Annotated in this window: 47 protein-coding genes and 1 tRNA gene (2 of these 48 cut by a window edge); 14 read left to right on the forward strand and 34 right to left on the reverse strand. The window is 73.0% G+C overall.

Annotated features, from left to right (window positions below; all coding sequences use genetic code 11):
- Window positions 1–1,987, reverse strand: partial view of an immune inhibitor A domain-containing protein gene (locus ACFYXU_RS12125; RefSeq protein WP_376507994.1) — the 5' portion only. The gene continues 419 nt to the left of window position 1, outside the view; the window shows 1,987 of its 2,406 coding nt (coding positions 1–1,987); the start codon lies at window positions 1,985–1,987; its stop codon lies beyond the left edge, outside the window.
- Between the two features lie 327 nt (window positions 1,988–2,314).
- On the opposite strand from ACFYXU_RS12125, the gene ACFYXU_RS12130 reads away from it, so the two are divergent.
- A complete protein-coding gene (locus ACFYXU_RS12130; protein ID WP_361393401.1) occupies window positions 2,315–2,572 on the forward strand; it encodes a hypothetical protein in 258 nt (85 codons plus the stop codon).
- An 18-nt stretch (window positions 2,573–2,590) separates the two neighbouring features.
- On the opposite strand, the gene ACFYXU_RS12135 is transcribed toward ACFYXU_RS12130, so the two are convergent.
- The gene (locus tag ACFYXU_RS12135; RefSeq protein WP_389407095.1) at window positions 2,591–3,406 is read right to left on the reverse strand and encodes an RDD family protein; all 816 of its coding nucleotides are present in this window, start codon (window positions 3,404–3,406) and stop codon (window positions 2,591–2,593) included.
- A gap of 77 nt (window positions 3,407–3,483) precedes the next feature.
- Window positions 3,484–5,076, reverse strand: a complete 1,593-nt coding sequence (locus tag ACFYXU_RS12140) for an RDD family protein (protein WP_389407094.1) — start codon at window positions 5,074–5,076, stop codon at window positions 3,484–3,486.
- Window positions 5,077–5,431: 355 nt separating this feature from the next.
- Here ACFYXU_RS12140 and ACFYXU_RS12145 point away from each other — a divergent pair, with 355 nt between their 5' ends.
- Entirely contained in the window at window positions 5,432–5,923 is a 492-nt protein-coding gene (locus ACFYXU_RS12145; protein WP_329851078.1) for an SsgA family sporulation/cell division regulator, read from the forward strand.
- Window positions 5,924–5,945: 22 nt separating this feature from the next.
- Here the strand turns inward: ACFYXU_RS12145 and ACFYXU_RS12150 are convergent, their stop codons facing one another.
- Window positions 5,946–7,340, reverse strand: coding sequence for an FAD-linked oxidase C-terminal domain-containing protein (locus tag ACFYXU_RS12150; RefSeq protein WP_329851079.1), 1,395 nt, complete (start codon window positions 7,338–7,340; stop codon window positions 5,946–5,948).
- 98 nt (window positions 7,341–7,438) lie between these two features.
- Between ACFYXU_RS12150 and ACFYXU_RS12155 the strand changes: the two genes are divergently transcribed.
- Window positions 7,439–9,022, forward strand: a complete 1,584-nt coding sequence (locus ACFYXU_RS12155; RefSeq protein ID WP_389407093.1) for a tetratricopeptide repeat protein — start codon at window positions 7,439–7,441, stop codon at window positions 9,020–9,022.
- 373 nt (window positions 9,023–9,395) lie between these two features.
- On the opposite strand, the gene hppD is transcribed toward ACFYXU_RS12155, so the two are convergent.
- Window positions 9,396–10,541 carry a 4-hydroxyphenylpyruvate dioxygenase gene (gene hppD, locus ACFYXU_RS12160; RefSeq protein ID WP_376507990.1) on the reverse strand — a complete coding sequence of 382 codons (1,146 nt, stop codon included), beginning with the start codon at window positions 10,539–10,541 and terminating at the stop codon, window positions 9,396–9,398.
- A gap of 121 nt (window positions 10,542–10,662) precedes the next feature.
- On the opposite strand from hppD, the gene ACFYXU_RS12165 reads away from it, so the two are divergent.
- From ACFYXU_RS12165 to ACFYXU_RS12180, 4 genes are all read left to right on the forward strand, one after another.
- Complete coding sequence (locus ACFYXU_RS12165) at window positions 10,663–11,130, forward strand: Lrp/AsnC family transcriptional regulator (RefSeq protein WP_329851084.1); 468 nt, start codon at window positions 10,663–10,665, stop codon at window positions 11,128–11,130.
- A gap of 93 nt (window positions 11,131–11,223) precedes the next feature.
- On the forward strand, window positions 11,224–11,847 hold the full coding sequence (locus tag ACFYXU_RS12170) for an ArsR/SmtB family transcription factor (protein ID WP_389407092.1): 624 nt from the start codon (window positions 11,224–11,226) through the stop codon (window positions 11,845–11,847).
- Between the two features lie 17 nt (window positions 11,848–11,864).
- Window positions 11,865–12,059, forward strand: a complete 195-nt coding sequence (locus tag ACFYXU_RS12175; RefSeq protein ID WP_389407091.1) for a hypothetical protein — start codon at window positions 11,865–11,867, stop codon at window positions 12,057–12,059.
- A complete protein-coding gene (locus ACFYXU_RS12180) occupies window positions 12,056–13,555 on the forward strand; it encodes an MFS transporter (RefSeq protein ID WP_389407090.1) in 1,500 nt (499 codons plus the stop codon). The genes ACFYXU_RS12175 and ACFYXU_RS12180 overlap by 4 nt, the downstream gene beginning before the upstream one ends.
- On the opposite strand, the gene ACFYXU_RS12185 is transcribed toward ACFYXU_RS12180, so the two are convergent.
- Both ACFYXU_RS12185 and ACFYXU_RS12190 read right to left on the reverse strand, forming a co-directional pair.
- A complete protein-coding gene (locus ACFYXU_RS12185; protein ID WP_389407089.1) occupies window positions 13,488–14,282 on the reverse strand; it encodes a S16 family serine protease in 795 nt (264 codons plus the stop codon). The two genes, ACFYXU_RS12180 and ACFYXU_RS12185, sit on opposite strands and share 68 nt — an antisense overlap.
- Before the next feature lie 49 nt (window positions 14,283–14,331).
- Window positions 14,332–15,435, reverse strand: a complete 1,104-nt coding sequence (locus tag ACFYXU_RS12190) for an alpha/beta hydrolase family protein (protein ID WP_389407088.1) — start codon at window positions 15,433–15,435, stop codon at window positions 14,332–14,334.
- An 82-nt stretch (window positions 15,436–15,517) separates the two neighbouring features.
- Between ACFYXU_RS12190 and ACFYXU_RS12195 the strand changes: the two genes are divergently transcribed.
- Window positions 15,518–16,468 carry an ArsR/SmtB family transcription factor gene (locus ACFYXU_RS12195; protein ID WP_389407087.1) on the forward strand — a complete coding sequence of 317 codons (951 nt, stop codon included), beginning with the start codon at window positions 15,518–15,520 and terminating at the stop codon, window positions 16,466–16,468.
- 538 nt (window positions 16,469–17,006) lie between these two features.
- Here the strand turns inward: ACFYXU_RS12195 and ACFYXU_RS12200 are convergent.
- The 5 genes from ACFYXU_RS12200 to ACFYXU_RS12220 form a co-directional block, all read right to left on the reverse strand.
- A complete protein-coding gene (locus ACFYXU_RS12200; RefSeq protein ID WP_041129456.1) occupies window positions 17,007–17,648 on the reverse strand; it encodes an IclR family transcriptional regulator in 642 nt (213 codons plus the stop codon).
- Window positions 17,649–18,136: 488 nt separating this feature from the next.
- On the reverse strand, window positions 18,137–19,933 hold the full coding sequence (locus ACFYXU_RS12205) for a DEAD/DEAH box helicase (protein ID WP_329851143.1): 1,797 nt from the start codon (window positions 19,931–19,933) through the stop codon (window positions 18,137–18,139).
- Between the two features lie 115 nt (window positions 19,934–20,048).
- On the reverse strand, window positions 20,049–20,441 hold the full coding sequence (locus ACFYXU_RS12210) for a type II toxin-antitoxin system death-on-curing family toxin (protein WP_389457501.1): 393 nt from the start codon (window positions 20,439–20,441) through the stop codon (window positions 20,049–20,051).
- Window positions 20,438–20,638, reverse strand: a complete 201-nt coding sequence (locus ACFYXU_RS12215; RefSeq protein WP_389457503.1) for a ribbon-helix-helix protein, CopG family — start codon at window positions 20,636–20,638, stop codon at window positions 20,438–20,440. The genes ACFYXU_RS12210 and ACFYXU_RS12215 overlap by 4 nt, the downstream gene beginning before the upstream one ends.
- Window positions 20,639–20,680: 42 nt before the next feature.
- Window positions 20,681–22,150: an MFS transporter gene (locus ACFYXU_RS12220; RefSeq protein WP_389457505.1), complete on the reverse strand. Its 1,470-nt coding sequence runs from the start codon at window positions 22,148–22,150 to the stop codon at window positions 20,681–20,683.
- Window positions 22,151–22,329: 179 nt separating this feature from the next.
- Between ACFYXU_RS12220 and ACFYXU_RS12225 the strand changes: the two genes are divergently transcribed.
- From ACFYXU_RS12225 to ACFYXU_RS12245, 5 genes are all read left to right on the forward strand, one after another.
- Window positions 22,330–22,404, forward strand: a tRNA-Cys gene (locus tag ACFYXU_RS12225).
- Window positions 22,405–22,775: 371 nt separating this feature from the next.
- The gene (locus ACFYXU_RS12230; protein WP_389407084.1) at window positions 22,776–23,162 is read left to right on the forward strand and encodes a hypothetical protein; all 387 of its coding nucleotides are present in this window, start codon (window positions 22,776–22,778) and stop codon (window positions 23,160–23,162) included.
- 98 nt (window positions 23,163–23,260) lie between these two features.
- Entirely contained in the window at window positions 23,261–24,181 is a 921-nt protein-coding gene (locus ACFYXU_RS12235; RefSeq protein ID WP_389457507.1) for a serine/threonine protein kinase, read from the forward strand.
- A 4-nt stretch (window positions 24,182–24,185) separates the two neighbouring features.
- Window positions 24,186–26,357, forward strand: coding sequence for a protein kinase (locus tag ACFYXU_RS12240; protein WP_389457509.1), 2,172 nt, complete (start codon window positions 24,186–24,188; stop codon window positions 26,355–26,357).
- Window positions 26,358–26,404: 47 nt separating this feature from the next.
- Window positions 26,405–28,513, forward strand: a complete 2,109-nt coding sequence (locus ACFYXU_RS12245; RefSeq protein ID WP_389457512.1) for a protein kinase — start codon at window positions 26,405–26,407, stop codon at window positions 28,511–28,513.
- Between the two features lie 73 nt (window positions 28,514–28,586).
- Here ACFYXU_RS12245 and ACFYXU_RS12250 read toward each other — a convergent pair whose 3' ends face one another.
- The 16 genes from ACFYXU_RS12250 to ACFYXU_RS12325 all read right to left on the reverse strand — a co-directional run bounded on the left by ACFYXU_RS12250 (window position 28,587) and on the right by ACFYXU_RS12325 (window position 47,162).
- Complete coding sequence (locus ACFYXU_RS12250) at window positions 28,587–29,228, reverse strand: hypothetical protein (protein WP_389457514.1); 642 nt, start codon at window positions 29,226–29,228, stop codon at window positions 28,587–28,589.
- Window positions 29,229–29,240: 12 nt separating this feature from the next.
- Window positions 29,241–29,900, reverse strand: coding sequence for a hypothetical protein (locus tag ACFYXU_RS12255; protein ID WP_389457516.1), 660 nt, complete (start codon window positions 29,898–29,900; stop codon window positions 29,241–29,243).
- 1 nt (window position 29,901) lies between these two features.
- Window positions 29,902–32,220, reverse strand: coding sequence for a hypothetical protein (locus tag ACFYXU_RS12260; protein WP_376507976.1), 2,319 nt, complete (start codon window positions 32,218–32,220; stop codon window positions 29,902–29,904).
- A gap of 36 nt (window positions 32,221–32,256) precedes the next feature.
- Window positions 32,257–32,673 carry a hypothetical protein gene (locus tag ACFYXU_RS12265; RefSeq protein WP_329851111.1) on the reverse strand — a complete coding sequence of 139 codons (417 nt, stop codon included), beginning with the start codon at window positions 32,671–32,673 and terminating at the stop codon, window positions 32,257–32,259.
- A 50-nt stretch (window positions 32,674–32,723) separates the two neighbouring features.
- The gene (gene mycP, locus ACFYXU_RS12270) at window positions 32,724–33,896 is read right to left on the reverse strand and encodes a type VII secretion-associated serine protease mycosin (protein WP_389457597.1); all 1,173 of its coding nucleotides are present in this window, start codon (window positions 33,894–33,896) and stop codon (window positions 32,724–32,726) included.
- Between the two features lie 77 nt (window positions 33,897–33,973).
- Window positions 33,974–35,467 carry a hypothetical protein gene (locus tag ACFYXU_RS12275; RefSeq protein WP_389457518.1) on the reverse strand — a complete coding sequence of 498 codons (1,494 nt, stop codon included), beginning with the start codon at window positions 35,465–35,467 and terminating at the stop codon, window positions 33,974–33,976.
- 92 nt (window positions 35,468–35,559) lie between these two features.
- The gene (locus tag ACFYXU_RS12280) at window positions 35,560–36,027 is read right to left on the reverse strand and encodes a hypothetical protein (protein ID WP_389457520.1); all 468 of its coding nucleotides are present in this window, start codon (window positions 36,025–36,027) and stop codon (window positions 35,560–35,562) included.
- Between the two features lie 118 nt (window positions 36,028–36,145).
- Window positions 36,146–38,467, reverse strand: a complete 2,322-nt coding sequence (locus ACFYXU_RS12285; protein WP_376507973.1) for a xanthine dehydrogenase family protein molybdopterin-binding subunit — start codon at window positions 38,465–38,467, stop codon at window positions 36,146–36,148.
- Entirely contained in the window at window positions 38,464–40,122 is a 1,659-nt protein-coding gene (locus ACFYXU_RS12290) for a 2Fe-2S iron-sulfur cluster-binding protein (protein ID WP_389457522.1), read from the reverse strand. Before ACFYXU_RS12290 ends, ACFYXU_RS12285 begins: the two co-directional genes overlap by 4 nt.
- Complete coding sequence (locus tag ACFYXU_RS12295) at window positions 40,119–40,994, reverse strand: FAD binding domain-containing protein (RefSeq protein WP_329851119.1); 876 nt, start codon at window positions 40,992–40,994, stop codon at window positions 40,119–40,121. Before ACFYXU_RS12295 ends, ACFYXU_RS12290 begins: the two co-directional genes overlap by 4 nt.
- A 260-nt stretch (window positions 40,995–41,254) precedes the next feature.
- Window positions 41,255–42,892 carry a beta-N-acetylhexosaminidase gene (locus ACFYXU_RS12300; RefSeq protein WP_389457524.1) on the reverse strand — a complete coding sequence of 546 codons (1,638 nt, stop codon included), beginning with the start codon at window positions 42,890–42,892 and terminating at the stop codon, window positions 41,255–41,257.
- A gap of 4 nt (window positions 42,893–42,896) precedes the next feature.
- Window positions 42,897–43,745 carry a carbohydrate ABC transporter permease gene (locus tag ACFYXU_RS12305; protein ID WP_376507970.1) on the reverse strand — a complete coding sequence of 283 codons (849 nt, stop codon included), beginning with the start codon at window positions 43,743–43,745 and terminating at the stop codon, window positions 42,897–42,899.
- Window positions 43,742–44,689, reverse strand: a complete 948-nt coding sequence (locus ACFYXU_RS12310) for a carbohydrate ABC transporter permease (protein ID WP_389457526.1) — start codon at window positions 44,687–44,689, stop codon at window positions 43,742–43,744. Before ACFYXU_RS12310 ends, ACFYXU_RS12305 begins: the two co-directional genes overlap by 4 nt.
- A gap of 5 nt (window positions 44,690–44,694) precedes the next feature.
- Window positions 44,695–46,044, reverse strand: coding sequence for an extracellular solute-binding protein (locus ACFYXU_RS12315; RefSeq protein WP_389407074.1), 1,350 nt, complete (start codon window positions 46,042–46,044; stop codon window positions 44,695–44,697).
- 240 nt (window positions 46,045–46,284) lie between these two features.
- The gene (locus ACFYXU_RS12320) at window positions 46,285–46,572 is read right to left on the reverse strand and encodes a DUF3039 domain-containing protein (protein WP_015033918.1); all 288 of its coding nucleotides are present in this window, start codon (window positions 46,570–46,572) and stop codon (window positions 46,285–46,287) included.
- Between the two features lie 29 nt (window positions 46,573–46,601).
- Entirely contained in the window at window positions 46,602–47,162 is a 561-nt protein-coding gene (locus tag ACFYXU_RS12325) for a YqgE/AlgH family protein (RefSeq protein WP_376507967.1), read from the reverse strand.
- Window positions 47,163–47,440: 278 nt separating this feature from the next.
- On the opposite strand from ACFYXU_RS12325, the gene murA reads away from it, so the two are divergent.
- On the forward strand, window positions 47,441–48,781 hold the full coding sequence (gene murA / locus ACFYXU_RS12330; RefSeq protein ID WP_376507966.1) for a UDP-N-acetylglucosamine 1-carboxyvinyltransferase: 1,341 nt from the start codon (window positions 47,441–47,443) through the stop codon (window positions 48,779–48,781).
- Between the two features lie 150 nt (window positions 48,782–48,931).
- On the opposite strand, the gene ACFYXU_RS12335 is transcribed toward murA, so the two are convergent.
- The 6 genes from ACFYXU_RS12335 to ACFYXU_RS12360 form a co-directional block, all read right to left on the reverse strand.
- Window positions 48,932–49,213, reverse strand: coding sequence for an HU family DNA-binding protein (locus ACFYXU_RS12335; protein WP_015033921.1), 282 nt, complete (start codon window positions 49,211–49,213; stop codon window positions 48,932–48,934).
- Window positions 49,214–49,525: 312 nt separating this feature from the next.
- The gene (locus ACFYXU_RS12340) at window positions 49,526–50,956 is read right to left on the reverse strand and encodes an NAD-dependent malic enzyme (protein WP_329851129.1); all 1,431 of its coding nucleotides are present in this window, start codon (window positions 50,954–50,956) and stop codon (window positions 49,526–49,528) included.
- A gap of 465 nt (window positions 50,957–51,421) precedes the next feature.
- Window positions 51,422–53,749: a HelD family protein gene (locus ACFYXU_RS12345; RefSeq protein ID WP_389457528.1), complete on the reverse strand. Its 2,328-nt coding sequence runs from the start codon at window positions 53,747–53,749 to the stop codon at window positions 51,422–51,424.
- A 483-nt stretch (window positions 53,750–54,232) separates the two neighbouring features.
- Window positions 54,233–55,369, reverse strand: a complete 1,137-nt coding sequence (locus ACFYXU_RS12350; protein ID WP_376516960.1) for a uroporphyrinogen-III synthase — start codon at window positions 55,367–55,369, stop codon at window positions 54,233–54,235.
- A gap of 83 nt (window positions 55,370–55,452) precedes the next feature.
- Window positions 55,453–56,820, reverse strand: coding sequence for a nitrate/nitrite transporter (locus ACFYXU_RS12355; RefSeq protein ID WP_389407071.1), 1,368 nt, complete (start codon window positions 56,818–56,820; stop codon window positions 55,453–55,455).
- Between the two features lie 150 nt (window positions 56,821–56,970).
- A protein-coding gene (locus tag ACFYXU_RS12360) for a LysR family transcriptional regulator (RefSeq protein WP_376516965.1) crosses the window boundary here: on the reverse strand, window positions 56,971–57,338 show its end. It continues 598 nt past the right edge of the window; 368 of the gene's 966 nt are visible here — the last part of the coding sequence; the start codon falls outside the window, past its right edge — the gene reads right to left on this strand; its stop codon occupies window positions 56,971–56,973.

Consider the following 57,338-nt stretch of genomic DNA (forward strand, 5'->3'; position numbering starts at 1 on the left):
CGGCCTTGTCACCCGTGAAACCGAAGTTGTACGGGCCGGTCTTGAGGGTGCTGTCGTACGAGACGTACTGGCGGTTCTCCGCGATGTAGTACTGCTCGTACTCCTTCGTGAAGCCCTTGCCGACCCGCGAGAAGCCCTTGCCGACCCAGCCGTTGTCACCGTTCTCGGCGTTGTCCGAGAAGACGGGGGCACCGTCGGCCTTGAGGGTGATGGCGTCGGCCGTGAAGCCCTTGCCGCCCGCGCCGCCGTCCGTCTGGTAGCGGAAGCGGAGGTCGAACTTCTTGCCCGCGAACGCGTTGAGGTCGTAGACGAGCTTCTTGTGGCCGCCGGAGACGTCGGTCAGCGCCGGGGCGCCGGACGCGTCCTTCGGGATCGGCACGCCGTCGGCGGTGCCGTTCAGGGCCGTCCAGTTGGCGCCGCCGTCCGTCGACACCTCGGTGTAGAGGTAGTCGTAGTCCAGCTCGATGTCGTACCAGCCCTGGAGCTCCAGGGAGGCGGACGTCTTGCCCGTGAGGTCGACGGAGCGGGTCAGGGTGTTCTTGAGGTCGTCACCCATGTTGCTCCACCACTGCGACGCACCCTCGGCGGGGGCGACGATGTCCGTGGTGACCTGCTTCTTCGGCAGCTCGACGACGAGCGCCTGCGGGTTCTTGGTGTTGTACTCCGAGACGCCCAGCTTGTGGGTGGTCTTGGTGCCGCGCTGCCAGTCGTTGACCTTGGCGTAGTTCAGCCAGCCGAGCTGGAGCTTGTCCCAGGCGCTCATGTCGCCGGGCAGGTCACCGATGGAGTCCTTGCCCTGGCCGAGCCAGGAGCCGGAGGACATGAGGGTCCAGAACCCGGTGGAGTTCTCGCCGCCCGCGGTGTCGTAGTGGTCCGGCAGACCGAGGTCGTGGCCGTACTCGTGGGCGAAGACGCCGAGGCCGCCGTTCTCCGGCTGCATCGTGTAGTCGCCGACCCAGATGCCGGTGTTGCCGATCGGGGTGCCGCCGGACTTGTTGTTCGCCGGTCCGGTCTTGCCCGCGTCGGTGCCGTAGGCGTACCAGCGGTGGGCCCACAGGGCGTTCTTGCCCTCGGCGCCGCCGCCGGCCGACTCGTCCTCGCCCGCGTGCACGAGCTGGAAGTGGTCGATGTAGCCGTCGGGCTCGTTGAAGTTGCCGTCGCCGTCGAAGTCGTAACGGTCCCACTGGTCGTACGTGGCCAGCTGGGCCTTGATCTGGGCGTCGGTCTGGCCCTTGGCCTTCTGGTCGGCGACCCAGGCGTTGAGACCGTCGCGGACGGTGTCCCAGACGTTGGAGCAGTTGGTCTGACCGCACCAGTTCGAGCCGTAACGGGCCTCGTTGTACGGGACCTTGACCCAGTCGGAGACCTTGCCGTCGACCGAGTACCGACCGGACGAGGTCCGCTCGTAGTAGGTCTTCAGGGACTGCTTGGGCTGACCCTGCTTGTCCTTGCCGGTACCGAAGTACAGGTCCTGGAAGTGCTGCTGGTTGTAGTCCGCCTGCCAGGCCGTGGAGTTGTCGTTCTTGCGGTCGGGCTTGGCGATGCGGTTGTGCAGCGGGCCGGGCGTGCCGCCGTACTTCGGCTTCAGGTCCGGCGTGTCGTCGTCCTTGCGGTCGACCAGGGTGGTGTTGTCCACCTGGTCGCCGAACTCGACGAGGATCGTGAAGATCTTGTCGGTCTTCTCGCGGCCGAGCTCGACGTACTTCTTCGCGCCGAGCTTGACGACCTGCGAACCGCCCCGGTTCTCGACCTTGGCGTCCCCGTTCATGACCCGCTCGAGGGCAGCCTTGCGCTGCAGCTCCTGCTGGTCGCTGTACGGGCCTTCGAGGTCGTGGTCGACCGTCGTCTTGTCGACGGTCTGGATGCCTGCCGGCACCCCCGGACCCTTGGTGTCCGCCCATGCGGTGGTGAACGTCGAAGCGGAGGCGGCGGTGGCCGCGAGCGCCACGACGACTGCGGACGCTATGGCCCGTCGTCTGTTGGTCACTTGATGTTGTCCTCCCCGGCGCCCGCGCTCTCGGACCGAAGGTGGGGTGTCCGTCCGGCGGGGTCGCGCGTCACAAGTGACGACATTCGACCGGAGTGCCGCGAGAAAAGACAGATCTTGACTTGCACGGGTCAACTGCACTATGCGGGCGCTGGTTTCCGATAATCGAACATCCGGCGGGCGCACCGTGAAGGAAGTTTGACGATTCCGTGACCCCGTGCGCCCCCCGTGCACCTGCGGCGTGGGTGAGGTCACGCTTACCCGTCACACCGCCCGGGCATCCACCGTCGTAGAGTCGAACCGAAGTCTTGAGGGGCGGTACTCGTCATGCAGCGTCCGAACGCCGCACAGCTCACCTACGGTTCGGCCACCGTCGTCCTCGCGACCGTCGCCCTGCTGCTGCTCTCCGGCACGACGACGACCCTGGGCATCGCGGTGATCTGCGCCGCGGGCCTGCTGCTCGGCACGCTCGTGGCGGTGACGATGCCGGGGCGCGCGCGGCCCGTCAATACCCCCGTCGACGAAGAGATCCGGGTGCCGGCCGAGCGCGTGGGCGCGGGGGCCGATACCCGGATCGGTTCGTGACGCTTCGTCCCTTCCGGCTCACTGCGGGACGCTGACGACCACCGTCTTCGCCGCCTTGTCGTGCAGACCCTGCTTGTAGGGCTTGTCGACCAGGATCAGGATCAGGATGAGCAGCGGCCACAGGCAGGCGCAGCAGATGAGCGCCGGCAGCCAGAGCACGACGGCCCGCAGCAGCGACTGGCTCATCGGGGGCGTCGACCCGTCGTTGAGCATCGCGACCCGCAGCTTCATCAGCTTCTTGCCGACGGTCCGGCCGTTCCTGGCCGTCAGCACGGTGTCGTAGGCGACGTACGCGACGATCGTGATGAGCTGGAAGACCAGCTGACTGCCGCCGTTGAGGCTGTTGACCGTGTCCCCGAAGTCGTTGCCGTCCTCGGTCGCCCGCCGGTAGATGTCGAACGGGATGCCGATGATCGCGAGGGGCACCGCGACGATCACCCAGTCGATGAGCCGCGCGAGGACCCGGCGCCCGGTGTCCGCGAGCGGCGGCATCCCGGTGAGCGGATCGGCCCCGCCGTAACCGCCGCCGTAGCCACCGCCGTACGGGGGCGGGGGCGGGGGCATGTTGTTGTCGTACGGGGAGCCGTACGGGTTGCCCGGAGGCGGCGGGCCACCGGGGGGCGGGCCTCCGGGGGGCTGCGCGCCTCCCGGCGGCGGGGCTCCTCCCGGCGGCGGACCCGACGGCGGCGGACCTCCCGGCGGCGGGGCTCCTCCCGGCGGCGGACCCGACGGCGGCGGACCTCCCGGCGGCGGCTCCTGCGGCGGCTCGGGGGGCCGCTTGCTGAACGGGTCGTCCTCGGGCGGCGGCTCGGGCGGCGGCTGGTCGGTGCTCATGGGGGCAGTGCATCCCGGGCGGGACGGCCCCGCAAGGAATCACCGCCCGTTCGGGGGACGGCCCTCCCTGCGGCGCCTCAGCGCGCGACGAACGTGCCCGCCGCCTTGTCGTGCCAGCACTGGCGCCAGGGGCGGTCGAAGAGGCACCACAGGACGTTGAGGACACCGATCACCAGGAGACCGAGCACGCTGTAGACGAACCAGCGGCGGAGCGCCTTCCCGAAGGTCGGCGGCTGGTGCGACTCGATGTCCCGCACTTCGAGGCCGCACAGCTTCTTGCCGAGCGTGCGGCCCCACTTGGCGGTGGGCAGCGCCTCGTACAGGATCCCGATGACGAACAGCGAGGCGAGCACGATGCCGAACTGCACGGAGGTCGTCGAGTCGAGCAGCCAGACCTGGACGGTGGTGCCGGACTGCCGGGCCTCCTCGATCTTGCCCTCGATGTGGTCGACGGCGGCGGTCACGAAGGGCACGGCGGCCGCGCCGACCAGCGCGCCCAGGACGATGCCGTCGATCAGCCGGGCGACCAAGCGCCGGCCGAGCCCCGCGGGGCGGGCGGAGGCCTGCTCGCGGGCCGCCTGCTGGAAGACGTCCTCGACGGGCGGCTTCCACGGGACGACGGGCGGCTGGTGCTCCTGCGACTGGGGCTGGGGCTGCTGGGGCTGGGCCTGCTGCTGGGCCCACGAGGGCGCGGACGGCGTGGACTGCGCGGCCGGCGTCACCGGGGCGGGGGCGGGCGCCGGGGCCGGGGTGGGCGCGGGGGTCTGTACGGGTACGGGAGCCGGGGCGGGGGCCGGGGCGGGGGCCGCCGCCGCGGGGGCCGGTCGGGGCTGCGGCTCCGGCTGGGGCTGGTTCTGGGGCCGCGGTGCGGGGGACGGCGTCGGGATCGGGGTGACGGGCATGCCCCCGAGGCGGGCCGCTCCCCCCGGCACCCGGGGGTCGGCGGCGGGCGCCGGAGCGGCGGCCCGCGCCTCCTCCGGCTCGCTGCCGCCCGCGACCGGCCACTCGGCGGGGGTGCGCGGATCGGGCGTGCGCGGCGCGCCCCAGGAGACCTTCTGGTCGAGGTCGCCGCCGAATCCGGTCTGCCGGGCGGAGTCCGCCTGCCAGGCCGAGGCGGGCTCGGGAGCGAGCGGCTCCTCGTCGAAGAAGACGGGCCCGGTCTCCTCCACCGCGGGCACGGGCGCCTGCGCCTGGCCCTGGACCGGTACGGGGGCGGATGCCTGAGCTTGGACGGGTACGGGTGCCTGCGCCTGGGCCGGGAGGTGCGCGGCGGCGGGCGCCTGGTGCGCGGCGGACTGCGGCGCCGGCTGGGAGGGGGCCTGGGGCTGGGGCTGCGACGGGGGTTGGGGCTGAGGCTGCGCCTGCGACGGGGGATACGGCTGCGACGGGGGCTGCCGCTGCGGCTCGGGCTCCGCGAAGGCCGCCGGGGTCTCCACCGCCCGGGCGGGCGCCGCGACCGGGGCCGGGGCCGGGCCGGAGGCGAGGATCGGGCCCGCCGGGATCGCCGAGGCGGGCGGACCGGGCGGAACCTCGCCGTCCGACGGGGCGGGCCGACTCGTGCCGGGCACCCACGCGCCCCCGTTCCAGAACCGGATGTATCCGGGAATGGACGGGTCCGGGTAGTACCCCGGCTGCGGTACCTCTCCGCCGCCTCCAGGAGGAGTAGCCACTGCCCCGACTCCGTTCAGTCACAACGCCTTTGGTCCGCACGGCCGCTCGCCGGGCGTGCCGTGCCCAAGGAGGACAGTAACGAAGAACGTCCCCCCAGGGGACAAGGAGCCCGCGAGAAAGCCCGCCTTCGGGGAGACACGTACCGGAATCGATCACTCCCGGTGATGTTCGGGCCGGGACATCCGTCCTTCGGACCGCCCGGAAGGCCTCCCCGGACCTCCCCGGACCTCCCCGGCCGGAAACACCGCGGAAGAACTTCCCGGAAAAAATTTCCCGAAGTCGCGTCATGAACCGCCTCCACCCCGCTCTCTCCAGGTGAAGGCCCGTCCGGGACCCCGCGAGAAGGAGCAGGACATGCAGAACACCGACCACACCACCGTCGAGCGCGAGCTGGAGCTGAAGCTGGTGCTGTCGCCCGAGCGTTCCGTCCCCGTCCCCGCCCGGCTCGCCTACCGGACCGGCGACCCGTACGCCGTCCACGTCACCTTCCACGTCGGCACCGACCACCCGGTCCACTGGACCTTCGCGCGCGAACTGCTCGTCGAGGGCGTCTTCCGGGCCTGCGGCCACGGGGACGTCCGGATCTGGCCCACGAAGGTCGACGGCCGCAACGTCATCCTGATGGCCCTCTCCTCCCCCGACGGCGACGCGCTGCTCGAAGCACCGTCCGCGCAGGTGTCCGCCTGGCTGGAGCGGACCCTGCGCGCGGTGCCGCCGGGCACCGAGTCCGAGCGCCTCGGCATCGACGACGGGCTCGCCGAGATCCTGGCGACCACCGTGGCCGCCGACGAGCTGTGGCTGCGCGACCCGTGGCCGTCGGACGAGTCCCAGGACGGCGAGCTGTGAGCTCGTACGTCGGGACGCGGCGTCAGAAGAGCTTTCCGGGGTTGAGCAGCCCCAGCGGGTCGAAGGTGGCCTTGATGCCGCGCTGCAACTCCAGGCCGACCGGCCCCAGCTCCCGCGCCAGCCACTCCTTCTTGAGGACGCCCACGCCGTGCTCGCCGGTGATCGTGCCGCCCAGGGCGAGCCCGAGCGCCATGATCTCGTCGAAGGACTCCCGCGCCCGGCGCGACTCGTCCTCGTCGGTGTGGTCGAAGCAGACGACGGGGTGGGTGTTGCCGTCGCCCGCGTGCGCGCAGACGCCGATGGTCAGGTGGTACTTCTCCGCGATCGCCGCCGTGCCGTCGAGCATCTCGGCGAGCCGCGTCCTCGGCACGCACACGTCGTCGATCATCGTCGCCGACTTGATGGTCTCCAGCGCGGTGAGGGCGAGCCGGCGTGCCTGGAGGAGGAGTTCGGACTCGGCGGCGTCCGCGGCCGGGACGACCTCCGTGGCGCCCGCCGCCGCGCACAGCTCCCCGACGGCGGCCAGGTCGGCGGCCGGGTCCGGGGTGTCGAAGGCGCACAGGAGCAGCGCCTCGGTGGAGTCCGGCAGCCCCATCCGCGCCATCCTGTTGACCGCCTGGACGGTGGTGCGGTCCATGAGTTCGAGCAGCGAGGGGGTGTGGCCGCGCTCCATGATCGCGCAGACGGCCTCGCAGGCGGCGGCAGCGGAGGGGAACTCGGCGGCGAGCGCGAGCTGCGCGGGCGGCTGCGGCCTGAGCGCGAGGACGGCTCCGACGACGATGCCGAGGCTGCCCTCCGAGCCGACGAAGAGCCGGGTCAGGTCGTATCCGGCGACGCCCTTGGCCGTGCGCCGGCCGGTGCGCAGGAGCCGCCCGTCGGCGAGGACGACGTCGAGGCCGAGGACGTACTCGGCGGTGACGCCGTACTTGACGCAGCACAGGCCGCCGGAGGCGGTGCCGATGTTCCCGCCGATCGTGCAGGTCTCCCAGCTGGACGGGTCCGGCGGGTAGTACAGGCCGTGTTCGGCGACGGCGCGGGACAGCACGGCGTTGACGACGCCCGGTTCGACGACGGCGATCCGGTCGACCGGGTTGATCTCCAGGATGCGGTCCATCTTCACGAGGGAGAGCACGATGCAGCCGTCGGAGGCGTTGGCGCCCCCCGACAGGCCCGTGCGGGCGCCCTGCGGGACCACGGGGACGCGGAGTTCGGTCGCGGTGCGCATGACGTGCCGGACCTGCTCGACCGTGCGCGGGAGCACGACGGCCGCGGGGGTGCCGGCCGCGCAGAAACTCGCCATGTCGCGCGCGTAGGAGCCGGTCACGTCGGGGTCGGTGAGCAGCGCCTCGGCGGGGAGTCCGGCGAGCAGCGCGGAGTGCAGCCGCGCCCTGGGATCGTCCTGCTGAAGATCGTCCATGTCTCCAGCGTGGCACCCGCCGCCATCGGTGTGAACCCGCCGGAGCGGGCGCTTCGTGTGCTCTTCGTACAGGGGGGCGCGGGCGCACAGTGAGCGCCATGAAGACCGAGAACGTGTCGAGGACGGTCCTCGCCGCCGGGGTGGGCGCGGTGCTCGCGGCGACGGCGCTGCTGTACCTGCCCGAGTGGACCGGCCAGGGCCCGCCGGCCCCGCCCGGGCCCGCGGAGCGGGCGGTGATCGCGGCGCACGCGGGCGCGCAGGCGGCGCTCCCGGACCTGGCCGCGCTGATCGCCGACCGGGAGCGGTGGCTGCGGGCACATCCGGACGACGAGGCGTCCTGGGCGGAGCTGGGCGCGGCGTACACGGAGCGGGGCAGCCGGCTCGGGGACGTACGGGACTATCCGCGGGCCGAGCGGGCGCTGCGCCGCTCGCTCGCCGAACGGCCCGCCGCCCGGGGGAACCCGGCGGCGGAGCTCGGGCTCGGGGCGCTCGCCGGGGCGCGGGGCGACTGGGCGACGGCCCGGGACCTGGGCGAGCGGGTGAGGAAGGCGGATCCGCGCCGGTGGCCGGTCTACCCGGTCCTGATCGACGCCTACAACGGGCTCGGCGACTATCCGGCGGCGCAGAAGGCGATGGAGAGCCTGGAGAAGCTGCACGCGGGCGCGGTGGTACGGGCCAGGGCCGCGCAGGCCTACCGCGACCGGGGCTGGCGCGAGGACGCCGACGCGGCGGCGCTGGACGCGGTGGCGCTGGCGGAGACGGACCCGGAGAAGGCGGCGGCGCTGGCGCGGGCCGGGGACCTGGCGTGGGAGCGGGGCGAGGCGGAGGACGCGCTCGGGCAGTACGGGGCGGCGCTGCGGCTCGTACCGGATCACGGGCCCTCGCTCGCGGGCCGGGCCCGGACGCTCGCGGCCCTCGGCCGCACGGAGGACGCGGTGCGCGCCTGGCGCGCGGCGCTGGCCCGGCTGCCGCTGCCGGAGTACGTTCTGGAGGCGGGCGAGCTGGCCGAGTCGCTGGGACGGGAGGCGGACGCGCGGGCCCTGTACGAGCGGCTGCGGACGGGCGCCTGGACGGGGGCGGAGGTGCCGCTCGGGCTCCTCGACGCGGACCACGGCGACGCGGCCACGGCGGTCGCCCGGATGCGGGCGGAGTGGGCGCGGGGCCACCGCTCGGTGCGGGTGGCGGACGCGCTGGCCTGGGCCCTGCACCGCTCGGGCGCGTCGAAGGAGGCGCTGGGGTACGCGAAACGGGCCACGGAGGAGGGGCTGCGGAGCGCGCTCTTCCTGTACCACCGGGGCGAGATCGAGCGGGCCCTGGACCAGCGGGGCCCGGCCCGCCGCCATCTGGCGGAGGCGCTGCGGATCAACCCCGCGTTCTCGCCGCTGTTCACACGGGCTGCGGAGCGGTCGCTGGCGGAGCTGGACGCGCTCCCGGACGAACTCCCGCCGGAACTCCGCCCGGAACGCGCGCCGGGGCGGGCGGGGGGCCTGGGCGGGGAGGGCGGGTCTCCGGGCCGGGAGGGCGCCCCGGGTCGGGACGGTGCTTCCCCGGGCCGGGACGGTGCCTCCCTGGGCCGGGACGGTGCTTCCCCTGGCCGGGACGGTGCTTCCCCTGGCCGGGACGGTGCTTCCCCTGGCCGGGACGGTGCTTCCCCTGGCCGGGACGGTGCCTCCTCGGCGTGAGCCGCCGGGAGGCCCCCGGCCGTGTGTGAGCCCGCGCCGTATGCGGGCCCGCGCCTGGGTGGGCCCGCGCCCGGGTGGGCGGTGCCCACGCCCGTGTGGGCAATCGTCCCGCTGGGGCGGGACGGGTGGGCACACGGGACGGCGCCCTCTCGCGGCGCCTCCGCGTCCTGCGCCTGGACCCGCACCGCCGGCGTGCTGCGCCAGGGGTGCGGGTCCAGGCCCAGGAGCCTCTGGCGCCGGCAAGGGCGCCGTTCCCGTTGTGCCCACCCGTTCCGCCCCAGCGGAACGATTGCCCACAACGGGGCCGACGGGACCGCGAGCCCGCGACGGGCGGGGCGAAGGCCCGCAGCCGCGGGGCGGAGCCCCAGGCCCGCTACAGGTTGCCGCGCTTCTCCTGCTCGCGCTCGATCGCCTCGAACAGCGCCTTGAAGTTGCCCTTCCCGAAGCCCATCGACCCGTGCCGCTCGATCATCTCGAAGAAGACGGTCGGACGGTCCTGGACCGGCTTCGTGAAGATCTGCAACAGGTACCCGTCCTCGTCGCGGTCGACGAGGATCTTCAGCTCGCGCAGGGTCTCGACGGGCACGCGCGTCTCGCCGGCCCACTCGCCGAGGGTGTCGTAGTACGAGTCGGGGGTGTCGAGGAAGGAGACACCGGCGGCGCGCATCGCGCGCACGGTGGCGACGATGTCGTTGGTGGCGAGGGCGATGTGCTGCACGCCGGCGCCGCCGTAGAACTCCAGGTACTCGTCGATCTGCGACTTCTTCTTCGCGATCGCCGGCTCGTTGATCGGGAACTTCACCTTGAGGGTGCCGTCCGCGACGACCTTCGACATGAGCGCGGAGTACTCGGTCGCGATGTCGTCGCCCACGAACTCCTTCATGTTCGTGAAGCCCATGACCTTGTTGTAGAACCCGACCCAGTCGTTCATCCTGCCGAGCTCGACGTTGCCGACGCAGTGGTCGATCGCCTGGAAGGTGCGCTTGGCCGGCGGCTCGACGATCGGGTTCGCGGAGACGAAGCCCGGCAGGTAGGGGCCGTCGTAGCCGGAGCGCTCGACGAGCGTGTGGCGGGTCTTGCCGTAGGTGGCGATGGCGGCGAGGACGACGGTGCCGTGCTCGTCCTTCACCTCGTGCGGCTCGGTGATGCCGGTGGCGCCGTGCTCGACGGCGTAGGCGTACGCGGCGCGGGCGTCCGGCACCTCGATCGCCAGGTCGACGACGCCGTCGCCGTGCTCGGCGACGTGCTCCGCGAGGAAGCGGCCCCAGTCGGTCCCGGCCTTGATGACGGAGGTGAACACGAAACGTGCCGCACCGTTGGTGAGGACGTAGCTGGCGGTCTCGCGGCTGCCGTTCTCCGGTCCGGAGTAGGCGACCAGCTTCATGCCGAAGGCCGTGGAGTAGTAGTGCGCGGCCTGCTTGGCGTTGCCGACGGCGAAGACGACCGCGTCCATTCCCTTGACCGGGAAGGGATCGGCCTCACGCGCGGTGGAAGGGGTGTGATCGATGGTCTCAGTCATGGCAGCAATGTCCCGCCGTTCGGCAAGGTGCGCAAGAGTTCGCTGATCTGCTGGTCAAGGTGTACAGCGAACGGCGAGGATGGCCGTGCGACTTGTACATCCTGACCATGGGGAGGCCGCTGTGGCGATCGATCATTTGGACGGCCGGCTGATCGCGCTGCTCGCGCGGGAGCCGCGCATCGGGGTCCTGGAGGCCTCACGGCGTCTGGGGGTGGCGCGCGGCACGGTGCAGGCGCGTCTCGACCGGCTCCAGGCGACCGGGGTGATCCGGGGGTTCGGGCCGCAGGTGGACCCGGCGGCGCTCGGCTATCCGGTGACGGCCTTCGCGACCCTGGAGATCAAGCAGGGGCAGGGCGCGGACGTGCGGGGGCACCTGGCGACGGTGCCGGAGGTCCTGGAGCTGCACACGACGACGGGTCACGGGGACATGCTCTGCCGGCTCGTGGCGCGGTCGAACGCGGACCTCCAGCGGGTGATCGACAAGGTGGTGGCCTTCGAGGGGATCGTCCGGGCGTCCACGGCGATCGTGATGGAGAACCCGGTGCCGCTGCGGATCATCCCGCTGGTGGAGCAGGCGGCGCAGGAGTAGCCGGGCGGAGCCGTAAGTCCATAGAGAGCTCTGCAAAGGAGTAGTTGCAAAGAAAGCCTTGCAACTACTCCTTTGCAACTCTACGGTGGAGCCATGCCCGAGCCCGAAGCCCCGTCAGAGCAGCCCGAGCCCGCCGCCCCGCAGGCGCCCGCCGAGCCCCTGAGCCGCACGCTCGACCCGCGCTCCCTGCGGGCCATCGCGCACCCCCTGCGCATCCAGCTGCTGCGCGCCCTGCGCCGCTACGGCCCCGCCACCGCCTCCCAGCTCGCCGAGCGGCTCGGCGAGTCCAGCGGCGCCACCAGCTACCACCTGCGCCAGCTCGCCGCGCACGGCTTCATCGTGGACGACCCGACGCGCGGCAAGGGCCGGGAGCGCTGGTGGAAGGCGGTCCACCGGGGGACGATCTTCGACGAGACGCTCCACAAGAACCCCGACCCCGAGGTCCAGGGCGCCCTCGACGTCGTCATGCACGAGATCGCGACCATCCACACCCAGGAGCTGTCGACCTGGGTCGCCACCCGTCACACCTGGGGCGAGGAGTGGTACGGCGCCTCGGACTTCAGCGACTTCCGGCTGAACGTCACGCCCGACCGGCTGCGCGAGCTGAACCGGAAGATCCACGCCCTGATCGACGAGTACAGCGAGACCTCCGACCCCGACGCGCCGGGCGCCGCCCGCGTACGGATGCACCTGCACGCGTTCCCGCAGCACGACTGACGGAAGGAACCCGCACCATGCATGCCGACATCCACCTCCAGCTGCACGCCCTGACCGCCGAGGAGCTCCGGCACGAGGCCGCCGCCGGGCCCCGGCCGGCCGGCCGCGCCCCCGCCCTCCGCACCCTGCGCGCCCACATGGGCTGGAGGCTCGTCGAACTGGGCCTGCGCATGGCCACCCCCGCCAACGGCCCCTCCCCGCTGGCCGCATGACCGTGCCGGGGGGACACGACAAGAAGACCGCAGGACACGACCAGGTCCCCCGCGGGACCGCACGACAGGACGACGTCGCACACGGGACCGCACGGCACGACGACATCCCACGCGGGACCGCACGGCACGACCGCGTCCCGCTCGGGACCGTCCTGACCGCGAACGCCATATCCGTCACCGGCAATTCGCTCACCCTCATCGGCGTCCCGTGGTTCGCCCTGGAGACCACGGGCAGCCCCGGCAAGGCCGGACTCGTCGCCTTCTGCGCGGCCGTCCCGGTCGTCCTCGCCGCGATCGCCGGCGGCCCCGTCATCGACCGCCTCGGGCGCCGCCGGGTCAGCATCGCCTCCGACCTGACCTGCGGACTCGCGCTCGCCGCGATCCCGCTCCTGCACCAGACGGGCGCCCTGAGGTTCTGGATGCTGTGCGCGCTGATGGCCGTCACGGGCCTGTTCCACGCGCCCGGCGAGACCGCGCGGCACGTGCTCGTCCCCGACCTGGCCGGGCGCGCCGGGACCTCGCTCACCCGGGCGGCCAGCCTGTACGACGCGGTGGCGCGCGGGGCCAGGATGACGGGCGCCGCGGTCGCCGGGCTGCTCGTCGCCTTCATGGGTCCCGGCACGGTGCTGTACCTCGACGCGGCCACCTTCGCCGTCTCCGCGCTCCTCGTCGCGGCGGGCCTGCGCGGGGTGCCCTCGGCGGAACCGCAGCGCGAGGGCCCCCGCCTCTCCCCCGCCCGCTACCGCGCCGACCTGCGCGAGGGATACGCCTTCCTCTTCCGGGCCCGGCTGCTGCTCGCCGTCACCGTCATGGTGATGGTGACCAACGGCCTGAACCAGAGCTGGAGTTCGGTGCTGCTGCCGGTCCACGCCAAGGAGGAGCTCGGCGGTCCCGCCGCGCAGGGCATGCTCGTGTCCGTCTTCGCCGGCTGCGCCCTGGCCGGCGCCCTGCTCTACGGGGCCGTCGGCGAACGCTTCCCCCGCCGGGTCGTGTTCACCGCGGGCTTCCTCCTCTGCGGCGCCCCGCCGTACGTCGTCGCCGCGCTCACCGACACCACCGCGCCGCTGCTGGTGACGATGGTGGCGGCGGGCTTCGGCGCCGGGGTCCTGAACCCGATCCTGACGACCGTGATCTACGAGCAGGTGCCCGACGCGCTGCGCAGCCGGGTCTCCGGCGCGAGCACGGCGGGAGTGCTGCTCACGACGCCGCTGGGCGGACTGGCGGCGGGACTCCTGGTCGAGCGCGCCGGGCTGACGGCGACGCTGCTGGGGGTCGGCGGGCTCTACTTCCTCGCGACGCTCTCGCCGCTGGTCTTCCCCGCCTGGCGGGGCCTGGACCGTACGCCCCCGAACACGCCGGCGGGCGCGCCCGCCGACCCGCACCGCGAAGCCCCGTCCGGCAGTCCCTCCCGTACTGCCTCCGAGGACGTCAGCAGGACGGGACCTTCGACTCCTGCCCCTTCTCCAGGGCCCGCAGGGACGCCACCGCGTCGCTGAGCGCGGTGACGGGCACGAGCCGCAGCCCCCTGGGCTGCTCGGCCTGCGCGTCCGAGCACTCGTCCTTCGGTACGAGGAAGACGGTGGCCCCGTCCCGTGCGGCGGCCTGCGTCTTGAGGGAGACCCCGCCGACCGCGCCGACCGTGCCGTCGGGCTGGATCGTGCCCGTACCGGCGACGATCCGGCCGCCCGTGAGGTCGCCGCCGTTCCCGTCCCCGTCGAGCTTGTCGACGATGCCGAGGGAGAACAGCAGCCCGGCGCTCGGCCCGCCGACGTCGGCGAGGTGCAGGGTCACCTTCACCTTCTCGGGGTCCTTCTTCAGATAGCCGAGGGCGGCCAGGGTGGCCGCGTCCTGCGACTGCTTCATCTGCCCGAGGTTGCGCTTCTCGATCTCCGCGTCGGACTTCCCCGGCGGGTAGACGGAGTCGTGCGGCAGGACGGCCCGGTCGGTTCGGAACCAGGCGTCGGTCACGTCCCCGAGGTCCACGTCCGTGGACGGCCCGGTCGCCAGGATCGTCGTCATCCGCAGCTCGCCCTTGGTGTCCCTGACCGGGGCGCCCGTGATGGTGATGACCTCCAGCCCCTGGTCCTTGCCGAGCACGTCGGCGGTCGTGCCGGGCTGGGCGATCGCGTACGGCAGCGGCGCGAGCCCGACGACGGCGAAGAGCGCGGCGACGGGCAGCGCGCACAGCGCGAGGGCACGGGGACGGGAGAGGCTGGAGAACACGCCCCCAATCTACTGGGACGGGCCCCACGCCGGAGACCGGCCGCCGCGCCTACATCCACCGGTCGAAGAAGGACCGCACACCGTGCCGTACGACGGCCGCCGCCCTCCGGGTGTCCCCGGCCCCCACGAGCGCGTCCCGCGCGGCGGCGCCGACGAGCCCGGCGTCCTGGAGGCGGGGCACGAGGTGCGCGTAGTCGCAGAAGACCCAGTGGTTCGCCCCGGGGAGCAGGACGCGGCGGGCACGGACCCCGGTCCAGGAGCGTTCGAGGCGGGCCGCCTCCACGAAGCCGTCCGTACGGAACATGAGCAGGGGGCGGGCGAGCCCCGCCACGAGCTCCGGGTCGAGGTCGAGATGGCCCTCCAGGTTGACCCCTGCGGTGATCCGGTCGTCGCCCGCCAGCGCGTGGACGGCGGCGGTACCGCCCGCCGAGTGCCCGTACACGCCGATCCGGCGCGGATCCATGACCGGGGCGAGGGGCAGGTCCCCGAGCCGGTCGAGGACGAACCGGAGATCCGCGACCCGGGTGTCGATCATCGTGCGGAACGTCTCCGGGTCCGGCGGCCCGGTGAGCACGGTCCGGCGCACCCCGCCGGGCAGCTCCACCTGACTGGCGTCCCCCGGGTGGTCGACGAGGACCACGACCCGGCCGTGGCTCGCGAGGTCCTCGGCGAGCGTCGTCCCGAGGGTGCGGGAGTCACCGCCGCCCGGGGTGTAAAGGATCACCGGGCGGCGGCCCGGGAGCGGCGGGGCGTCCCGGTGCCCGTGGGTGAGGACCGCGCCCCAGCCCACACCGGCGGCGGGCAGCCCGGGACGCACCAGGGGCGCCAGGACGGCGAACTCCCCGGCCTCCGCGGGGGTGAGCTGCGCGGCGCGCGGGAAGCCGCGGACGGTACGGGCCGGGTACAGGACGCTGATCATCACCTCCCGCGCGCCGGGCACCCAGGGGTCGGGGCGGGAGGGATCGGTCAGCGCGAAGGTACGGAAGCCCACGGGGTGGGGTCCGGTGGGCGCGGGCAGCCGGAGGACGGCCGGGGCGGGTGCGGGCCGCACGGACAAGGCGGCATCCGCCGGGGAGGCGCCGAACAGGACGGCGGCTCCGAGGAGAGCCCCCTTGGTGACGGTGCGGCGGCTGGGTGCGGGGTGAGAGGTCATGCACGGCATCCTTGGCCGGGACGGGGAGTCGGGCGAAGGTTCAGGCCGTGCCCGAAAGGCTGGCGTTCCGGAGGGGGTTGGGGTGCTGCGCATCCACTTCACGGCGGAGGACTTCACCCGGGTGCGGTTCGCGCCCCGGCCGTCGCCCGTGCCCGAGCTGCACGCCGCCCTGATGATGCTCGGCGCGCCGCACGAGGGGCTGCTGTTCGGCCGCTGGCGGGGCAGGCTGCTGCGCGCCCTGCCGGCGGCGGCCGGGCCGCTCGCGGACCTGGTGCCCGGCGGGGTGGCCCCCGCCTTCCTCGACGTCCTCGGCGAGACGCGGGAGGAGGGCTTCGCGCTCCTCAGGTCGGCGCGGCCGGAGCTGGTGCGGTCCGAGCTGGAGCGGGTGTACGCGGGGCCGGGCGCCGGCGCGGCACCGGCGTGGGTCCGGGGGCTGCACGACGGGCGTGCGGACGCCTGGCGTGTGGTGGAGCGGGCCCAGCGGGCGGCGTACGAGGCGGCCCTGGCGCCGGTGTGGGGACTGGTCCAGGATCTGCACCGGGCGGAGTTCACCCGGCACGCGACGACGGTCGCCGGACAGGGGCTCGGCGCGGCCCTGACGGCCCTGGCCCCGGGGCTCCGGCTCCGCGACGGCCTCTGGGAGTGGCCGGGCGCGCCCCGGGACGTCCACCTCGCCGGGCGGGGCCTGGTCCTCCTGCCCACCTTCCACTGGCGGGGCGGCCCGCTGGTCCAGGACCTCCCGGAGCGCCCGGTGGTCCTGACGTACCCGGCGGGCGGGGGCCTGCCGCCCTCGGCGCCGGACGTGCCCGGGGAGGACGCCCTCGCGGGGGTCCTGGGCCGGACCCGGGCGGAGCTCCTCCGGGCCCTGACGGAGCCCCGCACGACGACGGAACTGGCCCGGCGACTGGGCGTCAGCAACGCGACGGCCTCGGCCCACGCGCGGGCGCTGCGCGCGGCGGGCCTCCTGACGACAACCCGCACGGGCCGCTCGGTCCACCACGCGACGACACCCTTGACGACGCTGCTGCCGTAACGCGGCACCCGGCCGGTCCGGTTGTGGGCGGCACCCCCTGCCGGCCCGTTGTGGGCCCGTGCCCCGCCCGTTGTGGGCATGCGTTCCGCCGGGGCGGAACGGGTGGGCACAACGGAACGGCGCCCTTGCCGGCGCCAGAGGCTGTAGCGCCCTGACCCGCACCGGATCCGCGCCGCCCGGGGGTGCGGGCCAAGGCACAGGACGCGGAGGCGCCGCGAGAGCGCGCCGTCCCGTGTGCCCACCCGTCCCGCCCAGCGGGACGATTGCCCACACGGGCGCGGGGCGAAGGCCCACCTGGAGCGCGAGCGCAAGCGCCACGGCATGGTGCAGAGAGGCGCCGGGCCACGTGCGGCAGGCACGCCCGTCACGAGCACGGTGCACGAGGGCGCCGGGGCGCGCCGGCGTTCCTCCGGGGCCGAGGCCTCGCCATGAGCACGACTCGCAGGGACGCAGACGCGGTCCCGGGGCGCAGGCGCCCGAGGCCGCCCTGCGTCGCCGGGTGAGGTTCAAGGGACCGGGGTGGGATCCGCCGCGCGCTCTAGCGCAGCGCGTCCGCGACCTCTCGTGCCGCGTCCACCACCCTCGGCCCCACCCGCTCCGGCACCGCGTCCGCGAGCATCACGACGCCGACGCTGCCCTCGACGCCCGTCACGCCGACCAGCGGGGCGGCCGCGCCGCTCGCGCCGGCCTCCAGTTCGCCGTGGGTGAGGGTGAAGCCGGGTTCGGTCAGTCCGCCCTGCCGGGCCGCGAGTATCGCCCGGCCGGCAGCGCCCCGGTCGAGCGGGTGGCGGAAGCCGGCCCGGTAGGCGACGTGGTAGTCGGTCCAGGTCGGTTCGACGACCGCGACCGCGAGCGCCTCCGCCCCGTCGACGAGGGTCAGGTGGGCGGTCGCCCCGATGTCCTCGGCCAGCGAGCGGAGCGCGGGCAGCGCGGCCTCCCGTACGAGCGGGTGGACCTGCCGGCCCAGCCGCAGCACGCCGAGGCCGACGCGGGCGCGCCCGCCCAGGTCACGGCGGACCAGGGCGTGCTGCTCGAGCGTGGCGAGGAGCCGGTAGACCACGGTCCTGTTGACCCCGAGTTTGTTGGACAACTCGGTGACCGTCAGACCGTGGTCGGTGTCGGCGAGCAGTTTGAGGACTCTGAGTCCCCGGTCGAGCGTCTGGGAGGTCTCCGCGGTCACGACGCCCTCTCCTTCGAAGTGAGTGGCGGCGGCTCTCACGGAGTTGCGGCGCCGGTCCCGCGGCGACGCACGTCAGAGGCCGCCGGCAGGAAGGGGTACACCGGCTGCGCTCCGCGGCGGCGCTGCCACGGGGCGATTGCTTGTGAGCCGGGACAGTAGCGTCGCGCTCCGCTCAGCGGAAGACCTCGTCCAGAATCCGGGCGCCGACGACCGTATACAGCCGGTTCGGGACCTTCGTCGGTCGGACGAGGGACTTTGGCGGACAAGATCGGCTATGTCGTGCCCGTAGCGTGGAGACGGCCGGAGGCCGACCGTGGGGGCCGGACTCCGTGCCCGCTCCCGCCCTGCGGGACGCCCGAGGCCCGTACGCGCACCGCGTACGGGCCTCGCTTCTTCACCACGGACACCCACGGACACCTACGGACACCCACCCACGAGCACGGACGAACGCAGGCAAGCACGGACGACCGCGGACGAACCCCACGGGGCTACCGCATGCGCGTGGCCCACTCCTGGACCTTCTTGATCCGTTCGCGGATCTGGCCCGCGGTCGCCTCGGCGCTCGGCGGCCCGCCGCAGACCCGGCGCAGCTCGGTGTGGATGACGCCGTGGGGCTTGCCGCTCTGGTGAACGTACGCACCGACCATCGTGTTGAGCTGTTTCCTCAGCTCAAGGAGCTCCTTGTGGGAAACGACGGGGCGGCGCTCCGCCGGAAGCTCCAGGAGGTCGGCCTCGTCGTCCGGCTTCTTGCGGCTGTGCGCGATCTGCCGGGCCTGGCGCTTCTGGAGGAGCAGCTGGACCTGGTCGGGTTCGAGGAGGCCGGGGATGCCGAGGTAGTCCTGCTCCTCGGCGCTGCCGGGGTGGGCCTGCATGCCGAACTCGGCGCTGTTGTAGAGGACGCGGTCGAAGACGGCGTCGGACTCCAGCGCCTCGAAGGGCAGCATGTCCTGCTCGCCGGTGTCCTCGTCCTGCTGGCGCTCGGCCTCGGCCATCTCCTTCTCGGACTCGGCGTACGGGTCCTCGTCCTCGCCCGCCTTCTTCGGCCGGTCGAGGACGTGGTCGCGCTCGACCTCCATCTCGTTGGCGAATCCGAGGAGGCTGGGGATGGTCGGAAGGAACACGGACGCGGTCTCGCCGCGCCTGCGGGATCGCACGAAGCGGCCGACGGCCTGGGCGAAGAAGAGCGGGGTGGAGATGGTCGTCGCGTACACGCCCACGGACAGGCGGGGGACGTCGACGCCTTCGGACACCATGCGGACGGCGACCATCCAGCGGTCGGTGCTCTCGCTGAACTCGTCGATGCGGTTCGAGGCGCCGGTGTCGTCGGAAAGGACGACGGTCGCCCGGGTGCCGGTGATCTCCCGGATCAGCTTGGCGTACGAGCGGGCCGAGTCCTGGTCGGAGGCGATGACGAGGCCGCCGGCGTCCGGGATGGACTTCCGGACCTCGGTGAGGCGCTGGTCGGCGGCGCGCAGGACGTTCGGCATCCAGTCACCCTTGGCGTCCAGCGCGGTGCGCCAGGCCTGCGAGACCGCGTCCTTGGTCATCGGCTCGCCGAGGCGGGCGGCGATCTCGTCGCCGGCCTTGGTGCGCCAGCGCATGTTGCCGCTGTAGGAGAGGAAGATGACCGGCCGGACGACGCCGTCGTTGAGGGCGTTGCCGTAGCCGTAGGTGTAGTCGGCCGAGGACCGCCGGATGCCGTCGTTCCCCTCCTCGTACGTGACGAAGGGGATCGGGTTGGTGTCGGAGCGGAAGGGGGTGCCGGTGAGGGCCAGGCGCCGGGTGGCGGGCTCGAAGGCCTCCAGGCAGGCCTCGCCCCAGGACTTGGAGTCTCCGGCGTGGTGGATCTCGTCGAGGATGACGAGGGTCTTGCGCTGTTCGGAACGGTTGCGGTGCAGCATGGGCCGTACGCCGACGCCGGCGTAGGTGATGGCGACGCCGTCGTACTCCTTGCTGAGCGGGCCCGCGCTGTAGTCGGGGTCCAGCTTGATCCCTATCCTCGCCGCCGCGGCCGCCCACTGCTTCTTGAGGTGCTCAGTGGGGGCGACCACGGTGATCTGCTGCACGACGTGGTGGTGCAGCAGCCAGGAGGCGAGGGTCAGGGCGAAGGTGGTCTTGCCGGCGCCGGGCGTGGCGACCGCGAGGAAGTCACGGGGCTGCTCCTGGATGTACTTCTCCATCGCCCCCTGCTGCCAGGCGCGCAGCTTGCCGGCGGTACCCCACGGGGCCCGGCCGGGAAAGGCGGGAGAAAGGTGATGGGAGGAGGTGGCGGTAGTAGTCACGATCTCCGGGTTCGACGCTCGTCACGGAAGGACAGTCCAGATATGACAACCGGGCCACCTTACCGGCGGCCCGGCCGGAACGTCGTACGCGACGGGGTCGGGGCGACCCGGTTGTGACTCAGCTCGCGTGATCGTCGATCAGCTCGCGCAGCCCCTGGGCGATCGCCCCGACCTCGTCGATATCGCCGGTCGCGACGGCTACGACCAGGCGTTCCGCGGCGTCGATGTCGGCACGCAGGTGGACACCGTTCATGGCGAGGAACGTGACGCAGGACAGCCAGGCCGTGCGCTTGTTGCCGTCGACGAAGGGACGGTTCACCGCGAGGGACTGGAGGAGCGCGGCGCCCTTTCCCAGGAGGTCGGGATAGGCCTCCTCGCCGAACATCGCGGCCGACGGGCGGTGCACCGACGAGTCGAGCAGTCCGGCGTCCCGGACGACGACCTTCTGGTCGTCGACCGCGTGCTCGGCGATGATCAGGACGTCTTCGCCGGTGAGGTACACGCAGGTCACTTGAGCCGCTCCATCAGCTCGTGCCACTTGGTCGCCTGCTCCATGGCCGTCTTGCGCACGATGGCCTCCTGGGCGGTACGCGCCAGGTAGTCGTCCACGGCCCGCAGCAGTAGGGCGTGCATGCTCGTGCCCTCCTGCTCGGCGCGCTGCTTCAGGGCCTCGGTCTGATCGTCGCGGAGACGCAGGTTCATAGCCATACCAGAACGGTACGACCATGGGGTCAATCTGGTACCGAATTCTCAGTCCCGCACCCGCGTCCCGTGCAGCCGCGTGGCCACCCAGGCGCCCGCCGCCGCCACCCCCGCCATCGGCAGGAAGACGGCCGCGAAGGCGGCCGGGTGGGAGCCGGTGGTGCTGCCGGCGTCCATGGCGTGACCGACCGCGCCGCCGCCCAGCGCCGCGAAGGCCGCGCCGCCCGCGGCGAGCAGCAGGACGTTGGAGAGGCCGTCGGAGATCTGGAGCGCGGCCGAGTTGGCGCCCACCTCCTCGGGGGCGGAGAGCTTCATGAGGAGGACGCTCGTCGAGGAGATGACGGCGCCCATGCCGAGGCAGCCGAAGGCCCAGGCGACGGCGACGACCCACACCGGGACGGAGGCGATCAGCACGCTGGGCGCGGCGGCGATGGCCAGCCCGACCAGGACCATGCCGACGACGGTGAGCCGTTCCCGGTACGGCTCCGTCCACGGCCGGGCCTGGATCCAGGAGCCGAGCGCCCAGGTGAGGCCGCCGACGGCGAGGGAGAGCCCGGCCAGGGTGGGGCTGAGGCCGCGCTGGGAGACCAGCATCAGGGGGACGAAGGACTCGGCGGCGATGAAGGACCCGGCGGCGACGCCGCGGAGCAGGATGACGGAGGGCAGGCCGCGGGCGGCCCGGTAGGTGCCGCGCGGCAGCAGGCCGCGGACGGCGGGCACGAGGAGGGCGAGACCGGCTGCGGCGGGCAGCAGCGAGAGCCAGCGCAGCTCCTGGCCGGCGTACTGGAGGAGCGCGGCGCCGGCGGAGATGCCGAGGGCCAGCATGATCCGGCGCCGGTCCCAGGGTGCCAGGGGCGCGGCCGGGTCGGCGGGGCCTGAGGCGGTGCGGCGGATCGCGGGGAGGGCGAGGGCCAACGGGAAGACGACGAGGGCGGGGATGCCGACGAAGACCCAGCGCCAGCCGAGGTGCTCGGTGACGGTGCCGGCGGCGAGCGGGCCGACGACGGAGGGGACGACCCAGGCTGCGGCGAAGGCGGCCATGATCGCGGGCCGGAGGTGTTCGGCGTAGGCGCGGCTGACGATCACGTACAGGGCGACGATGACCAGACCGCCGCCGAGGCCCTGGACGGCCCGGCCGAGGATGAACTGCCACATGGCGCCCGCGGTGCCGGAGAGCAGCAGTCCGGCGGCGAAGGCGCTGATGCCGGCGGTGAGCGGGGCGAGCGGGCCGCTCCGGTCGGACCACTGGCCGGCGAGGACCATGCCGAAGAGGCTGGTGGTGAAGTACGCGGAGAAGGCGAAGGCGTAGAGGGGGATGCCGTCGAGCTCGCGGGCGGCGACGGGCATGGCGGTGCCGACGGCGGTGGCCTCGAAGGCGATGAGCAGGACGACGGAGACGATGCCGATGCTGAGCGCCCGGTGCTCCGGGTCGAGGACGGACCCCTTGGTGTCGCCGGGTGCGGCAGGGGGTCCGGGGATGGAGGCGACGTCGGCGTCGCGGGGTTCGAGGGCGCTCATTCCCCCAGAGTAAGAGGTGATCCCGGGGTTGGCTCCTGTCAGGAGGAGGGTTCGGACTCGGCCCTTCGGCGTAGGTCCACGAACGGAGTGTTGCGGCGGTGTGGCAGTCGCATGGCATGCCCCCGGAAACCCTTGAGCCCCTCCCGACCCCCCGCCTACGGTCGTACTCGTCACCACACGACCGTGTGCCCGAGTGGTTGAGGGGCTCGCCTGCAAAGCGAGTTACGCGGGTTCAATTCCCGCCACGGTCTCCAGCTGCCCGACGCGGCAGAACAGAAGGGCGGCACCCCTCGGAGGGGTGCCGCCCTTTTCACTCGGCGCCCGGGCGGGGGTCCGGGAGGGCGTCCTGGCCCGGTTCGGGGCCGGGACGGCGGCTGGGACGGCTCCCCCGCCCGGGTCGGGGACTCGCCCTGATCGGGTCCCGTACGCCGTCCTCGCCCCCCGAGGACGGCTTCCGGGCAGATGCGGCCGGGCCCCCTCACACGACCGCGTTCCAGGGCTGCCGGACGCCGCCGACCCCGCAGAGCACGCCACAGGTCCAATTCCCGCCACGGTCTCTACCGGCTCCGGCCGCCTTCCTTACGGAACCTTCACTTCCGGCTGCGGACTGTGCAACAGTCCGCGCATGAACGATCACGGCAGACGCAGACTGGGCGTCATCCTCGGCGTGGGTCTCGCCTGCGGCCTCCTGCCCGGCATCACCCTGTCGGGCACGGAGACGCTGGACATCGGGCTCTCCGTCCTGATGGCGAGCCTCGTCATGGTGGTCCTCACCCAGGTGGTCTTCGTCGGCCCGTCGGGCCGCGTCCCGCCCGGCGCCCTCCTGGTCTTCGGCCTCGTGGGCTTCGTCCAGGACGCCCTGATCTGGTGGCTGCTCTCCTGGCTGGGCCCGAAGATCGCCTACCTGCACGTCGACGGCCTGACCACGATCCTCCTCGCCGCCCTGATCACCCGCTCCACCCTCCTGCTCCTGTCCCAGCTGGGCCCGGCGGCGGAGACGGCGGAGGGCTGACGGGGCCGGGCCTCCCGCACACCGCCCCGCTCCCTCCGCTCGGTAGGCTCGTCCCGCCCCCGTCGTCACGGGGCGCCGAACGACGGGGGGACGTACACGTGGAGCAGTCGCGCACGCGGGAGGAGGGGTCCGCGCGCCGGATCGGCCCGTACCGTCTCGTCACCCGCCTCGACCCGCCCGGGCCGTACGGTCCCGCCGTCCCCTGCCGGCGGTTCGTCGCCCGTACCCGGGACGGTGGCCGCACGGTCCTGCTGAACGCCCCGCTGCCCGGCGCCGACCCGGCCCGCTTCGCCGTGGAGGCCGACGCGGCACGGCGGCTCCTCGGCGCGTGGGTCGCGCCGGTGACGGACCTGGCCCCGCCCGGCGAGACCCCCTGGTACGCGACCCCGTACGTCCCCGCCCTGCCCCTCCCCGTCGCCCTCGCCGTCCATGGCGGGCCGCTGCCCGAGGCGACCGTACGGGCCGTCGGCACCGCCCTCGCCGAGGCGCTCGCCGGCGCGCACGCGCAGGGCCTCACGCACGCCGGGGTCTCCCCCGCCGCCGTCCTGCTCACCGCCGACGGGCCCCGGCTGAGCTGCTTCGGGGCGGTACGGGCGGCCGGCGCCGACGGAGAGGCCCGCACCGGCCTGCCGGGCCTCGAACCGGGCGCGCTCGCCCCCGAGCAGGCGTCCGGCGGCCGGCCCCGCCCGCCGGGTGACGTCTACGCGCTCGGCGCGGTCCTGGCGTACGCGGCCACCGGCCACACCGTGCCCGAGCGGGACGAACTCCCCGCCGCCCTGCGCCCGCTGGTCTCCTCCTGCCTGGCCCGCGACCCCGCCGACCGGCCGACCGCCGCCGACCTGGTGGCCGCCCTCGCGCCGCCCACCCCGCACCGGACCGTCCTGAACTCGGCCGGCTCCCTTCTCACGCCCGGCTGGCTGCCGGGCCGGGTGGTGGCCGCGCTGGCCCGCCAGTCCTCGGAACTGCTCGCGGCCGAACTCCCCGCCGACACGGCCCCCGACACCCCTCCCCGGACCTGACCTGATGCTGTCGCCCCTGACCCACGACGACCCGGCCGCCGTCGCCGCGTACCGCCTGCTCGCCCGCCTCGGCTCAGGCGGCATGGGCACGGTCTATCTGGCGCGCACGCCCGGAGGCCGTACCGTCGCCCTGAAGACCGTGCACGCCCGTCTCGCGACCGACCCCGCGTTCCGCTCCCGGTTCCGGCTGGAGACCGACGCGGCGCGGATCATCGGAGCGCGGCACGGCGCGGCCGTCGTCGACGCCGACCCGCTGGCCGAGACGCCGTGGCTGGCCACGGAGTACGTCCTCGGGCCGCCGCTCGACGACGCCGTCGCGCTCGGCGGCCCCCTGCCGGAACCGACCGTCCGCGCCCTCGGCGCGGCCCTCGCCGGGGCCCTCGCCCAACTGCACTCCTCGGACGTGGTCCACCGCGACCTGAAGCCCTCGAACGTCCTGGTCACCGCGTACGGCCCGAAGATCATCGACTTCGGCATCGCGCGCGCGGCCGGCGACGACCACCTCACCCGAACGGGGGCGGCGGCGGGCACGCCCGCGTTCATGTCGCCGGAGCAGGCGAGCGGAGGGGAACACGCCCCCGCCGGGGACGTGTTCGCGCTGGCCGGCGTCCTGGTCTTCGCCGCCACGGGCCGCGGGCCCTTCGGCAAGGGCTCCCCCGCCGACCTCCTCTACCGGGTGCGCTACGCCGAACCCGACCTGGACGGCGTGCCGGAGGCGCTGCTGCCGCTCCTGACGGCGTGCCTCGCCAAGGACGCGGCGGACCGGCCGACGACGCACACCCTGGTGGACCGACTCCACGACGGGCACGGCGAGTTCGCGGACCATCTGCCGCCGCTGCTCCTCGCCGACATCGCCCGCCGGGCGACCGACGTCTGGCTCCACACCCCGCACCGCCTCCCGGCCCCCGCGGAGTCCGCGACGGCGGCGACGGTCCCGGGCACCCCGCCGTCCCGCCGCCGCGCCCTGGCCCTGGGCGGCGGCACCCTCCTCGGGGTGGCGGGCGCGGGCGCGGGGGTGTGGGCGTGGCTGGGCTCACGGAACGGCACCACGGGCACCCCACCGGCGGCGGGCCCCACGGCGATCCCGGCGAAGACGGCCTCGGACGGGGCGCCGGCGGCGCTGTGGCGGGGGGAGTCGCTGGACCGCGAGCAGAGCGTCACGCCGCTGGTCGCGGGCGATGTGGTGGGCTTCGCGGAGACGGTGTCCTTCCGGGCGTTCGACACGCTGAAGGGCAAGCCGCTCTGGGAGGACATCATCGTGTTCGAGCCCCAGCAGATCACCACCGACGGCGGGTTCTTCTACGCCTCCGACGGCCCCACCGAGGGCGGGGGCGTCCTGCAGATCCGTACGCTCGCCCCCCGCACCGGCAAGGAGGCGGCACCGACCATCGAGATCAAGGGCTTCGACGGATCCCAGTTCGGCACGCAGCTCCTCACCGCCGCCGGCGGACGCCTCATCACCGCCTCGCGGGCCGGACGGTACACGGATCCCATCGAGGACCGGGAACTCGGCTGGCACTTCGTCGCAGTCGACCTGCGGACGCGCCGGGAGATCTGGCGCCAGCCCTACGCCTGGGGCAACGTCCGCCCCTGGCTGTCCCGGATCGTCGGCGACCGGCTGGTGCTCGGCAAGAACAGCGACGACCTCGAGTCCTTCGACGTCCAGGTGAGGGACCTGCGGACCGGTCGCCGACTGTGGCGACGGAGCGTCCCCCTCAAGGACTCCGTGTCCTTCAGGCCGGGCCAGCTCGTCACCGACGACCGGCACCTCTATCTGGGCGGCGACCGCCTCCGGGCGCTGCGCCTCGGCGACGGCGGTGTCGCCTGGGAGTACGGCGTGGGCTCCGCCTTCGGCATTCCCGCCGTCTCGGACGGCCTCGTCCACGCGAACCGGTCCGGCACCGGGATCGTGGCCGTCACCGCCGACCGGGGCGCCAAGCGCTGGGAGGAACTGCCGTCGGGCCGCAGCCTCACGCCCGACCTCCTCTCGGTCCCCGTCGTCGGCACGAAATACGTGTACGCGCCCGTCCAGGGCGGTCTGAACGCGGTCGACCGCGCGACCCACCGCTCGGCCTGGGTCTTCCCCTCGGAGGCCGGCCGATACGTCGTCAACGCCTCGCGGACCCGGATCGTCGGGGCGGGAGCGTCGTCGGTCGTGGCGTTCCCGTTCGCCTGAGCCGTGCCGTCCGCGCCTCCGCTCCCCCTCTCACCGGAAAGCAGCCCGTGACCCCTCAGCCCCTCGCCGTCGGCGACCCGCTCCGGCTCGGCCCGTACCGCCTCCTCGGCATTCTCGGCGAGGGCGGCATGGGCAAGGTGTACGTGGGCCGGGACGGCGCCGGAACCACCGCCGCCGTGAAGGTCCTGCGGCCCGAACTCGCCCACGACCGGCACCTCGCACAGCGGTTCGTCCGCGAGGCGGACATGGCGCGGGCGGTCACGAGCAAGGGTGTGGCCCGGGTGCTGGGCACGCAGACCGAGGGCGGACGGCCGTGGATCGCCGCCGAGTTCCTCGCCGGGCCGACGCTCGACGAGGCCGTCCGCGCGTACGGCCCGATGGACGGACCGGCGGTCCGCGCCCTCGCCGCCCGGCTCGCCCGCACCCTGCACGACATCCACGCGGCGGGCCTGGTCCACCGCGACCTCAAGCCCGCGAACATCGTGCTCACCTCGACCGGCCCGAGGATCATCGACTTCGGCATCGCGCGCCCCGAGCACGGCCTGACCCTCACCACCACGGGCCAGATCCCGGTCACCCCGGGCTACGGGGCGCCGGAGCAGGTCCTCGGGCAGCGCGTCGGTCCGGCCTCGGACGTCTTCTCGCTCGGCGCGGTCCTCGCGTACGCGGCGAGCGGGCGGCGCACCTTCGACGGGGCCCATGTGGCGGCGGTGCAGTACGAGGTGGTGCACGGCACTCCGGACCTGAGCCAGGTGCCCCCGGAGCTCCAGAACCTCATCGGCCCGTGTCTCGCGAAGGACCCGGCGCTCCGCCCGGCCCCGCCCCAGGTCGCCGAGGCGTTCGCCCCGCCCGGGGGCGCGGACCGGCCGTGGCGCAAGGGCCCGCTGGCGCAGGACATCAGGCGGCGGGAGGCGGCGACGAAGCGCCTGACGGCGCCCGAGGACACGGCCGTACCCGCCGCCGAGCCGACGCGCCGCCGCTTCCTCACCCTGACGGCGGCCGGTGTGGCCGTGCTCGGCGCGGGCGGGGGCGGCGGGGCGTGGTGGCTGACCCGGCCCGACGCGTCGCCGACCGCCGGAGTGCCGGCGGCCGTGGCGGCCCCGGAGGCGGCCTTCGCCTCGCTCATCGACAGCAAGCCGGACGAGGCCCCGAAGGCCCTGTGGGGTCCTCTCGACGTGACCGCCCCGAACGGTCGTCTCCCGCTGCCCGTACGCGACGTGCTGGTCGTGCAGGCCACGGCCGGGGAGCTGCTGGCGCTGTCGGTCACCGACGGCCGGGAGCGGTGGCGGGCCCAGGGGGTCGACGCGTCCGCCGGGTACGTCTCCGTCGCCGACCGGCTCGTCGTCGGGGCCGACGCGAACGGCGTCCTGCACGCGTTCGTCGCCTCCACCGGCGCACCGGTGTGGCAGACGCGGTCCGATGTCCACGACGTCCTCGCCGCCGACGACACCCATGTCTACGTGGTGACGAAGGACGACGAGCTGGCCGCCGTCGACGCCTGGACGCTCGACACCGCGTGGACGCGCCCGATGACGTCCCCGCGCTCCCCGGACGGCCCCGCGAAGGCGGTGGCGAGCGGGAAGCGGCTCGTGATCCACGGCCGGGACGGGCACGTGGAGGTCCTCGACACCACGACGGCCGAGACCCTGTGCACGCTCAAGGACCAGGGCACCCGGGGCCAGGCGCCCTCGGTGAGCGGCAACACCTTCTACGTCGGCGGGCCCGACCTGGTGGCCCGGCGTCTCGACGACGGGGGCTTCCTGTGGAAGGAGGAGAGCAGGAACCGCGGCGACCTGGAAATGGGCTGGTCCAGCCCCACCGCCGACGGCGCCTTCGTACTGGCCGTCGTCGGCTACACGGCCTACCGGCTGGGCACGGTCGCCGAGCGGAGCCGGTCCAGCACCGACTGGTCGGTGGTCATGGGCGAGGCGGGCACGACGACCGGCACCCTCACGGCCCCGGTGGTGGAGGGCGGAACGGTGTGGCTGCCCGAACCGGACGACAGCGCTGTCCGGGTGATGAACAGGACCGGAGACACGTTTCTGTTCAAGGTGACGATGCAGCGCGAGGGGCCCTACCAGATGGTCGGCGCCGCCCACCGGGTCTTCGTCGCGCGGGGCGGACGGATCGTGGCCCTGCCGGTCTTCGGAGTGTAGGAAGGCGTCGTGCCGATCGGGCCGGTTCGGCCACGGGCCCGGCCCGATCGTCCGGACGCCCTTCCGGGGACCGCTAGGCCTTCCTCGGCAATCCGTCGACCAGCTCCGTGTCCGCACACCCCAGCTCGCCCGCCACGTGCCGGGCCGCCGCGTTGGCCAGGGTGATCTGCTCCTCCCTGATGCCGGGGTGGTCGGCCTCGTTCTCGTCGGCGCGCTCCAGTTCGGCGTCGAGGACGATCGTGTGGGCCGGGGCGGGGAGTGCGCACGTGAAGTAGACCGAGGCGTAGAGGTCGGACGAGGTCGCGCGCCGGCCGGTGGAGTAGACCGTCGCGATGTCCTTCACGCCGCCGGTTCCGGGGACCGCCAGGGCCTCACGGAACGTGATGTCCAGGACGTTCTTCTCGTCCCCGGCCGTCTCCAGCACGCAGAACGGCACGCCCTTCATGCGCTGCTTGCCGCTCTGCGGCGTCCGAGCGGCCTTCCTCAGCTCGCTGAGGACCCGGGCGGGCTCGGACGGGTCGCTCGTCAGCCGGGCGTCCTCGCCGGCGATGGCTTCGAGCGCCGCGGCGGCGTCCGGCTGCCGGGCGAAGCCGCCGCAGACCTCCGAGGCGGCCTGCCCCGGGGAGGCGGCCTCGTCGCCTCCGGTCGAGCAGCCGGTCGCCGCCAGGGCGAGGGCGGCGGCCGGGAGCAGGATCCTGCGGGCGGTGACGAGCATGGAAGGACCCTTTCAGGAGGACGTCGCGACGGGTGGCGGCACCCTGGCCCCCAGCTCGTCCCCCTCGCAGCCCAGCTTCGCCGCGACGTCCCGGGCCGCCGCGTTCGCCAGGGTGATCAGGCGGGTGCGCTGGGCCCGGTCCGTCTCCGGGACGTCCGCCGGGCCCCGGACGCTCGTCTCGACGACGATCTCGTGTGCGGGGGCCTTGAGACGGCAGGTGAAGTAGAGCTTGCCGAGGCTGGAGGAGGAGTAGGCGCGGAGACCGGCCGTGAAGTACGTCGCCCTGTCCGCGAGGCGCGGGTCGACCGCCGGGGCCTCCTTCACCGCGTTGACCTGGATCTTGAGGTCCTTCACGCCGCCTTCGGCGGGGAGGAGACCGCAGTACGTCACCGGCTGCGGGCGGTACGAGTCCGCCCACGGCGCGGCCGCGTCCGCCCGCAGCGCGGTCAGGGCCTTCTCCGGCTTCGACAGGTTGTCCTCGAAGCGGTCCCCGCCCAGGACGGCGTCGAGGGCCGCCGTGGCCGCCGCGTCCTTCGCGAAACCGCCGCAGGCCTGGGCCGCCGGGACGCCCTCCGGGGTCTCCGGGGCGTCCCCGCCGCCGCCGGAGGAGCAGCTCGTGAGGAGGGCGGCCACGGCGAGGGCCGCGGCCGTTCGTGCCGGCGCAGAGCGCATGTCAGTCCTTCTCGTACGGGTCGGGCAGCGAGTTGTCGCGGGCGTGCATGCGCGAGTCCCGGACGTACTTGACCAGTTCCTCGTCGAGGTAGTTCCGGTCCTTCTCGCTCCAGCCGGGCGCGTTGGCGTAGGCGATGCCGGGGCGGAGCGAGTTCTCCTTGCCCATGGCGAGCGCCTCGTCCGACAGGTCGTCCGACTTCTTCTTCAGCAGCTCGTCCTTCTCGTACTTCTCGGCCATGTCGTCGGCCTCCATGCCGATGACCGTCGTGACCGCGCCGCCCACGGTCTCGGCGGCCAGCGGTACCAGTACGCCACCGGCGCCGCCGGTCAGGACCGCGATGCCGCCCGCAGCCGCCGCGCCGACGCCGAACTTGACCCATTCGGTCGTCTTGCCGACGGCCTTCTTGTGCTCCTCGGAGTCCTTCTCGTAGTCCTTGTCGATCTGCGCCATCCGGGACTCGTCCAGGATGCCCTGGGCCTCGGACCCGACCCGCAGCGTGGTCCGCGCGTCGGTGAGGTCGCGGTCGTCGAAGTGGGAGCCGGGCTTGGGGCCGACCTGGTCGAGGACGCTCGTCGTGTACAGCGACTCGGCCGCGGAGAGCGTGGAGTGGCCGGTCTCGCTCTGCGACACGATGCCCATGAAGTTGACGGCGTCGCCGCGGTTCCAAAGCAGCCCGGTGTCGAACTCGGAGCCGAAGCGGGACTTGCCGTCGGTGCCGTTGAAGCCGAAGGGCGAGTTCTTCTTCTCCTCCATCGTCGTGTCGCTGTCCGTCTCCAGGGAGCGGTTCAGCTCGTCGATGTAGGCGGCGCCCATCTTGCCGAGGCTGTCGTCGATGCCCGGCTGCTTGTGCATGTACTTCGGGTCGTCGCCGTACCGCTCGACGACCTTCTGCATGACCTCGGCGTTCTCCTTGGTCCGTACGTCCTTGAGGCCCTCGGGGTCCGCGTCGTACGGGTGGCCGGTGGTCGCGGACTCCAGGGCGTGGCCGAGGGCGTTGTAGCCGGGCTCCTTCGTCAGGTCACCCTTGTCGTTGATCTCGTCCGGCCACTGGCGGTCCTTGGTGAAGTAGTCGAACGGGTCGAGCTTCTTGTCGTCCTTGGTGTTCTCGGGTGTGAGGTCGATGCTGCTGTTGAAGAAGTCCGTCGACGCCTTCGGGTTGTGCCCGAGCCCCTCCATGAAGCCGACCATCGGGTCGCTGCCCAGGTCGCCGCCCATCCAGTTCAGATGGCTGGGCCCGCCGGTCAGCTGGCGCCAGGCCCGGTCGGCGGGCAGCGCCCCGTCGTGGGTCATCTTCCGCTCGGTGACGACGAGCCCGTTGCCGTAGTCCTTGAGGAACTTGTCGTCGTAGTCGCCGACGCGCATCAGGTTGCTCATGACCTGGAAGCCGTACGGGCTGGTACCGCGCGTCTGGATCGGCTCGCTGCCGGCCTTGATGACGTCGGCCTTCCACTGCTCCATCTCGGGACTCGTGGAATGGGACGCGGTGGCGAGCGTCAGACTCCAGTTCGTCTGGAGTTCCTTGAGCTTGTCGCGGTGGTCGACGCCGAGCCGCGAGCCGTCGCTCGGGTCGCCCATGTCGGCCCAGTACTCCATGCTGCCCTTCGGCCCGACCTCCAGGGCGAACTTCTCGGCGAAGTAAGGATCCTTCTGGTTGGCCTTGAAGAGGGCGTTGAGCTTGTCGATCTCCTCGGGGGTGGCGTCGTCGCCCTTCTTGTACAGCTCGTAGGCGGCGTGCGCGTCCTCGGCGTCCTGCGCCTTCGAGGCGGCCTTGAGGGAGTCGTAGCTCGTGCCGGAGAAGTTCATCTTGTCGTTGCCGACGAGTCCGCGCAGGGCGCGGGAGGCAACGTCGTCGGCGTTGTTCGCCTTGTCGATCGCGGCCTTGATCGCCGAACGCATCGCCTCGAAGTCGGCCTGCTCGGGCTTGGGCCCGTCGTAGTCCTTGGAGCGGCGGTCGGGGTGGATCAGATAGCTGACGACGCCGTCCGGGTCGATGCGGATGCCCTTGCCCGGGGCCTCCTGGACGAGCTTCTCCAGCTCCGTCTTGGCGGCGGTGAACTCGCTCTCCGCGTCCCGGAGGATGTTGCGGATGCTGGTCGCCTCGGTGAGGGCGTCGCCGAACTCCTTGGCCGTCTTGCGGACGAACGCCTGCGTCACACCGGCGTTCTCGCCCTTCCAGTCGGCCTTGTCGGCCTTGCCCTGGAGACCGGTCTCCGCCTTCTCCTTGCTCTTCTCCAGCTTGGTCACCGTCTCCGACCAGACGGTGACGGCCTCCTTGAGGCCGCTCAGGTGGGCGTGGAGAACCTGGTCGAACTTCAGCATCTGTTTCCCTCGTCAGCCGCCGTTGCCGGCTCAGGCTCAGTTGAAGTGCTTGTCGATCTCTGACATGGAGAAGTTCGTGACCAGCACTTCTTCATGGTTGGCGTGGCTGATGACCGTGTCCTCGAGGTGGTTGTGGATGTGCGCGCAGGCGCTGAGGAGCGCCTCGGCCTGGCTGCGCCAGGTGTCCCACATCGTCCACATCGCGGAGCCGGTCAGGAAGCCGTCGCCGTCCAGGCCCTTGGCCGCGGTGTCGGTCTGGGCGCCCGCGTGGAAGGCGTCGCGCTCGAACCAGTGGAAGAGCTCCTGGGCCTCGTTGCCGATGGCCTTGAGGTCGGCGGAGGTCACCTTGTAGTCACTGGCCCCGCCGCTGCCGCCGGGGTCCGTGGGCACGCTGTTGAGCCTCATCGCCGCGCTCTGGCTGCGGACTTGGCTCCACTCCTCGTCGAACGACATCTACTTCCCCATGAGTGAGTTACGGACGGCGGGCGGCGCGGGGCTCGCGCTCAGCTCCGCCGCGAGCGAAGGACGGTGAAGGCGACGGCGGCACCGACGAGCACGACGGCACCGATCCCGAGGCCGATCCAGAGGCCGGAGCCACCACCGTCGGCCTCGGAGGCCTGGGCGGCGGGGGCGGGCTTCGACGGGGCCGGGGCCGGGTCCGTCGAGGTGGACGCGGACGCGGATGCGGACGGCGTCACGTTCTCGGCGAGGTCGTCGATGGGGCGGACGCCGGCGGGGCCGGGGGCGCCGGGCGTCTTCAGCGTACGGAGCGGTCGGATGGCCCCGTAACCGACGAAGTCACTCCGCTTCTCACCGCCCTTGGGCTTGGCGGCGGTGTCGAGCATGACCTTCAGGACCTGGTTGTTGGTCCAGTCGGGGTGCTTCGACCAGAGGAGCGCGGCGGCGGCCGAGGCGAGGGCGGTGGCGTCACTGGTACCACTCGTCTTGCAGACCCCGGTACCGCCGCCACAGGCGTGCACGGTGTCCTGACCGGGAGCGACGATGTCGACCTGGTCACCGTGCTGCGACATCGGGATCCGCGTCATCTTGTCGTCGACGGCACCGACACCGACCACTCCGGGGGTGGCCGCGGGGTACATGAGGGCGTTCCCCTTCTCGGCGTCGTTGCCGACACCGGCGAAGACGAGCGACCCCTTGTCCAGCGCGTGCTTCACAGCATCCGTGAGTCCGGGCGAACCCGTCCCCACCGCCATCGAGATGTTGATGACCTTGGCACCGGAGTCCGCGGCGAACCGGATCGCGTCGGGTACGACGCGATTGAACTCCTCGTCCGCCGCCGCCTGGCTCTTCGTACCGCTGTCCCCTCCGGGTACGCGCAGAGGAAGGATCTTCGATCCGGGGGCCAGGCCGAAGGCGCCGTTGCCACCGTCACGGCGACCCGATCCGGCGATGAGGCCCGCCATGCCGGTGCCGTGACCGTTGTAGTCGGTGTACTCGTCCCCCGGCTTGTCCGTCGCGAAGTCCTTGCCGTCGAGGACCTGGCCCCGCAGATCCGGATTCTCCTTCTCGACACCGGTGTCGATGACCGCGACGGTCACCCCCTTGCCCGTGCTGAGCTGCCAGATCTCCTCCGCGCCCATGGCATCGAGGTGCCACTGCTGGGCACGGAAGTTCTCCGCGTGGGCGGGGACGGAAGCGATGCCCACCAGCAGCATCCCCAAGGCGGCCGAGGCGGTGGCTCGGGCACGGCTCCGACGAACACTGCTGGTACGCATCTGCTTCCTCGCGCTGATCAGTCGATGACGGGCGGGGCCACGCGGCGGTTGCCCTGCTGCCAGGTCTCCTCGTCCTCGACCAGGTAGTCGGGACGCTCTCCGTTCTGCTCCTCGCGCTCGTCCGGCTTCGCGGCGTTCCCGCCGCGCACCAGACCGGAGCCACCGGCCGTGAAGGGCTTCCCGCCGCCCGCGGCACCGGCGCGCTGCGCCTTGCCGCCGACGACTCCGCCGCTCTCGCCGGCGAGGCGCCGGCCACCGGTGATGCCGCCCTGACCGGTCGCGCCGCCCATGGAGCCGCCCATGCCGTGCGCGCCGCCCATGCCGCGGCCCATGCCGGTGCGGTTCTGGTTCTGCCCGGCGGGCTCGTTGCCGACGACGGTGCTGCGCGGGATGCCGGTCTGCGGCCGGCCCATGGTGCTGGGCACCTGGCGGCCGCCGCTGATGCCCTCGCGGGGCATGCCGGGAACGTTGCGCAGGCCCCCGGTCAGCGGGCCGCGGGGGTTGCCGGTGCCGCCGGTGAGCGGGCCGCGCGGGTTGCTGGTGCCGCCGGTGACGGGCGAGGTGGGCCCCAGGGGACCCGGACCGCCCTTCTGGGACAGCGGAGGCATGCCGGGCGTCACGAGCGGCGGAACGCCGTCCGGCTTGGTGACCGGCGGCGGACCGCCCGGGAGCTGCGTCGTCGGCGCGGTGATGTCCGGCTTCGGCGGGGTCTTCACGCTGTCGATGCCGAGGTCGACGGGGGCGTCCGGCCGGACCTCGGGCCGGACGACGTGCGTCGGCCCGGTGGGGTCGCTCTTCGACGGGGCCGTGGGGGTGTCCGGCGTGCTCGGGTCGTCGGACGGAGTGTGCTTGGCGCGCGTCCCTCCGGTCGTGCCCGTGCCCCTGGAGCCCGTGCCGTGACCGGTCGACGACCCGACGTACGACGAGTCACCGCCGACCGTGGCGTCCTGCGCGGGCACGAACGCACCCGGCGGCGGCGGGAACGTCGGCGGTACCTCGTTCTGCATGCGGGAGGTCGACCACTGGTACGTGGACGACAGGCGGTACATCTCGGCCGCCGCCGCCTGCTTGTTCGCCAGCTCCTTCGCCTCGATGGCCGCCAGCTCCTCGCTGGGGGACATCTGGTTCCGGGCGTTGCGGGCGATGGTCTGCGCGTCGGGGTCGTTGTGGGCCTTCTGCGCGGCCTGCAGGTTCGCCTTGGCGGACGCGTGCGAGGTGTACCGGGGAATGGCGCTCTGCGCGGACGCGATGGCGGTCGAGCTGTCCTGCATTGCCACGGATCCGCGCTCGGCGTAGTTCGAGAGGTGCGTGGTCGAGTTGGCCACGTTGGTGGCCCACTCGACGAAGGCCTTCTCGGCCTCGCCCTCCCAGTCCATGTTCCTCATGCTGGAACGCAGCTCTTCGGCGATCTTGGCCATCTGCGACGAGACGGTCTTCAGCCGCCGCGCCGCGTCACCCACGTAGAAGCTGCTCGCCTCGTCCAGCCACGCCAGCATCGTCTGGTGTTCCATGCCGGCGAAGTTGGTTCCGCCGCCTCCGCCGCCCTCTGCAGGCCTCATCCCTCGCCTCTTCCCCGTGTCCCCGAAATTCCGTACGCAGCGGTCTACTTGAAGGAGCCGTCGCCCTCGGTGCCCTGGCTGCCTTCGCTCTGTGTGTCGCGACCGGCTTCCTTGTCCGCCTTCTGCTTGGCGTCGAACGTCCGCTGGTGGATCTGGATCATCTTGCGCTTGATGTCGTCGTCCATCCCCTCCATGCCGTTCTTGGAGGCGACGACCGCGATCCCGAGTCCTTCCAGGCAGTCGTTGAGCAGGCCGGAGAGCTGCACCAGCTGGCCCAGGACCTCGTTGTAGGCCGTGTAGGCGCCCTGCGCCTCGGCCCAGGCCGCGCCGCCGCCGCCGAACTGCGTGCGCGTGACCGGATCCGACTTCAGGTTCGGCGCGCTCGCGTCGGAGCCCTTGAGCTGGGTGATCAGCTCCTCGACGCCCTGCTTGAACTTCTGCATGGAGTCGGCGCTGTACTTGACGGCCTGCGTCCGCATCCCGGACGACGCCCCATCCAACTCTGCTCGCATGCCGCGACCTCCCCCGTGAACCACCATGCCGTGTACGGCACAAGTCTAGAAGTTCACTGTAGTCAGGAACGACGACAGTCCGCACCTCCCAGTTGCACAAGCAACGGACATCACATGATTACGAATTGGGCACGGCCACCGCCGCCTGGGGGCGGATCGGGAGGCGGTTGACCGGGCGGCCCGTCGCCGCGCGTACCGCTGAGGCCACCGCGGCGGGTGAGGTGACGACCGGGATGGCGCTCGCCGCCTTCGCTCCGAAGGGGGCGACCACGTCGCGTTCCTCGACGAGTTTCACGATGCGAATGTCCGGGGCATCCAGGGATGTCGGGAGTGCGTACCCCGTGAAGTCGGGGTGGCGGACCAGACCGCGGGCCGTGCGGAGGTTCTCCGTGAGGGCCGCGCCGACGCCCTGGGTGACGCCCGCCTCGATGCGGGCGGTGAGCTGGGCGGGGTTCAGGACGCGGCCCACGTCCTGCGCGACGGCCATCTCCACCACGCGCACCGCGCCCAGCTCGATGTCCACGTCCACGACCGCGCGGATCGCGCAGAAGGCGAGGCCGACGAAGGCGTCGCCCTGGCCGGACTCGTCCAGGGGCTCCGTGGGGTGCGGACGGCACTGGGCGGTCGCCCAGAGTTCCTTGCCGTCCATCGCCTCGGTGACCGTGGTCGACAGGACGCCGTCGTACGAGGTGATCTTGCCGTCCGTGATCTGGAGCAGCTCGGTCGACATGCCGAACTTGTGCGCCAGCGGCTGGAGGAGCTGCGTGCGGACCATCTTCGCGGCGCGCTCGACGGCGCCTCCGGAGACCCAGGTGTGGCGGCCGTGCGCGGCCGGCCCGGCCGGCGGCTGGTCCGTGTCGACGGGGGCCACGTGGACCTCGTCGATGCCGAGGGTCTCCTGGACGATCTGGCGCGCGAGGGTCGAGAAGCCCGAGCCCGTGTCCACGGCCGAGCAGATGATCGTGGCCACCCCGTCCAGGACGCGCACGGTCGCCGTCGACACCTCGTCGGCGCCCTCCGCCCCCAGCATGTGCACCATGCCGAGCGCGTACCCCACGCCCCGCCGCACCGCCCCGGGTTCGCCCGCGCCCTCGGGGCCGCCGGGCAGCAGCCAGTCGCCCTCCGGGGTGTCCTTCGGGAGCGCCGGCAGCGGGAAGTCCCGCACCGCCGCGAGCAGTTCGGCCACGGGTGCCGGGCAGGTCACCGTCTGGCCCGTGGGCAGGATGTCGCCGGTCGCCATGACGTTCCGCATGCGCAGCTCGGCCGGGTCCACGCCCAGCTTCGCGGCCAGCTTGTCCATCTGGGCCTCGTACGCCGCGCACACCTGCATCGCGCCCTCGCCCCGCACATGGCCGGAGGGGGGGTTGTTGGTGCGGACCGCCCAGCCTTCCACGAAGGCGTGCGGCACCACGTACGGACCGCAGGCGAAGGCCACCGCCGCCGCGAGCGACTCCGACGACGAGTCCGCGTACGCGCCCGCGTCGAGCAGGATCTGCGCCTCCACCTTCACCAGGCGCCCCTCCGCGTCCGCGTGGTGGCGGTAGCGCAGCAGGGTGGGGTGGCGGTGGGCGTGGCCGAGGAACGACTCCTCGCGCGTGGCGGTGAGTTTCACCGGGCAGCCGGTACGCAGGGCGAGCAGGCCCAGCGGGATCTGGAAGCCGGGGTCCTCGCGGTCGCCGGTGGCGCCGGGGACTCCGGTGACGACCAGCTTGACCTGCCCGGGCGGCAGCCCGAAGCAGGCGGCGGCCAGGTCCCGGTCGGTGTGCGGGTCGGTGGAGGCCGTGTAGAGCTCCACGCCCCCGTCGGGGCGCGGCACGGCGAGCCCGGCCTCGGCGCCGATCGGCGCGGGGTCCTGGCGGCCGATCCGGTACAGGCCCTCGACGACGATCTCGCCCGCGGCCTCCGGGTCGCCGAAGCGCAGCGGGATGTGCCGGATCAGGTTTCCGTCGGGGTGCAGCGCCTCGGCCTCGAAGGCCTTCTCGGGGTCCGTGACCGGTTCGAGCACCTCGTATTCGACGTCGATCGCCGCCGCGGCGAGCCGGGCCGTGTCCGGGTGGTCGGCGGCGACGGCCGCGAGGGCCTCGCCGTGGTGCCGGACCAGGTCGGAGGCGAAGACGGGCCGGTCGGCGACGCGCCGCCCGTAGGTGGCCGCGCCCGGCACGTCGGCGGCCGTCACCACGGCCCGGACGCCCGGCATGGCCGCCGCCGCCGTGGTGTCGATCGACACGATCCTGGCGTGCGGGTGCGGCGAGCGCAGGATCGCCGCCCAGAGCAGCCCCTCGGCCCAGAGGTCGGAGGCGTACGGGAACGTCCCCTCGGTCTTCGCCCGCGCCTCGGCCTGCGGCAGCGAGGTGCCGAGGCCGTGCGCGGACGGCTCCTGGCCGGGGCCCCCGGGGATGTCGAGAGCCGTGGGAACGGCGGTGGTCGCGTCGCTGCTCACGCCATGCCTCCGTCGTGCGGGTGGGGAATCTGGTGCGGGACACGGGGCTCGCCGGCCGTCTCGGGCGCTCCGGCCTGGGCGGCGGCCTCGCGCTCGGCGACGACGTCGCGGACGGCGTCGAGCACGCCCCGGTAGCCGGAGCAGCGGCAGAGGTTGCCGGCGAGGGCCTGGCGGGTCTCCAGCTCCGTGGGGGCGTGGTTGCCCTCCAGGAGGTCGTGCACGGTCATGCACATGCCGGGGATGCAGAAGCCGCACTGGACGGTGCCGCAGCGGGCCATCGCCCGCTGCACGTCCGAGGGCTCGCCGTCGGTCGCGAGGCCCTCCACGGTCCGCACCTCGCTCCCGGCGGCGGTCGCCGCGGGCACCAGGCAGGAGGCCACGAGCCGCCCGTCGACCTGCACGTTGCAGGCGCCGCACTCGCCCTGCGAGCAGCCGTCCTTGGCCCCGGCGAGGCCGAGGCGCTCGCGCAGGACGTAGAGCAGCGACTCGCCGATCCAGGACCCGGTGACGGGGCGGTCGGTGCCGTTGACCCGCAGGGTGTACGAGGTGTGGGGGTGCTCGTCGCTGTCCGTGGACGCGTCGACGGGCAGGGCGGGGGCGGGGACCGCGTGCTCGGGAGCCGGGGCGGCATCCGGGGCCGCGTCGTCCGCTCCGTCCTGCGGTACGGAATCCTGCGCGAACTCCTGCACGGACTCCGGCACGAACTCCTGCGCGGGCGCCGGTCCGTCTCCGCGCACGGTCTCGGTCACGGCCTCGGATTCCGCCTGCGCGGGCTCCCGCTCGGCCTCCCCCGCCGACTCCCCGCCGTCCTCGGTCTCCTCCGCCGGCTCCTCCAGGGCCGTCGCCGCCTCCTCCGGGGCAGCCTTCGGCTCCTCCGCCACCGCCCACGGCGCGGGCGCGCCGCCCGGCAGCGTCGCGGGGGCCTCCGCGTACGAGGCCGGTGTCCCCCCGGTCCGGGGGCCGTCCTCCGTCACGGCCGGGATCTGCCACTGGCCCGTGCCGCCAGGGTCGGCGGCCGGCGCCCCGGCGCCCTCGAAACGCCACTCGGCCGTCGCGTGCGGGTCCTGCTCCACGGTGTCGACGTGCTCGACGGCGTTCTCGACGTACGCGGGCGGCTGGAAGCGCTCGCCGCCCCGGAAGGAGCCGTCCTCGAAGGAGCCGCCTCCGCCCGAACCGCCCCCGACCGAGCCGTCCTCGAACGAGCGCTCCTCGAACGGGCCCTCCTGGAAAGCGCCTTCCTGGAACGAGCCCTCCCGAAGCGACCCGTCCTCGTAAGCACGCTCCCCGAAGGACCCGCCCTCGTACGAGCCCTCCCGACGCGACCCGTCCTCGTACGAGCCCTCCCGGAAGGAACCGTCCTGGTACGCGCCCTCCCCGTACTCGCCGCCCGTGAAGTACTGCGTCTGCTGCGCCTCGGTCGGGACGTGCACCGTCCAGTTGCCCGTCGCCGCCGGGTCCGGCGCGGGGGCCGGGGCCAGCGGCTGGAGCGGGGTGATCATCGGCGGTACGTAGCCGTGGCCCGGGGCCTCCAGGGGGACGCCGTCCAGCATGAAGTCGGGCGGCAGCTGCACGAAGGCGGTCGCGTCGCCGTCGTAGCCCTCGCTCTGCGGGATCGGCTCCCAGCCACCCGTCTGACCCTTGTCCGCGTCGCTCATGCCAGAGCCCTCCCCAGTGCCCGTCGGGCGAGTGCGGCGACGGTGCGCCGCAGGTGCAGTACGGCCGGGGGCAGCTGTTCGTCGCCCGGCGGATCGGGGATGCACGCGGCGGCGACGTACTCGCCGAAGGCCGCGAGCGCCTCCGGGGCGAGCCCCCGGTCGTTGTCCCAGTCCACCAGCGAGGCGATCCAGCGCTCGGCCTCCAGCGGGCGCAGCGGCATGGGCGCGACGGCGCCGACCGCGCAGCGCACGCCGCGCCGCGCCGGGTCGAGGACGACGGCGACGGAGGCGGTGGCGCGGGCCGGGCCGGTGCGGCCGGTGGCCTTCACGAAGACCTGGGGGGCGTGGAGCAGCGGGACGCGGACGAAGGCGACGAGTTCGCCGGGGGCGAGCAGGTCGCGGCCGGCGAGGAGGTGGGAGACGGGGATCTCGCGGCTGCCGAGCGGGCCGAGGACGACGAGGTCGGCCTCCAGGGCGGCGAGGACGGGCAGCGAGTCGCCGGTGGGCGCGGCGGTGACGATGTTGCCGCCGAGGGTGCCCGCGTTGCGGATCTGGGGCGGTCCGGCGGCGCGGGAGGCGGCGGCGAGGGCCGGGATGAGGGCGGCGAAGTCGGGGCGGCCCATCCGGGCGTGGGTGAGGCCGGCGCCGAGGAGGGCGTGGCCGTCCTGGTACTGCCAGCCGCGGATCTCGTTGATGCGGCTCAGTCCGACGAGTCCGGCGGGGCGGAGCTGGCCCTTGTTCACGGCGGCCATGAGGTCGGTGCCGCCGGCGACGGGCACGGCGGCCGGCATGGCCGTGAGCGCCGCCACGGCCTCGTCGAGCGAGGCGGGCAGCGTCACGGACTGCGCCGTCTGTGGTGCGTGCGTGGTCAACCCGCTGCCCCTTCCCGGTGTCCCGGTGGTCCCCGACTGTGCCCGGCCGTCGCGCCTGCGAGCGGGCGGTACGACGTGCCTGCGTGTGGGCGTACCGTACGTGCTCACAGGCCGGACGTGGCAACTCTGGCACATCTTCCGAGGAGTCCGGCGCGAGGGTCCGCGAAGGACTGTTCCGTCCGGGACGCACCGGGTGGGGCGGTGACTTCCGTTTCGCCGCCCTTGGGCGACCGGGTGGGGAGCGGGCGGCGGCGGGTCCCTCACACGTTCGGGGGCGTGCCCTCCAGGGGGCGGCCGATGACCCCCGGGCGCCGTTGCCAGGGGTGGGGTCCGGCGGGCGGGCGGTGGTCGACGCCGAGCGCCTCCAGGCGCCGGTAGTGGGTGGTCATGCGGCGCTCGAACCCGGCGTAGTCGCGCGCGGGGGGCGCGGGCAGCGCGGACCAGGCGACCTCGGCGAAGGCGGCCAGGCGCGGGAAGACCTGGTAGTCGACGCGGGAGCGGTTCTCCATCACCTCGGTCCACACGTTGGCCTGGGTTCCCAGGATGTGGGCGGCGGCCTCCGGGGAGAGCCCGGGCGGAACGGGTTCGAAGCGGTAGACGTCCTCCAGGGTGCGGACGTAGCCGATGGGCACCGGCTCGTCGTCGCCCGGGGCCTGACGGTGGTCCAGGTACACGTGCTGCTCGGGGCACATGACGACGTCGTGGCCGGCCTCGGCGGCGGCGATGCCGCCCGCGTAGCCCCGCCAGGAGGACACGGCGGCGCCGTCGGCGAGGCCGCCCTCCAGGATCTCGTCCCAGCCGATGAGGCGGCGGCCGCGGGCGGCGAGCCAGCGGTCGAAGTGGCGGATGAACCAGGACTGGAGCTCGTTCTCGTCGGCGAGGCCGAGCTCCTTGATGCGGGCCTGGGCGGTCGGGGAGGCCTTCCACTGGTCCTTGGGGCACTCGTCGCCGCCGACGTGGACGAAGGGCGACACGGCTGCCGGGAAGAGGTCGAGGACCTCCTCGAAGACGCCTTCGTAGAAGCGGAGGACGGCCTCGGTGGGCGCGAGGACGTTGGGGTTGACGCCCCAGGTGTCCCAGACGGTGAGGGCGGCGGTGTCGACGACGTCGGTGTTGCCGAGCTCGGGGTAGGCGGCGATGGCGGCCTGCGCGTGGCCGGGGAGGTCGATCTCGGGGACGACGGTGATGTGCCGCTCGGCGGCGTGGGCGACGATCTCGCGGATGTCGTCCTGGGTGTAGAACCCGCCGTGCGGGGTGTCGGTCCACAGCGGCGAGGCCCGGTGGCCCCACTTGGTCCGGGCGCGCCAGGCGCCGACCTCGGTGAGCCGGGGGTGGCGCTCGATCTCGATCCGCCAGCCCTGGTCGTCGGTGAGGTGGAAGTGGAAGACGTTCAGCTTGTGGGCGGCGAGGAGGTCGAGGTAGCGCAGGACGTCCTCCTTGGGCAGGAAGTGCCGGGAGACGTCGAGGAGGAGGCCGCGCCAGCCGAAGCGGGGCGCGTCCTCGATCGTGACGCGCGGGAGGTCGCGGGCGGACCCCCCTCGCACGGGCGCCCTGCGGTACGCGTCGGGGCCGAGGAGCTGGCGTAGGGTCTGGGCGCCCCAGAAGACCCCTGCGGGGCCGCCGCCCTCGATGGCGACGGCGGCGTCCGGGCCGCCGGTCGTCAGCCGGTAGCCCTCGGGGTGTCCGGTGCCGGTGCGCAGGCGGATGGCGTGCGGACCGGCTCCGTCGGCGAGGGGCAGCCCGGTGGCGGCGCCGAGCGCGGTCCGCAGCCAGCGGGCGGTGGACTCGGTGCCGGGTCCGGCGTCGAGGGTGGTCCGCTCGTCGAGCGCGAGGCGCCCGTCGCGCTGTTCGGCGGCGAGGGGTGCGGGGATCAGGTGCGGGGCGTCGGGAGGGGTCATCGCGTCAGTCCTTCACCGCCCCGCCGAGTCCGGAGACCAGGCGGCGCTGTACGAGTACGAAGAAGACGAGCACCGGGATCGTCATCACGGTCGACCCGGCCATGATTCCTCCCCAGTCGTTCTCGTCGGGCTTGAAGAAGACGAGCAGCGCCATCGGCAGGGTCGACTGCGAGGTGTCGCTGATGAGGAAGGACTTCGCGAAGAGGAAGTCGTTCCAGGTCGAGATGAACGAGAAGACGCTCGTCGCCACGAGGCCGGGGAAGACCAGCGGGAAGAGGATCTGCCACAGGAAGCGGGTGCGGCTCGCTCCGTCGATCTGGGCCTGTTCCTCCAGCGCCTCCGGGACGGCCTTCACGAAGCCGCGCAGCATCCAGATCGCGAACGGCAGCGAGAACGCGAGGTGCGGCAGGATCAGTGAGCCGAGGGTGTTGAGCTGGCCGAAGTCCCGCATGAGGAAGAACAGCGGGATGGTCAGCGCCTCGACCGGCACCATCTGGGCGACGAGGAACATGACGAGCAGCGTCGTGCGGAACCGGAAGCGGAAGCGGGTGACGGCCGTCGCCGCGAGGAAGGCGATGAGGGCCGAGGCGAGGACGACCGTGCCCGCGACGATCAGCGAGTTGACGAAGTACCGGCCGAAGTCCTGCTGCTCGAAGACGCGCCGGAAGGAGTCGAGGGACGGGGACAGCGTCCACGGCCTGGGGTGGGCCGACTGGATCTCGCCGGCCGGTTTCAGGGCCGAGAGGACCATCCAGTACAGCGGGAAGGCGACGGCGGCGGCGACGAGCAGCGTGACGGCCTCGGCGGCGAGGCGCCCGGGGCGCCGGACGCGGAACGTGCGGGAGGTGGTCACAGTTCTTCTCCCTGGCGTCGCAGCAGGCGCAGGTAGACCAGCGTCACGGCCAGCAGGATCAGCAGCATGACGACGCCGATCGCCGAGCCCAGGCTGTACTGGGACGAGGCGAAGGCCTTCTGGTAGGCGTACACGTTGAGGACGAGGTTCTGGCCGGCGATGCCGCCGCCGTTCGTCATCACGTAGATCTGGGTGAAGAGCTTGAAGTCCCAGATGATCGACTGGATGGTGACGACGACCAGGATCGGGCGGAGCACCGGGGCCATGACCGAGCGCCAGATGCGCCACTGCGAGGCGCCGTCGAGGGCGGCGGCCTCCAGGACCTCGGCCGGGATCGCCCGGATGCCGGCGTACACCGTCACCATCACGAAGGGGAACGAGCACCAGACGACTTCGAGGAGGACGAGGGCGAAGGCGCTGTAGCGCCCGTACGTCCAGGAGAAGTCGCCGAGCCCGAGCAGCCGGTTGACGGGCCCGAAGTCGGGGTCGAAGAGGAAGACCCAGACGGTGGAGCCGGTGACGGCGGGGGTCGCCCAGGCGCCGAGCGCGGCCAGCATCAGGATCAGCCGGGGCAGGGCGCGCACGCGGGTGAGGAGGACCGCGAGGGAGCAGCCGACGGCGAGGGTGGTGACGACGCAGGCGGCGGCGAAGACGACGGTGGCGAGCAGCACCTGACGGAACTGGGGGTCGCCGAAGAGGGCGGTGTAGTTGGCGAACCCCTGGAAGGAGGTGGGCTCGCCGCCGCTGACCTGGGCCTGGGTGTACTCCAGGAAGGAGATCAGGCCGAGCTGGTAGACGGGGTAGACGAGGAGTCCGCCGAGGACGGCGAGGGCGGGCAGCAGGTAGAGCCAGGGGGTCCAGGGGCTGGTGCGCCGGGGGGCGCGGGGGGTCCGGGGAGCCGTCTTCGCCGGTGCGGCGGGACGGTCGAGCTGGGTCGTGGTCATGTGGCTCAGCCCGCGTCCGCGAAGGCCGCGTCCATCTTCTTCGCGGCGTCGGTGGAGGCGGTCGCGACGTCCTTACGGCCGCTGACGACCTCCTGGAACATCGTGGGCAGGACGAGGGAGGCGTCGATCTGGCCCCAGCCGGGGGACGCCGGGACGAATTTGGTGCCCGCGCCGAGGGTGTCGATGAAGGGCTTCACGAAGGGCCGGCGTTCGGCGGCGGCGGTGCGGACGTCGGTGTACGTGGGCAGGAAGCCCATCGCGTCGAACAGCCGGCCCTGGGTCTCCTTGCCGGTGAGGGACTTGAGGAGGTCGACGGCGAGGGTGCGGTGGGAGGTGCTCTTCAGGACGCCGATGTTGTTGCCGCCGGCGAAGGCGGGGGCGATGGAGCCGGGGGTGGTGCCGGGCAGCGGGACGACGGCGTACTTGCCCTTCACGGTGCCGGCCTCGACGGCGGCGTGGCTGAAGTCGCCGCCGATGGCCATCCCGGCCTTGCCGGAGGCGAAGGCGGTGACGGTGGCGTTGCCGCCCATCTGGGCGCACTTGGCGGCCGGGCAGTTGTCGTCGCCGAAGAGCGAGGTGTACGTGCCGATGCCCTTGCGGGCGGCTTCGCTGTCGACGGCGGCCCGGTAGGCGGCGCCGTTCGCGGTGGCGAGTTCGCCGCCGGCGGCCCAGACGAAGGGCATGGCCCCGTAGGTGTAGGCGCCGCCGACGGCGATGCCGTACAGCTCGGGCTTCGCCTTGCGGATCTTCTTGGCGGTGGAGACGAGTTCGGCCTGGCTCTTGGGGGCGGTGAGGCCGAGCTCCCGGAACACGTCGGTGCGGTAGTAGAGCGCGCGGACGCCGACGAAGAGCGGGGCGCCGTAGACCTTGCCGGCGACGGTGACGGACTGCCGGGCGGTGGGGTCGGTGTCCTTGGCCTCGTCCCAGGCGGCGAAGTCGGCGCTGATGTCGGCGAGTCCGCCGTCCTTGACGTATCCGGCGGTGTCGGTGTTGCCGTACTCGATGAGGTCGGGCGCGGACTTCGGGTCGTTGAAGGCGGCCTTGACGCGCTGGGCGCGGGTCTCGACGGGGATGTACTCGACCTCGACCTTCGCGCCCTCGTGGCTCTTCTCGAAGGCGGCGACGGCCTGCTGGACGACCTGTTCCTTGGGCTTGTTGCCCACCTCCTGGAAGAGCCAGACGCGCAGGGTCCCGCTCGTGTCGTCGGCCGCGGCGGGGCCGCCGGACGTCTGGGGCGCGCAGGCGGTGGCGGTGAGGGCGGCCAGCAGGAGCGCGGCGGCGGTGACGGGGGTGCCCCCCGCTCGGCCGGGGCCGAGCGCTCGGGGGAGGGCGGGACGCTTCAGGGCGGACTTCATGCGGATCCCCTCCGGATGCATGCGTTGCATCATGTGCAATGGGCGTTTCGTGCTCCACAACACGCGTGAGGTTAGGCGCGTCCCCGGCGGGCCGACAAGAGGTCTCGACCACCTCAACCACTCCGTGACCGGCGAAAGCACCCCGTGCAACGCGCACGCGGGCCCCGGAAACGCGGAACGGCCCCCGTCACGCGCACCTCGGTGCGTGTGACGGGGGCCGTTCCCGACGTCAGGACCCGCCTACTTGTCCTTGCCGCCCTTGTCCTTGTCGCCGCCGCCGGCGCCCATGGAGTCGTAGATCTCCTTGCACATCGGACAGACCGGGTACTTCTTGGGGTCGCGCCCCGGCACCCAGACCTTTCCGCACAGCGCCACGACGGGCGTGCCGTCGAGCGCGCTCGCCATGATCTTGTCCTTCTGGACGTAATGGGCGTAGCGCTCGTGGTCGCCGTCACCATGGGAAACCTGCGGCGTCGGCTCGACGAGGGTTCCCGTACCTGCCCCGCGCTCGGGCTCGAGAGTGCTCATAACCGCCAAGGGTACTGAAAGCCGGGGCCTCAGTTGAGGGACGGGTCGTCCGGGTACGTCGCGATCATCGCGAGCTCGCCGCGCTGGCGTCGCAGCACCTGGCGCCAGAGCGCCTCGGGGCGGGGCGAGGAGACGTCGCCGGGCTCCGACTCGACCACGTACCAGGCACCGTCGCCGAGCTCGGACTCCAGCTGTCCGGGGCCCCAGCCCGCGTAGCCCGCGAAGATCCGCAGCGAGCCGAGCGCCGGTCCGAGCAGCTCGGGAGGGGTCTCCAGGTCGACCAGGCCGATCGCGCCGAACACCCGCCGCCAGCCGAGGGGGCCCTCGTCACCGGGGATGACGGCGACGCCGAGGGCCGCGTCGAGCGAGACGGGTCCGCCCTGGAAGACGACGCCGGGTTCACCCGTGTGGGCGGCCCAGGGGGCGAGGATGTCACCGACGGTCACCGGCGTGGGGCGGTTGAGGACGACCCCGAGCGACCCCTCGTCGTCGTGGTCGAGCAGCAGGACGACCGCGCGGTCGAAGTTCGGGTCCGCCAGCGCGGGGGTGGCCACGAGAAGCCGTCCTGTGAGCGAGGACACCTCGGTCATGCGACACATGATCCCGCATGTTCGGCGTTCGCGGGGGTTGTCGGAGGGGATGCGGGGAAGCCGGGGACCAATGCTGTTCGGCAGGGGTGCGGTGACGGCCCCGGGGCACCCCGCGAGGACAAGCGGACGGTGACGCTCCGCAAGATCACGGGAACAGAGGGTGTTGTGCCGAATTCATTACATCTGACAGGCCCCCCGAGGCACCCGATCGGGGTCTCATGGCCCCTTACCCTTTTCTCTGGCCACCCGTCGGACCCCACTTTCGGAACGCGAGATTCATGACCGGCACTGACGATGTCCTGCTTGTCCACGGCGGCACCCCGCTGGAGGGCGAGATCCGCGTCCGCGGCGCGAAGAACCTCGTGCCCAAGGCGATGGTCGCCGCCCTGCTCGGCAGCGGCCCCAGCCGTCTGCGCAACGTGCCCGACATCCGTGACGTCCGCGTGGTCCGCGGACTGCTCCAGCTGCACGGAGTGACGGTCCGGCCCGGTGAGGAGCCCGGCGAGCTCGTCCTCGACCCGACGCACGTCGAGTCGGCCAACGTGGCCGACATCGACGCCCACGCCGGTTCGTCGCGCATCCCGATCCTCTTCTGCGGCCCGCTGCTGCACCGCCTCGGCCACGCCTTCATCCCGGGCCTGGGCGGCTGCGACATCGGCGGCCGGCCCATCGACTTCCACTTCGACGTGCTCCGCCAGTTCGGCGCGACCATCGAGAAGCGGGCGGACGGGCAGTACCTGGAGGCCCCGCAGCGCCTTCGCGGCTGCAAGATCCGCCTGCCGTACCCCTCGGTCGGCTCGACCGAGCAGGTGCTGCTCACCGCCGTCCTCGCCGAGGGCGTCACCGAGCTGTCGAACGCGGCCGTGGAGCCCGAGATCGAGGACCTGATCTGCGTCCTGCAGAAGATGGGCGCGATCATCTCGATCAACACCGACCGGACCATCACGATCACCGGTGTCGACAGGCTCGACGGCTACACCCACCGGGCGCTCCCGGACCGCCTGGAGGCGGCCTCCTGGGCGTCGGCGGCGCTGGCGACCGAGGGCAACATCTACGTGCGCGGCGCCCAGCAGCGCTCGATGATGACCTTCCTCAACACGTACCGGAAGGTCGGCGGCGCCTTCGAGATCGACGACGAGGGCATCCGCTTCTGGCACCCGGGCGGCTCACTCAACGCGATCGCCCTGGAGACGGACGTGCACCCGGGCTTCCAGACGGACTGGCAGCAGCCGCTGGTGGTGGCCCTGACGCAGGCCTCCGGCCTGTCGATCGTCCACGAGACGGTGTACGAGTCCCGGCTCGGCTTCACCTCCGCGCTGAACCAGATGGGTGCCCACATCCAGCTGTACCGCGAGTGCCTGGGCGGCTCCGACTGCCGCTTCGGCCAGCGGAACTTCCTGCACTCCGCGGTCGTGTCCGGCCCGACCAAGCTCCAGGGCGCCGACCTGGTCATCCCCGACCTGCGCGGCGGCTTCTCGTACCTGATCGCCGCGCTGGCGGCCCAGGGAACGAGCCGGGTGCACGGCATCGACCTGATCAACCGCGGCTACGAGAACTTCATGGAGAAGCTCGTCGAGCTGGGCGCGAAGGTCGAGCTGCCGGGCAGCGCGCTGGTCTAGGCACGAGCCGGCGGGGCCCCTCGGGGCCCCGCCGGACCGCCGTCCGCCCGCACGCGGGCGCGTGAAGGCGTCACGGGCCCGTACGGGCGCGAACGAAAGGGCGGCCACCCCCTGACAGGGTGGCCGCCCTTTCGGCGCCTACAGGCTGCCTTACTTGCCCTTGGCGGCTTCCTTGAGCTTCGAGCCCGCGGAGACCTTCACGCTGTAACCGGCCGGGATGTCGATCGGGTCGCCGGTCTGCGGGTTACGAGCGGTGCGAGCGGCACGGTGGGTGCGCTCGAAGGTCAGGAAGCCGGGGATGGTGACCTTCTCGTCACCCTTGGCGACGACCTCGCCGACGGTCTCGGCGAGAGCGGCCAGCACGGCGTCGGCGTCCTTGCGGGTCACCTCGGCGCGGTCGGCCAGGGCGGCCACCAGCTCACTGCGGTTCATGTTGTTACTCCCGTGTTCTTCTTGCCTGTGAGGCGTGCCACGCGGCGGAAGCCGCGCGATTGGGTACAGCGAAGCCGATGCTGCCAGGGCCCTCGGACAGTCCCCGGACCCGGGTCAAATGACAGACCCTCGCGCCCAAACACGCATCCTGCCCCCACCAGCGGCGGGAACGCCAATCCGGCACCCCCGCGGGTCACACGAAAAGCGCCAGAGCCCCGTGGTGGTGACGTTCTGTCGACACCGCGAAAACCACGCGGAGCCGAAAAGCCACCCTAAAGGCGGGTTTACGGCTCCGCGAATCGCGACGCGCCGTCAGCGCCCGGACGGCGCCGCGCCCTGGCCCGCGGCCTTCGCCGCGTTCCGGACCGCGCCGGCCACCGCGCCGGCCACCTTGTCGTTGAAGACCGACGGGATGATGTAGTTCGGGTTGAGCTCGTCCTCGGTGACCACGTCGGCGAGGGCGGAGGCCGCCGCCAGCATCATCTCCGTGTTGACGGTACGGGACTGGGCGTCGAGCAGCCCGCGGAAGACACCCGGGAAGACCAGCACGTTGTTGATCTGGTTCGGGAAGTCCGAGCGGCCGGTGGCCACGACGGCGGCGGTCTGCCGCGCGGCGGCCGGGTCGACCTCCGGGTCCGGGTTCGCGAGCGCGAACACGATGGCGCCCTCCGCCATCGCGGCGACGTCCTCGGCGCCGAGCAGGTTCGGGGCCGAGACGCCGATGAAGACGTCCGCGCCGACGACGGCCTCCTTGAGGGTGCCGGTGACGCCCTCCGGGTTGGTGTTGTCGGCGATCCAGCGCAGCGGCGAGTCGGCCGGGGCGCCCACGAGGTCCTCACGGCCCGCGTGCACGACGCCGTGGATGTCGGCGACGACGGCGTGCTTCACACCCGCCGCGAGGAGCAGCTTGAGGATGGCCGTACCGGCGGCGCCGGCACCGGACATGACGACCCGTACGTCGCCGACGCCCTTGCCGACCACGCGCAGCGCGTTGGTGAGCGCCGCGAGGACGACGATGGCGGTGCCGTGCTGGTCGTCGTGGAAGACGGGGATGTCCAGGGCCTCGCGCAGCCGGGCCTCGATCTCGAAGCAGCGGGGCGCGGAGATGTCCTCCAGGTTGATGCCCGCGAAGCCGGGGGCGATCGCCTTGACGATCGCGACGATCTCGTCGGTGTCCTGGGTGTCGAGGCAGAGCGGCCAGGCGTCGATGTCGGCGAAGCGCTTGAACAGGGCCGCCTTGCCCTCCATGACCGGCATGGCGGCCATCGGGCCGATGTTGCCGAGGCCGAGGACGGCGGAGCCGTCGGTGACGACCGCGACGGTGTTGCGCTTGATGGTGAGGCGGCGCGCGTCCTCGGGGTTCTCCGCGATCGCCATGCACACGCGGGCGACGCCCGGGGTGTAGATCATGGAGAGGTCGTCACGGTTGCGGATCGGGTGCTTCGCCTGCATCTCGATCTTGCCGCCGAGGTGCATCAGGAACGTACGGTCGGAGACCTTGCCGAGGACGACGCCCTCGATGGTGCGCAGCTGCGCGACGATCTCGTCGGCGTGCGCGGTGGAGGTCGCGGCGATGGTGACGTCGATGCGGAGCTTCTCGTGGCCGGAGGCGGTCACGTCGAGGCCGGTGACGGATCCGCCGTGGGACTCCACCGCCGTGGTGAGCTGGGAGACCGCGGTTCCGCTGGCGGGAACCTCCAGCCTGACCGTCATCGAGTACGAGACGCTGGGCGCCGTTGCCATGGCCGAGTTCCTCTGCTTTCCCTGAGCTTCGTTGCTACGCCGCCCCGGCTGGTTGCCCTGGCGGCGCCCTCCGATGGTCGCACCTACCGGCCGGTAGCCGGTAATGCGGTCATTTTGTTTTCGGAAAGTAGTTTCCACCATACGAGAACTTGACCGGAAACAGAAGAGGCCCCCGTCACCCGGAGGTGACAGGGGCCTCAACTTCGTACATACATCTAAGTGGCACCGACCCGCCATGCTCGCCTCGCGGCAAGTGGTCCCTCTGAGGGACGAAGGTTGGGCCCGGGGGCTTGGATCGAGCCGGTGCCACGACAAGGCTAACAAACCACCCTGGCTGGTGATTCCAGCGCCACAGGTTGACCTGAAATCGGCTCCGCGGTCTTGACCGCGGGGCCGACCGCCGCCGTCCGGGGCGGGGCCGTACCCCGGCGGACGGGCGGCCCCGCCTCGCGGCGGACGGGCGGCTCAGTCCCGCAGCAGGTCCGGGACCCCGTCCCCGTCCGGCATGTCCCGGTCGCCCGAGAGCACCGTCAGCGCCTGCGTGGACCGGGTCAGGGCCACGTAGAGCACCCGCAGACCGGCCGGCGACTCGTCCGCGATCTCCGCGGGCGAGACGACCACCGTCGCGTCGTACTCCAGGCCCTTCGCCTCCAGCGAGCCGAGCGCCACCACCCGGTCGCCCAGGTCGGCGAGCCAGCGGGCGGCCTCCTGACGCCGGTTCATGGCGACGACGACACCGACCGTGCCGTCCACCTCGGTGAGCAGCCGCCGCGCCTCGGACCGTACGGTTTCGGCCAGATCAGTCTTGGCCGGGACCGTCACGAAGCGGGGTTCGACGCCCGTCGAGCGGACCGCGCGCGGGGATTCCTTGCCCGGCATGGCGAGCGCCAGGACCTTCGCGGCGAGCTCGGCGATCTCCGCCGGGTTCCGGTAGTTGACGGTGAGCTCGAAGCGACGCCTCGGCCGGGACCCCAGGGCCTCGTCCCGGGCCTCCGCGGCCTCGTCCGGGTCCGACCAGGAGGACTGCGCCGGGTCGCCGACGACCGTCCAGGTGGCGTGCCGGCCGCGCCGGCCGACCATCCGCCACTGCATCGGCGTCAGGTCCTGGGCCTCGTCGACGATCACGTGGGCGTACTCGGTGCGCTCGGCGGCGAGCCGCTCGGCCCGCTCCCGCTGGGTCTCCTCCCGCACCGGCATCAGCTCCTCCAGGCCGGTGAGCTGGTCCAGCGGGTCGTATTCCCGCTTCCTGCGGGGCCGGGCCGGGGCGCCGAGCAGGGTGTGCAGCTCGTCGAGGAGGGCGACGTCGTGGACGGAGAGCGCCCGGCGGCGCAGCGAGCGCGCGAGCCGCCGCACCTCGCCCTGGTTGAGGATCCGGCGGGCCCAGCGGCCGAGCCGCCGCTCGTCGGACATCGCGTCCAGGACCTGACGGGGGGTGAGCTCGGGCCACCAGGCGTCGAGGAACGACAGGAAGGAGTCCTCGGTGGACACGTCCTCGTCGAAGGAGGACCGCAGCTCGGCCGCGAGTTCCGGGTCGCTGTGCCGCCCGACGGCGCCGGACCTGGCGTACAGCGCGTCGAGAAGGAGCCTGCGGGCGCGCGGCCGGAGCAGATTGACGGGGGCGGTGCCGCCGAGCACGTTGTGCCGGATGCGGCGCAGCTCGTCCGCCTCCAGTTCGAGCCGCCGCCCGAAGGCGACGACCCGGAGCCGGGTGGGGGTCCCGGCGGAGACCGGCTCCTCCTCCCCCAGCTCGGGCTGGGCCTTGGGGGCGGGGGTCTCCAGGGCGCCCCTGGCGGCCTTCCGCAGCACGTGCACCATGCGCGAGGAGCCCTTGACGCGGGCGACGGCCGGGTCGTCGTACGCGGTGGCCTCGGCGCCGTCGACGAGCGAGCCGACGGCGCGGATCGCGACCTGGCCCTCCTCGCCGAGCGAGGGCAGGACGCCCTCGGTGTACGAGACGAGGAGCGGGGTCGGCGAGACGATCAGGATGCCGCCCGCGTACCGCCGCCGGTCCTGGTAGAGCAGGTAGGCGGCGCGGTGCAGCGCGACGGCGGTCTTCCCGGTGCCGGGCCCGCCCTCGACGTACGTGACCGAGGCGGCGGGCGCGCGGATGACCAGGTCCTGCTCGGCCTGGATGGAGGACACGATGTCCCGCATGGTGTGGCTGCGGGCCTGGCCGAGCGCGGCCATCAGGGCGCCGTCGCCGATCACCGCCAGCTCGCGGCCGTCGAGGGTGGCCCGGAGCTCGGGGCGCATCAGGTCGTCCTCGACGCCGAGGACCTGCCGGCCCTTGGAGCGGATGACGCGGCGGCGCACCACCCGGCCAGGATCGACGGGGGTGGACCGGTAGAAGGGCGCGGCCGCGGGCGCGCGCCAGTCGATGACGAGCGGGGCGTAGTCGGAGTCGAGGACCCCGATCCGCCCGATGTGGAGGGTCTCGCCGATGTCGGCGGTGTTGTCGGGCCGTACGGCGTCCTCGGCGGGCTCGACGGAGGTGTAGGCCCCGTCGGGGCCCTTCTTTCCGTCCTTCCCGTACAGGAGGTCGATCCGGCCGAAGAGGAAGTCCTCGAACTCGTTGTTGAGCCGGTTGAGGTGGATGCCGGCCCGGAAGACCTGGGCGTCCCGCTCGGCGAGGGCGCCGGGCGTGCCGACCTGGCCCCGCTGGGCGGCGTCGTTCATCAGGAACTCCGCCTCGTGGATCTTCTCCTCCAGTCGGCGGTAGACCTGATCCAGATGTTCCTGCTCGACACCGATCTCACGGTCTCCGACCGTGTCCACGGCTTCCTGCGCGGCCACCTAAGGCCCCCTTCTCACGTGCACTGGGCAGCCGTCGAGCGTACGCCACCGGGGGGCACCGTGTCAGTCACGGGGGGCCCGCACGTGCCCGCGCCGCTCCACGCCGCGCGCCCCGCCGCTCCGCTGCGGACGATTCCGCCGCCCGCGCCCGTGCGGGCCCGCCGCCGCCCGTGGGGGCTTCGCCCCACCCCGTGTGGGCCCGCCACCCGCTGCCCGTGTGGGCAATCGTCCCGCTGGGCGGGACGGGTGGGCACACGGGACGGCGCGCTCTCGCGGCGCCTCCGCGATCTGGGCCTTGGCCCGCACCACGCGTGACGGGCACTTGGCGGTGCGGGTCAGGGCGCGACAGCCTCTGGCGCCGGCAAGGGCGCCGTTCCGTTGTGCCCACCCTCCCCCAAGCTCTCGGCTTCGCTCGAGCAGGGGGGACCCCCATCGCCCCGGCGGAACGCATGCCCACAACGGACCTGGACCGCACCGGAGTTGCTACCCGTCGTACTTCTCCGACGGCGACGCGTCCACCGCCAGCCGGTACCCCCGCTTCACCACCGTCTGGATCAGCTTCGGCGCCCCCAGCGCCGTCCGCAGGCGCGCCATCGCCGTCTCCACGGCGTGCTCGTCGCGCCCCGCGCCCGGCAGCGCCCGGAGGAGGTCGGCGCGGGAGACGACCCAGCCGGGCCGGCGGGTGAGGAGGCCGAGGAGGGCCATGCCGGCCGGCGGGACGGGCCGCAGGGCGCCGTCGACGAGGACGGCGTGCCCGCGGACCTCCACGCGGTGCCCGGCGACGGGCAGGACCCGGGCGCGCGCGGGAAGCTCGCGGCAGAGGAGCTGGACGAGCGGCCCGAGCCGGAAGCGTTCGGGCTGGTGGGTGTCGATGCCCGCCGCCTGGAGCGGCAGCGCCGTCACGGGCCCGACGCACACGGCGAGCACGTCGTGCCGGAGCGCGGCGACGAGTTCGTCCCGTACGCCCCGCTCGGCCGCCCGGGCGAACAGCGACGCGGCGGCCGGCGCGCTGGTGAAGGTCACGGCGTCGAGCCCGCGGGCGAGCGTCGTGTCGAGGAGCCGGTCGAGCGGGCCGAGGTCCTCGGGCGGCATCCAGCGGTAGACGGGGACGCCGACGACCTCGGCACCGCCCTCGGTGAGCGCCTCCACGAAGCCCGGCAGGGGCTCGCCGTGCAGCTGGAGGGCGATGCGGCGGCCCGCGACGCCCTCCGCGAGGAGCCGGTCGAGGACCTCGGCCATGGACTCCGAGGAGGGCGACCAGGACTCGGTGAGCCCGGCGGCCCGGACGGCGCCCTTGACCTTGGGCCCGCGGGCGAGGAGTTCGACGCCGCGCAGGACGCCGAGGAGTTCGTCCCCGTGCCCCCAGCCCTCGGCGGCCTCGATCCAGCCCCGGAAGCCGATCGCCGTGGTGGCGACGACGACGTCCGGGGCGTGGTCGATGAGCCCCTTGGTGGCGGCGAGGAGCTCGGTGTCGTCGGCGAGCGGCACGATCCGCAGCGCGGCGCCGTGGACGACGGCCGCGCCCCGCCGCCGCAGCAGCGCGATGAGCTCGTCCGCGCGGCGTGCCGCGGTGACGCCGACCGTGAAGCCGGCGAGGGGGCCGTGTTCTAGCTCGTCCATGGGGCCTGAGCCTGACGGGGACGCGTGACGGTCCGGGTTCACGCGTATTTCCTGGTCGTTACGGTCCGCGCCGGGCACCGCGGTCACACCTGGGCGTAGCCGGACCGGGGCCGCGGCTCAGCGGCCCCGTCGGCGGCCGCGGGGACGCCGGAGGGGACGGTGACCGGGGCCCGAAGGTATACCGCCCAGGTCACGACCATGCAGGCCGCGTAGAAGGCGAGGAAGGCGACGAACGCGGCGGTGCCGGTGCCGGCGGTCTGGAAGGACTGGCGGAAGGCGAGGTTGATGCCGAGTCCGCCGAGCGCGCCGACGGCGCCGATGAGGCCCATGGCGGCCCCGGAGAGCCGCCGTCCGTAGGACTCGGCGGCCTCGCCGCCGAGGCCCTGGCGGTGCCCCTGGGCGAGGAAGATCGCCGGGATCATCTTGTACGTGGAGCCGTTGCCGAGGCCGCTGAGGACGAAGAGTCCGATGAAGCCGACGAGGAAGACGGGGAGCGAGGCGGTGACGGAGGCGTAGATCACGACCGAGGTGGCGGCGGCCATCGCGGCGAAGGTCCACAGGGTGATGCGGGCGCCGCCGTGCCGGTCGGCGAGGGAGCCTCCGAGGGGCCGGATGAGGGAGCCGAGCAGGGGGCCGATGAAGGTGAGCGAGGCGGCCTGGAGCGGGGTGCGGCCGAACTGGGTCTGGAGGACGAGGCCGAAGGCGAAGCTGTAGCCGATGAAGGAGCCGAAGCTGCCGATGTAGAGGAAGGCCATGATCCAGGTGTGCCGGGAGCGCACGGCCTCCTTCGCGGCGCCGGTGTCGTTCCTGACGGGGGCCAGGTTGTCCATGAAGAGCGCGGCGCAGACGGCGGCGACGACGATCAGCGGCAGGTAGACGCCGAGCACGATCCGGGGGTGCAGGGCGCCCGCGGTGCCGATGACGAGCAGCCCGGTGAGCTGCACGACGGGGACGCCGATGTTGCCGCCGCCGGCGTTGAGGCCGAGCGCCCAGCCCTTCTTCCGCAGCGGGAAGAAGGCGTTGATGTTGGTCATCGAGGAGGCGAAGTTGCCGCCGCCGACGCCGGTGAGCGCCGCGACCAGGACGAGGGTGGTGTACGAGGTGCCGGGCTCCATCACCGCGAAGGCGAGGCCGGTGGGCAGCAGGAGCAGCAGGGCGCTGAGGACCGTCCAGTTGCGGCCGCCGAAGCGCGCGACGGCGAAGGTGTACGGGACGCGGATCAGCGCGCCGACGAAGGTGGCGGTGCCGATGAGGAAGAACTTGCCGGCGGGGTCGACCCCGTACTCGGGGCCCATGAAGAGGACCATGACCGACCAGAGGCTCCAGACGGAGAAGCCGATGTGCTCGGAGAGGACGGAGAAGGCGAGGTTGCGCCGCGCGATCCGTTCCCCCTTCTCCCGCCAGAAGGTCTCGTCCTCCGGTTCCCAGCGTTCGATCCAGCGGCCACCCATCGCGTACCTCCGTGAAGTCGGATCCCTGATGCCACCGACGCTAGGAAGGCCGCGTTTCAGGCCGGTGCCGTGAGGTGTCGGTGACGGAACCTTGCTCTCACCCGGAGCGCACGGTCCCTGTGAGCGCCCCCATGATCGCCCGCGCCGCTCCTACCCGGGCAGCCCCGGCTCCCCCTCGGGCAGCCAGGCGCCGGGCGGGCGCTCCAGCCAGCCCTCCCGGGCGCCCAGCTCGGCAGCCGCGCGGCGGAGGGCGTCCAGGCCGGGGTGCCGGAGCCCCTTGCGCCACACGAGGCTCACGGGCGAGAGGGGGACGGGGTCGACGAGGGGCCGGATCACCCGGTCGGGCATGGGCGGGAAGCCGACGACGGCGAGGATGGGGTCGCGGTGCTTGGCCATGAGCCGCCGGAACTCCTCGTGGCCGATCGCGAGCGGCGCGGGCGGCGCGATCGCGATGCCGCGGCCCGCGAAGAGACGGGCGGCGAGGTCGGTCCACTCGGGGGTGCGGTCGTTCCCGGCCC

Origin of the sequence: Streptomyces sp. NPDC002232 (assembly GCF_042890295.1) — a bacterium.
Taxonomy (GTDB): Bacteria; Actinomycetota; Actinomycetes; order Streptomycetales; family Streptomycetaceae; genus Streptomyces.

Coding starts and splice junctions, on each gene's coding strand:
- ACFYXU_RS12130 (WP_361393401.1), top strand. CDS start 2,315: ATGCAGCGTCCGAACGCCGCACAGCTCACCTACGGTTCGGCCACCGTC.
- ACFYXU_RS12135 (WP_389407095.1), bottom strand. CDS start 3,406: ATGAGCACCGACCAGCCGCCGCCCGAGCCGCCGCCCGAGGACGACCCG.
- ACFYXU_RS12145 (WP_329851078.1), top strand. CDS start 5,432: ATGCAGAACACCGACCACACCACCGTCGAGCGCGAGCTGGAGCTGAAG.
- ACFYXU_RS12150 (WP_329851079.1), bottom strand. CDS start 7,340: ATGGACGATCTTCAGCAGGACGATCCCAGGGCGCGGCTGCACTCCGCG.
- ACFYXU_RS12155 (WP_389407093.1), top strand. CDS start 7,439: ATGAAGACCGAGAACGTGTCGAGGACGGTCCTCGCCGCCGGGGTGGGC.
- hppD (WP_376507990.1), bottom strand. CDS start 10,541: ATGACTGAGACCATCGATCACACCCCTTCCACCGCGCGTGAGGCCGAT.
- ACFYXU_RS12170 (WP_389407092.1), top strand. CDS start 11,224: ATGCCCGAGCCCGAAGCCCCGTCAGAGCAGCCCGAGCCCGCCGCCCCG.
- ACFYXU_RS12175 (WP_389407091.1), top strand. CDS start 11,865: ATGCATGCCGACATCCACCTCCAGCTGCACGCCCTGACCGCCGAGGAG.
- ACFYXU_RS12180 (WP_389407090.1), top strand. CDS start 12,056: ATGACCGTGCCGGGGGGACACGACAAGAAGACCGCAGGACACGACCAG.
- ACFYXU_RS12190 (WP_389407088.1), bottom strand. CDS start 15,435: ATGACCTCTCACCCCGCACCCAGCCGCCGCACCGTCACCAAGGGGGCT.
- ACFYXU_RS12215 (WP_389457503.1), bottom strand. CDS start 20,638: ATGGCTATGAACCTGCGTCTCCGCGACGATCAGACCGAGGCCCTGAAG.
- ACFYXU_RS12220 (WP_389457505.1), bottom strand. CDS start 22,150: ATGAGCGCCCTCGAACCCCGCGACGCCGACGTCGCCTCCATCCCCGGA.
- ACFYXU_RS12230 (WP_389407084.1), top strand. CDS start 22,776: ATGAACGATCACGGCAGACGCAGACTGGGCGTCATCCTCGGCGTGGGT.
- ACFYXU_RS12240 (WP_389457509.1), top strand. CDS start 24,186: ATGCTGTCGCCCCTGACCCACGACGACCCGGCCGCCGTCGCCGCGTAC.
- ACFYXU_RS12250 (WP_389457514.1), bottom strand. CDS start 29,228: ATGCTCGTCACCGCCCGCAGGATCCTGCTCCCGGCCGCCGCCCTCGCC.
- ACFYXU_RS12255 (WP_389457516.1), bottom strand. CDS start 29,900: ATGCGCTCTGCGCCGGCACGAACGGCCGCGGCCCTCGCCGTGGCCGCC.
- ACFYXU_RS12260 (WP_376507976.1), bottom strand. CDS start 32,220: ATGCTGAAGTTCGACCAGGTTCTCCACGCCCACCTGAGCGGCCTCAAG.
- ACFYXU_RS12265 (WP_329851111.1), bottom strand. CDS start 32,673: ATGTCGTTCGACGAGGAGTGGAGCCAAGTCCGCAGCCAGAGCGCGGCG.
- mycP (WP_389457597.1), bottom strand. CDS start 33,896: ATGCTGCTGGTGGGCATCGCTTCCGTCCCCGCCCACGCGGAGAACTTC.
- ACFYXU_RS12275 (WP_389457518.1), bottom strand. CDS start 35,467: ATGGAACACCAGACGATGCTGGCGTGGCTGGACGAGGCGAGCAGCTTC.
- ACFYXU_RS12280 (WP_389457520.1), bottom strand. CDS start 36,027: ATGCGAGCAGAGTTGGATGGGGCGTCGTCCGGGATGCGGACGCAGGCC.
- ACFYXU_RS12290 (WP_389457522.1), bottom strand. CDS start 40,122: ATGAGCGACGCGGACAAGGGTCAGACGGGTGGCTGGGAGCCGATCCCG.
- ACFYXU_RS12300 (WP_389457524.1), bottom strand. CDS start 42,892: ATGACCCCTCCCGACGCCCCGCACCTGATCCCCGCACCCCTCGCCGCC.
- ACFYXU_RS12310 (WP_389457526.1), bottom strand. CDS start 44,689: ATGACCACGACCCAGCTCGACCGTCCCGCCGCACCGGCGAAGACGGCT.
- ACFYXU_RS12315 (WP_389407074.1), bottom strand. CDS start 46,044: ATGAAGTCCGCCCTGAAGCGTCCCGCCCTCCCCCGAGCGCTCGGCCCC.
- ACFYXU_RS12320 (WP_015033918.1), bottom strand. CDS start 46,572: ATGAGCACTCTCGAGCCCGAGCGCGGGGCAGGTACGGGAACCCTCGTC.
- ACFYXU_RS12325 (WP_376507967.1), bottom strand. CDS start 47,162: ATGACCGAGGTGTCCTCGCTCACAGGACGGCTTCTCGTGGCCACCCCC.
- murA (WP_376507966.1), top strand. CDS start 47,441: ATGACCGGCACTGACGATGTCCTGCTTGTCCACGGCGGCACCCCGCTG.
- ACFYXU_RS12335 (WP_015033921.1), bottom strand. CDS start 49,213: ATGAACCGCAGTGAGCTGGTGGCCGCCCTGGCCGACCGCGCCGAGGTG.
- ACFYXU_RS12340 (WP_329851129.1), bottom strand. CDS start 50,956: ATGGCAACGGCGCCCAGCGTCTCGTACTCGATGACGGTCAGGCTGGAG.
- ACFYXU_RS12350 (WP_376516960.1), bottom strand. CDS start 55,369: ATGGACGAGCTAGAACACGGCCCCCTCGCCGGCTTCACGGTCGGCGTC.
- ACFYXU_RS12355 (WP_389407071.1), bottom strand. CDS start 56,820: ATGGGTGGCCGCTGGATCGAACGCTGGGAACCGGAGGACGAGACCTTC.